Annotated in this window: 44 protein-coding genes and 1 pseudogene; 26 read left to right on the top strand and 19 right to left on the bottom strand. The window is 64.0% G+C overall.

The genetic code is table 11. The features are described 5' to 3' along the window. The coding region (locus ACN0V4_RS19945; protein ID WP_417679393.1) for a BapA prefix-like domain-containing protein at positions 1-735 on the bottom strand (735 nt) is incomplete at its 3' end. A 550-nt stretch (positions 736-1,285) separates the two neighbouring features. Here ACN0V4_RS19945 and ACN0V4_RS19940 point away from each other — a divergent pair. The 3 genes from ACN0V4_RS19940 to ACN0V4_RS19930 all read left to right on the top strand — a co-directional run bounded on the left by ACN0V4_RS19940 (position 1,286) and on the right by ACN0V4_RS19930 (position 5,318). After that, positions 1,286-3,103: a response regulator gene (locus ACN0V4_RS19940; protein WP_417679391.1), complete on the top strand. Its 1,818-nt coding sequence runs from the start codon at positions 1,286-1,288 to the stop codon at positions 3,101-3,103. 218 nt (positions 3,104-3,321) lie between these two features. Next, complete coding sequence (locus tag ACN0V4_RS19935) at positions 3,322-3,960, top strand: response regulator (RefSeq protein WP_417679399.1); 639 nt, start codon at positions 3,322-3,324, stop codon at positions 3,958-3,960. Positions 3,961-4,079: 119 nt separating this feature from the next. Then, positions 4,080-5,318 (top strand): glycosyltransferase, encoded by a 1,239-nt coding sequence (locus ACN0V4_RS19930; RefSeq protein ID WP_417679389.1) that lies wholly within the window; start codon positions 4,080-4,082, stop codon positions 5,316-5,318. Between the two features lie 124 nt (positions 5,319-5,442). On the opposite strand, the gene ACN0V4_RS19925 is transcribed toward ACN0V4_RS19930, so the two are convergent. The 4 genes from ACN0V4_RS19925 to ACN0V4_RS19910 all read right to left on the bottom strand — a co-directional run bounded on the left by ACN0V4_RS19925 (position 5,443) and on the right by ACN0V4_RS19910 (position 8,291). Next, positions 5,443-5,985, bottom strand: a complete 543-nt coding sequence (locus tag ACN0V4_RS19925) for a MucR family transcriptional regulator (RefSeq protein ID WP_417679387.1) — start codon at positions 5,983-5,985, stop codon at positions 5,443-5,445. Between the two features lie 366 nt (positions 5,986-6,351). Beyond that, the gene (locus ACN0V4_RS19920) at positions 6,352-6,852 is read right to left on the bottom strand and encodes a hypothetical protein (protein ID WP_417679385.1); all 501 of its coding nucleotides are present in this window, start codon (positions 6,850-6,852) and stop codon (positions 6,352-6,354) included. Between the two features lie 133 nt (positions 6,853-6,985). Then, complete coding sequence (locus ACN0V4_RS19915) at positions 6,986-7,948, bottom strand: pirin family protein (protein WP_417679384.1); 963 nt, start codon at positions 7,946-7,948, stop codon at positions 6,986-6,988. A 43-nt stretch (positions 7,949-7,991) separates the two neighbouring features. After that, complete coding sequence (locus ACN0V4_RS19910) at positions 7,992-8,291, bottom strand: GNAT family N-acetyltransferase (RefSeq protein WP_417679382.1); 300 nt, start codon at positions 8,289-8,291, stop codon at positions 7,992-7,994. Between the two features lie 604 nt (positions 8,292-8,895). Here ACN0V4_RS19910 and ACN0V4_RS19905 point away from each other — a divergent pair. Next, entirely contained in the window at positions 8,896-10,005 is a 1,110-nt protein-coding gene (locus ACN0V4_RS19905) for a helix-turn-helix transcriptional regulator (protein WP_417679380.1), read from the top strand. Between the two features lie 101 nt (positions 10,006-10,106). Here ACN0V4_RS19905 and ACN0V4_RS19900 read toward each other — a convergent pair whose 3' ends face one another. The 5 genes from ACN0V4_RS19900 to ACN0V4_RS19880 form a co-directional block, all read right to left on the bottom strand. Further along, positions 10,107-11,036, bottom strand: a complete 930-nt coding sequence (locus tag ACN0V4_RS19900; RefSeq protein ID WP_417679378.1) for a CobW family GTP-binding protein — start codon at positions 11,034-11,036, stop codon at positions 10,107-10,109. Next, on the bottom strand, positions 11,033-12,526 hold the full coding sequence (locus ACN0V4_RS19895) for an amidohydrolase family protein (RefSeq protein ID WP_417679376.1): 1,494 nt from the start codon (positions 12,524-12,526) through the stop codon (positions 11,033-11,035). Before ACN0V4_RS19895 ends, ACN0V4_RS19900 begins: the two co-directional genes overlap by 4 nt. 125 nt (positions 12,527-12,651) lie before the next feature. Then, positions 12,652-13,638: a TRAP transporter substrate-binding protein DctP gene (gene dctP / locus ACN0V4_RS19890; protein WP_417679374.1), complete on the bottom strand. Its 987-nt coding sequence runs from the start codon at positions 13,636-13,638 to the stop codon at positions 12,652-12,654. A 38-nt stretch (positions 13,639-13,676) separates the two neighbouring features. Then, positions 13,677-14,222 carry a TRAP transporter small permease gene (locus ACN0V4_RS19885; protein WP_417679372.1) on the bottom strand — a complete coding sequence of 182 codons (546 nt, stop codon included), beginning with the start codon at positions 14,220-14,222 and terminating at the stop codon, positions 13,677-13,679. 11 nt (positions 14,223-14,233) lie between these two features. Next, the gene (locus tag ACN0V4_RS19880) at positions 14,234-15,475 is read right to left on the bottom strand and encodes a TRAP transporter large permease (RefSeq protein WP_417679370.1); all 1,242 of its coding nucleotides are present in this window, start codon (positions 15,473-15,475) and stop codon (positions 14,234-14,236) included. Between the two features lie 249 nt (positions 15,476-15,724). Here ACN0V4_RS19880 and ACN0V4_RS19875 point away from each other — a divergent pair, with 249 nt between their 5' ends. The 5 genes from ACN0V4_RS19875 (at position 15,725) to ACN0V4_RS19855 (ending at position 19,090) form a co-directional block, all read left to right on the top strand. Further along, positions 15,725-16,459, top strand: a complete 735-nt coding sequence (locus tag ACN0V4_RS19875; protein ID WP_417679368.1) for a TetR/AcrR family transcriptional regulator — start codon at positions 15,725-15,727, stop codon at positions 16,457-16,459. Positions 16,460-16,559: 100 nt separating this feature from the next. Then, a complete protein-coding gene (locus ACN0V4_RS19870; protein ID WP_417679366.1) occupies positions 16,560-16,907 on the top strand; it encodes a RidA family protein in 348 nt (115 codons plus the stop codon). Positions 16,908-16,922: 15 nt separating this feature from the next. Continuing rightward, positions 16,923-18,158, top strand: a complete 1,236-nt coding sequence (locus ACN0V4_RS19865; protein WP_417679364.1) for an NAD(P)/FAD-dependent oxidoreductase — start codon at positions 16,923-16,925, stop codon at positions 18,156-18,158. Positions 18,159-18,230: 72 nt separating this feature from the next. Then, positions 18,231-18,614, top strand: a complete 384-nt coding sequence (locus ACN0V4_RS19860) for a DUF4186 domain-containing protein (RefSeq protein WP_417679362.1) — start codon at positions 18,231-18,233, stop codon at positions 18,612-18,614. Next, entirely contained in the window at positions 18,611-19,090 is a 480-nt protein-coding gene (locus ACN0V4_RS19855; RefSeq protein WP_417679360.1) for an aminoacyl-tRNA deacylase, read from the top strand. Before ACN0V4_RS19860 ends, ACN0V4_RS19855 begins: the two co-directional genes overlap by 4 nt. Here the strand turns inward: ACN0V4_RS19855 and ACN0V4_RS19850 are convergent. Continuing rightward, the gene (locus ACN0V4_RS19850) at positions 19,087-20,328 is read right to left on the bottom strand and encodes an Hsp70 family protein (RefSeq protein WP_417679358.1); all 1,242 of its coding nucleotides are present in this window, start codon (positions 20,326-20,328) and stop codon (positions 19,087-19,089) included. The two genes, ACN0V4_RS19855 and ACN0V4_RS19850, sit on opposite strands and share 4 nt — an antisense overlap. Before the next feature lie 135 nt (positions 20,329-20,463). On the opposite strand from ACN0V4_RS19850, the gene ACN0V4_RS19845 reads away from it, so the two are divergent. From ACN0V4_RS19845 to ACN0V4_RS19805, 9 genes are all read left to right on the top strand, one after another. Continuing rightward, on the top strand, positions 20,464-22,275 hold the full coding sequence (locus tag ACN0V4_RS19845; protein WP_417679356.1) for an alpha/beta hydrolase: 1,812 nt from the start codon (positions 20,464-20,466) through the stop codon (positions 22,273-22,275). Positions 22,276-22,728: 453 nt separating this feature from the next. Beyond that, entirely contained in the window at positions 22,729-23,967 is a 1,239-nt protein-coding gene (locus ACN0V4_RS19840; RefSeq protein ID WP_417679354.1) for an META domain-containing protein, read from the top strand. Positions 23,968-24,098: 131 nt separating this feature from the next. Next, positions 24,099-25,286: a pyridoxal phosphate-dependent aminotransferase gene (locus ACN0V4_RS19835; protein ID WP_417679352.1), complete on the top strand. Its 1,188-nt coding sequence runs from the start codon at positions 24,099-24,101 to the stop codon at positions 25,284-25,286. 148 nt (positions 25,287-25,434) lie between these two features. Beyond that, on the top strand, positions 25,435-25,893 hold the full coding sequence (locus ACN0V4_RS19830) for a MarR family winged helix-turn-helix transcriptional regulator (RefSeq protein WP_417679351.1): 459 nt from the start codon (positions 25,435-25,437) through the stop codon (positions 25,891-25,893). Then, entirely contained in the window at positions 25,890-27,779 is a 1,890-nt protein-coding gene (locus tag ACN0V4_RS19825; protein WP_417679349.1) for an FUSC family protein, read from the top strand. The genes ACN0V4_RS19830 and ACN0V4_RS19825 overlap by 4 nt, the downstream gene beginning before the upstream one ends. 497 nt (positions 27,780-28,276) lie before the next feature. Beyond that, positions 28,277-28,975, top strand: coding sequence for a MotA/TolQ/ExbB proton channel family protein (locus ACN0V4_RS19820; RefSeq protein WP_417679347.1), 699 nt, complete (start codon positions 28,277-28,279; stop codon positions 28,973-28,975). 6 nt (positions 28,976-28,981) lie between these two features. Next, the gene (locus ACN0V4_RS19815; protein ID WP_417679345.1) at positions 28,982-29,359 is read left to right on the top strand and encodes an ExbD/TolR family protein; all 378 of its coding nucleotides are present in this window, start codon (positions 28,982-28,984) and stop codon (positions 29,357-29,359) included. Between the two features lie 7 nt (positions 29,360-29,366). Next, complete coding sequence (locus ACN0V4_RS19810; RefSeq protein WP_417679343.1) at positions 29,367-29,786, top strand: ExbD/TolR family protein; 420 nt, start codon at positions 29,367-29,369, stop codon at positions 29,784-29,786. Between the two features lie 7 nt (positions 29,787-29,793). After that, positions 29,794-30,627, top strand: a complete 834-nt coding sequence (locus tag ACN0V4_RS19805) for a TonB family protein (RefSeq protein ID WP_417679342.1) — start codon at positions 29,794-29,796, stop codon at positions 30,625-30,627. Positions 30,628-31,017: 390 nt separating this feature from the next. On the opposite strand, the gene ACN0V4_RS19800 is transcribed toward ACN0V4_RS19805, so the two are convergent. From ACN0V4_RS19800 to ACN0V4_RS19790, 3 genes are all read right to left on the bottom strand, one after another. Further along, on the bottom strand, positions 31,018-31,467 hold the full coding sequence (locus ACN0V4_RS19800) for a hypothetical protein (protein ID WP_417679340.1): 450 nt from the start codon (positions 31,465-31,467) through the stop codon (positions 31,018-31,020). 83 nt (positions 31,468-31,550) lie between these two features. Beyond that, a complete protein-coding gene (locus ACN0V4_RS19795; RefSeq protein ID WP_417679338.1) occupies positions 31,551-31,988 on the bottom strand; it encodes a hypothetical protein in 438 nt (145 codons plus the stop codon). 66 nt (positions 31,989-32,054) lie between these two features. Then, positions 32,055-33,062, bottom strand: coding sequence for an NADP-dependent oxidoreductase (locus ACN0V4_RS19790; protein WP_417679397.1), 1,008 nt, complete (start codon positions 33,060-33,062; stop codon positions 32,055-32,057). 106 nt (positions 33,063-33,168) lie between these two features. Between ACN0V4_RS19790 and ACN0V4_RS19785 the strand changes: the two genes are divergently transcribed. The 7 genes from ACN0V4_RS19785 (at position 33,169) to ACN0V4_RS19755 (ending at position 43,078) form a co-directional block, all read left to right on the top strand. Beyond that, positions 33,169-34,086 carry a LysR substrate-binding domain-containing protein gene (locus ACN0V4_RS19785; RefSeq protein WP_417679336.1) on the top strand — a complete coding sequence of 306 codons (918 nt, stop codon included), beginning with the start codon at positions 33,169-33,171 and terminating at the stop codon, positions 34,084-34,086. Positions 34,087-34,629: 543 nt separating this feature from the next. Then, a complete protein-coding gene (locus ACN0V4_RS19780; RefSeq protein ID WP_417679334.1) occupies positions 34,630-34,944 on the top strand; it encodes a calcium-binding protein in 315 nt (104 codons plus the stop codon). 18 nt (positions 34,945-34,962) lie between these two features. Continuing rightward, entirely contained in the window at positions 34,963-37,368 is a 2,406-nt protein-coding gene (locus ACN0V4_RS19775; RefSeq protein ID WP_417679332.1) for a Hint domain-containing protein, read from the top strand. A 59-nt stretch (positions 37,369-37,427) separates the two neighbouring features. Beyond that, entirely contained in the window at positions 37,428-38,213 is a 786-nt protein-coding gene (locus ACN0V4_RS19770) for a hypothetical protein (RefSeq protein WP_417679330.1), read from the top strand. Positions 38,214-38,255: 42 nt separating this feature from the next. Then, complete coding sequence (locus ACN0V4_RS19765; protein ID WP_417679328.1) at positions 38,256-39,878, top strand: hypothetical protein; 1,623 nt, start codon at positions 38,256-38,258, stop codon at positions 39,876-39,878. Next, a complete protein-coding gene (locus tag ACN0V4_RS19760) occupies positions 39,871-41,523 on the top strand; it encodes a glycosyltransferase family 4 protein (protein WP_417679327.1) in 1,653 nt (550 codons plus the stop codon). The genes ACN0V4_RS19765 and ACN0V4_RS19760 overlap by 8 nt, the downstream gene beginning before the upstream one ends. Before the next feature lie 313 nt (positions 41,524-41,836). Continuing rightward, positions 41,837-43,078 carry a glycosyltransferase gene (locus tag ACN0V4_RS19755; RefSeq protein ID WP_417679325.1) on the top strand — a complete coding sequence of 414 codons (1,242 nt, stop codon included), beginning with the start codon at positions 41,837-41,839 and terminating at the stop codon, positions 43,076-43,078. A 612-nt stretch (positions 43,079-43,690) separates the two neighbouring features. Here ACN0V4_RS19755 and ACN0V4_RS19750 read toward each other — a convergent pair. The 5 genes from ACN0V4_RS19750 to ACN0V4_RS19730 all read right to left on the bottom strand — a co-directional run bounded on the left by ACN0V4_RS19750 (position 43,691) and on the right by ACN0V4_RS19730 (position 50,305). Then, positions 43,691-45,160 carry a TniQ family protein gene (locus ACN0V4_RS19750; RefSeq protein ID WP_417679395.1) on the bottom strand — a complete coding sequence of 490 codons (1,470 nt, stop codon included), beginning with the start codon at positions 45,158-45,160 and terminating at the stop codon, positions 43,691-43,693. Between the two features lie 2 nt (positions 45,161-45,162). Continuing rightward, complete coding sequence (locus ACN0V4_RS19745; protein WP_417679323.1) at positions 45,163-46,140, bottom strand: TniB family NTP-binding protein; 978 nt, start codon at positions 46,138-46,140, stop codon at positions 45,163-45,165. 5 nt (positions 46,141-46,145) lie between these two features. Next, entirely contained in the window at positions 46,146-48,338 is a 2,193-nt protein-coding gene (locus ACN0V4_RS19740; protein WP_417679321.1) for a hypothetical protein, read from the bottom strand. Continuing rightward, positions 48,338-49,132 (bottom strand): hypothetical protein, encoded by a 795-nt coding sequence (locus ACN0V4_RS19735; protein WP_417679319.1) that lies wholly within the window; start codon positions 49,130-49,132, stop codon positions 48,338-48,340. The genes ACN0V4_RS19740 and ACN0V4_RS19735 overlap by 1 nt, the downstream gene beginning before the upstream one ends. Positions 49,133-49,792: 660 nt before the next feature. Further along, positions 49,793-50,305 carry a transposase gene (locus tag ACN0V4_RS19730; protein WP_417679317.1) on the bottom strand — a complete coding sequence of 171 codons (513 nt, stop codon included), beginning with the start codon at positions 50,303-50,305 and terminating at the stop codon, positions 49,793-49,795. A 179-nt stretch (positions 50,306-50,484) separates the two neighbouring features. On the opposite strand from ACN0V4_RS19730, the pseudogene ACN0V4_RS19725 reads away from it, so the two are divergent. Then, positions 50,485-51,367 (top strand): annotated as a pseudogene (locus ACN0V4_RS19725) (transposase); the annotation flags it as partial.

Genomic DNA, 51,367 nt, shown 5'->3' with positions numbered 1-51,367 from the left:
CGGTCCCGCCGCCCCAGTCGGTTCCGTCGGTTCCGTCGGTCCCGTCGGCTCGGTCGGTTCCGTCGGTCCCGTCGGTTCCGTCGGCTCGGTCGGTTCGGTCGGTTCGGTCGGCTCCGTCGGTTCGGTCGGTTCCGTCGGTTCCGTCGGTTCCGTCGGTTCCGTCGGTTCGGTCGGTTCCGTCGGCTCGGTCGGCTCCGTCGGTTCGGTCGGGTCCGTCGGTTCCGTCGGTTCGGTCGGCTCCGTCGGCTCGGTCGGTTCCGTCGGCTCAGTCGGTTCCGTCGGCTCGGTCGGTTCCGTCGGCTCGGTCGGCTCCGTCGGTTCCGTCGGCTCGGTCGGTTCGGTCGGCTCCGTCGGTTCGGTCGGCTCAGCCGCGTCAGACGACCCACCGCTGGCGATCAATGCGCCGCTGGCAACGACGAAACCTGCAGCGGCCAGAGCTTCCTCCTGCGACAGGCCCATGATATCGGCCATTCCAGCGGCCGCGGCGTTGTCGCCGGCCGCAGCGGCGTGGGCGGCATCCGCTGCAGTGAAGGTATAGGGACCATCCACCAGCGTCAGATGGCTCATCTGCCCATCCGGACCCACGACGAAGAATTTCTCCAGCACGACCTGGTCGCCGTTCTTCATCTTTACGACCAGATTGTCCCCCTGACGGGTGAAGCTTTCCACATCATCTCGTCGAGCGTTAATTCTGAAATCCGTGGGCTTCTCCGCCCGCAGCACTTTTTTCGCCATAGCTCTAGGTCCCTAGTCCCAATCACTGTCACTTGTCTTGCCACCCACGAGAGCGCAGCGGCGCCGGTCTCGCTAAGCGGTCGAATGTCAAAGCCATCGCTGTGCGCTCCGAGGTTCCCCCGCGCTCAGAGGTCACTCATGCCCCAAGCACTCACCAACAGCCTTTAGTATGTATAACAGCCAACAAGTATGTATCGCAATCACCGATAGTTTATTTTGGGGCCAAAAGTATTGATCGCCATATACTATTGAAAAATAAGGGATTTCATCGGGATCCATCGCCTTCGGCAGCAGGGAGCCAATGACAGTGCTCGCCCCTGCGACAGATTGACAACAAATTGCGGACAATTTACCCGGCCGGGGCCCAAGGCGAGGCTCCTCTGCACCGCGGCATGAACCGGATAATCGCCGCCGTCGATTCGTCGCGGCGGGTAGACAACGCCACCGGGACAACGCGCGCTGCCGCCGCGAAAGTCCTTGATATCTCGGGCAGAAGATCGTTTAACCTAGGCCATCGGCGCCCCCCTTCCCCATCTCTGAAACAGGCCGCATGACCGCTTCATCGTCTGAGTCCGAAGGCATCGACGCCTGCCGCTCCCTGCCCGAATTGCTGCAGGGCCTCGCGGTCCCTTGCCTGCTTCTCGATGACGCCGGGACGGTGATATTGCGCAACCCGGCGGCCGAGGCGCTGAGCCAGGCGTTATGGCCGGCCAGTGCGCCCGAAAATTGGGCAGAACTGCGCGCCAGCATCCCGGAATTCCCCGAAACAAGGCCGATTCCCACTGCGGGCGACCATCTCGGCCACCGCCTTGTCGCCAGCCGCATCGACAGCAAGACAAAGGGCGCCGCGCATTACCTGCTCCAGTGCCCGATCGACGAGGCCGACCGCGCCATGCAATTGGCGGCCGCGGTCCATGACGTCCGGACCGACCTGCAGACGATCATCGCCGCCAGCGAGCTTTCGGCGCAGGACGCCGCAGACCAGGGACTTCAGAGCAGCATCACCGCCGCGGCCGAACACGCGTTGAAGCTGATCAACGCCGCGCTCGATCTCGCCCGGCTGGAGTTTCTGCAAGACAGCCCCGCCCGGGATCCCCTCCGGGTGGCGACCGTGGTGCGACAGACGGCAGAGCGGCTGATGCCGCTGGCGCAAAAGAACGGCCTGATCTTTCGAATTGAGCTACCGGCAGAGACGCGACGGGTCGAGGCGCTGGCCCAGCCCATCATCACCATCACACAGAACCTGCTCAGCAATGCGTTCAAGTTCACCCGCGCGGGCGAGGTCTGCCTGTCGCTGACAGAGACCCCCGCTGGCGCGGCAGGCTGGTGCGACTATTGCCTGACCGTCGAAGATACCGGCGACGGCTTTCACGGCGCCGAGCGCGAGGCCTTGCTGGCACCGTTTCGGACCGGCGCCAATCGCCCCTCCAATCAGCCCGGCACCGGCATCGGCACCTATCTGATTCAGAAGGCCGTCACAGCCCTGAACGGCCGGCTCGAAACCACCGCCCCGGCCCGGGGCGGCACGCGGATCGCCGCCCTCTTCACGCTGCCCCTTGTCGAAGAACAAGCCTCGGCACCCGAAGCGGAGCCCCCAGCGGAGGCGTCCGACACCTCGCTTGCGGGGATGCGGATCCTGATCCTCGAAGACAATGCCACCAATCTCAAGCTGTTCCTGCGCACCCTGTCGCAGGCTGGCGCGGTCGCAGAGGGGGTGACCGATGGCCGGCAAGCCCTGGCCAAGCTCACCGCCGATGGCGCGACCTATGATCTTGTCCTGCTCGACCTGACGATGGAGGGCATGGATGGCATTGCCCTGGCCACCACGCTGCTGCTGTCGGACAGGCCCGGGGCGGGCCTGCGCCTGGCCGCCCTGACCGGGCACGACGACGACGCCACCCGCGCCGCCTGTCGCGTCCTCGGCATGGGCCATACCCTGGAAAAGCCGATCCGACCGCGAGAGCTGTGCCGGAAGGTCGCCGAGCTGACCGCCCTGCCGCTGCCGCCCTCTCCGCTTCCGGCGGCGGCACTGAATCAGGACCTGGTGTCAGAGCTGATCGAGGACATGGGAGAGCAAATCGCCGTCTCGCTCCTGCAGCGGGCGCTGAAGGAGGCCAGCGATCTGTTCGACGAGCTGGTCCGCAAGGGCGTCACCGCCGAGGGCCGCAACGGGATACACTCGGCTCTCGGCTCCTCGGGCCTCACCGGGCTGGCGCGGGTCGAATTTGCCCTGCGCGTGGTCCAGGCGGTTTCCCGGATCCGCGAAAACGGCAGCCCCGCGATGACGGCGGCGCTGGACCTGTTGCAGCGCGCCCTTCGTGAGACGCAGCGCCGCCTTGCGGACTGGCCCCCGCCCCCCGGCCGATGACCCCTTGCGGGACAACCGCGATGAAAGTCATGTCTCACCCCCCTTGCGGGCCAAAGTCCTGCAAATCTGTCAAAGTTTAGCCAAGGCATCGGGCCAAATACAACCGAAGCAAGAAAGGTTCACCGCCTATCCTCGGAATATATATTGCATACTATTGTATGGTGCGCTCATATGATCTTTATAGCGCCCGCCGAACAGGTCGATCAGAAGGAAACAGAATGGATCAAGCGCAAACTGACAAGCACATCTCATTACTTGTCGCAGACGATCATGCCATGATCCTTGACATGATCGAGCTTTTCCTTTCGTCCCTTCCCGAACTCAAGGTGCAAACAGCCCAATCCCTGGACGAGGCGCTGGAAGCGGTCGAGCGCGAGGGCAGCTTCGATCTCATCCTTCTTGATCTCCACATGCCCGGGATGAACGGCGTCGAAGGCCTGGCCCGCGCCATCAAGGCCAACAAGGGACATCCCGTCGCGATCCTGACCGGCAACCCGACCCCGCGCAACGTCGAGGACATCCTGAAGGCCGGCGCCGCCGGCATCGTCCTGAAGACCACTCATATGCGCACCCTGGCCAATGCGATCCGCTTCATGGCCGCCGGGGAACAATATGTGCCGCACGAGATCACCGTCGACCGGTCTCAGGCCCATCTCTCCGCCGAAACGCCGCTGTCGGAAAAGGAAACCCTCGTCCTGTCCTATCTGGTCGAGGGGATGCCCAACCGGGAAATCGCCGAAGCGCTCGGCCTTGCCGAGCCCACGATCAAGATGCATGTGCGCTCGATCTGCGGCAAGCTCGGCGTCAAGAACCGAACCCAGGCGGTCATCAAGGCAAAGGATCTCGGGATCGTCTAGACGCCGCCGGGCCAGTTCCCGGGGCGCCACGCAGGAAAGCGGCACGCATCCAGCGCGGTGGGCGGCAGCCCTTGAGCCCTGCCTCCTCCGGATCGCGGCCAGCAGAAGGAACAGAGCTCATGCCACGCCCAGTCATCCTCTTCGCCGGAGCCGTCTTTCCGGGACAGTTCGGCCAGCTCTGCGAATACCTGCGCCGCGAAGGGCTGGCAGAGACCTATTTCCTGACCACCCCGGGGAATGCCAAGGCCAATGCCGGCAAGGTCCCGAACCTTCTGAGCTTTCAGCCCGATGGCAAGATCGTCGGACCGCAAAGCTATTACTATTCCAGCAAGGTCGAGCGGTCGGCCCGTATCAGCCGCGGCATCCTCCAAGCCGTTCAGGAGCTGAGCAAGACCAAGCGGATCGACGCGATCGTCAGCCATTCGCTGCTGGGGGCGCCGCATTTCCTCTATGACGAGGTCGACGCGGCGATCATCAGCTATATCGAATTCCCCAGCTACCGCGCGCATGGCTGGGATCCCGACTATCCGCCCGATCTGGCGCAGCGCCTGACCGACCGCAACATGGAGATGCTGCATTTCCATCAGGTGCTGAAAAGCGATCTGACCATCGTCCCCAGCTTCCAGGCCAAGGAGATGTTCCCGCCCGAGCTGCATGGACGGATCGAGGTTCAGCTCGAAGGTTTCGACATCACCCCGCCCGCCCCGAAGCCGGCCACGCCCGGCAAGCGCTTTACCATCGGCTTCGCCGCTCGCGATCTGTCGAACGCCAAGGGGATCGACATCTTCATGCGGCTGGCCGACCGGCTGCTGGCCGAGGGGATGGAGGCGCGTTTCGTGGCGATCGGCGATCCCGATGCCCCGACCTATGGATATGAACAGCAATGGGTCGAACGGCGTCATGCCGGTACGGTCAAGAACTTCCGCGACCATGCGCTCGGCCTTTACCCCAATGCGGCGCAGATCGAATTTCCGGGCAAGCTGCCCTATGCGCAATTCTCCGAACTCCTGGGTGAGATCGACCTCTTCCTCTATCCGCTGCGCTTTGGCGTGGCGAACTGGGGTCTGATGGAAATCCTGATCCGGGGCGGCTGCGTCATCGCTCCGAACCGTGGCTATGCGGCCGAGCTGATCACCGACGATGTGAACGGCGTGCTGCTGCCGGATGACGACGACCAGTGGATCGCCGCGATCCGTGCGCTGCAAGCGGATCCGTCCCGGCGCGCGCGCTATTCCGCCGCGGCGCGAGAGACGGGCAAGACCTTCCACATCAGCAGCGTGGCGCCGCGCTATATGCGCCTGTTCCAGAAAGCGAAGATCAATCAGGAGAGACGGGAAAAGGTCGCGCGACTGCGCTGACGACCGCCTCCCCTGACGGCTCGGGGTGCCCCGGTTCCCTGCGCCGCCCCCTCCCCCAAGAAGGTGCGGCGCCCCGCTTTCGTGAGTGACCTGCCTCTGTCGACCGGAGCGCGCCGCTTCGCCGTCAGCTCAGCAGGCGATCAGCCTTGCCGGCCGAGGTGTCGCGGCGATAGCCGCCCAACCCGATGCTCTTGGCATAGGCCGCTTTGCGGCGGGAATAGCTGGGCGCAACCAGAGGCATGTCGAAGGGCAGCGAATAGAGCGCGCGATACTGTTCCTCTGACAGACCGTGCTGTGACTTCAGGTGGCGCTTGAGCATGCTGAACCCCTGACCGCAGCACAGGCAATAAACCCGGTCGTCGGTCACCGATTGCTCGATCGGAATGACCGGGATCGGCGTGATCGCTTCCCTCCTCGCGGCGGCTCCGGCGGCGGCCGGCCGCGCCTTGTCCGCCTGCGCGCCGCCAGAGAAGAGCAACCCGGAGAAGACCTCACCAAGGGCGTTGGCCAGCTCGACGATTTCTTGCGGACCGACATCGGACCGGGCCGCGAAGGCTGCCGTCACCCTCGAGATCGCTCCGATCATCTCGTCTGCAGACGGGGACCGCTCCCTCATCCGGGAAGGGTGATCGGCGTTCGGGGCTTGCGACACGGGAATAAACGTCATCTTTGGATCCTCTCAACCGTTACGGCGCACAAATATTCTGTCGCACCTGACCTTGCCGCCCTCACCGTCCGATCCTGATCAGCGAGGTGCACTTGTCAGATTCGCGAGTCTCACATCCTTAAGTATGTACAATCACCATACTTGAGTACGAATTCAACTGGAATAGCCTCAAATCTCGCAGCTTCGCAATCAATTGCCTCGAATTTGACAGCTGCAGAATGCTTTCGGGGCCAACATCGGCTGCCTCAAGCGGAGCTTTCCGGCCAAGGACGTTGGCGGTTCCCCGTCAAAGTGAGGTTCGGCGCCTTGATCGCCCCAGCGCCCCATGCAGAGCCGACCGCACGAACGCCCCCGACGGGTCCGCGATCATTTTCCGCCCATGTGCCAAAGGCCCGAGGATCCCATATCGAGGATCTTTTTGTCGCCAACGGATAGAGCAAGACGTTCTGGTCTGCCGATCCCGGCCAACAAGGGCCCGGCGCCCCGCACCAGCGTTTCGAACGGCTGCGCTATGTCCCCTGCATCGACTTCACCAAGATCAACCATGCCTTCGTCACGGCGCGGAACGTGCGCAACCGGCTGTCCCGCACCCCTTGTTGCCTGGACAACCACTTGCGGCCCCAGGCTGTTTTCTACCTGCTCGCCGATGGAAATCTTCAAACAGGAAGATCGCTTTTCCGAAGGCTGGCCAAGACCCTGAGCGACAGCCAGGGGCTGGAATTCACCACCTTCTGGGTGCGGTAGTATCGCCAGGATTTCCTCGCCTTCGGCTATAAGGTCGAGGCGTCGCAGGCCCTGCGGGAGTTTCGGCGCGACAAGGATCTGGCGCTGGCCAATTCCGCGTGACCGGGCGGGGATATCCAGCACCGGACCGAATTTGCCAAAGCCCCCCAGCACCGGACAGGATGATGGTGCTGCCCCCCGACACCCGGGCTGATCGGGGCATCCCCCGAGGGGGCCATAACGCAAACCCGCCCGGCTTTCGCCAGGCGGGCCGGGATCAGAGCTTGATCTTCATGCGGTCCATGTCGGGGGTGATCGGAATGAATTCTTCGGTATCGCCGACCGGCAGGTGGAACGGCCCGCCCGAGAAATCCTCGGCCTTCCAGGCCGCCTTCGCTGCTTCGATCTTCTCGGGCGATGAGGAGACGAAATTCCACCAGACATAGCGCGGACCATTCAGCGTCTCGCCCCCCAGCGCCATCAGCCGCGCCCCCTCGGGTCCGGCCTTGACGGTGATCCGGTCGCCGGGGCGGAACACCATCATGCGGCCGGCCTCGTATCTTTCACCGGCGATCTCGATGGCGCCCGAGGTGATATAGAGCCCGCGATCCTCATGATCGTCGGGCAGCGGAAAGGCGGCGCCGGGGGCAAGCGTCACATCGGCATAGAAGATCTCGCTTTGCATGGTGACCGGCGATTTCGCGCCCCAGCCGGTGCCCAGGATCAGCCGCGCCTCGGCGCCGGCATAGTCGAGATGCGGCAGCGCCTCCTTGCCGTGATGTTCGAAATCGGGGGCCATATCCTCGCGATCCTCGGGCAGCGCCACCCAGGTCTGGATGCCGAACAGGCTGCTCGGACCCTTGCGGGTCTCGGCGCTGGTGCGTTCGGAATGGGTCACCCCCTGGCCCGCCAGCATCCAGTTCACCTCACCGGGATAGATCATCTGATGGGTGCCGATGCTGTCGCGATGCTCGAACTCTCCCTGATAGAGGTAGGTCACCGTGCCAAGCCCGATATGCGGGTGCGGCCGCACGTCGATGCCGGCGTCGGTGATGAATTCAGCCGGGCCCATCTGGTCGAAGAAGATGAACGGCCCGACCATCTGCCGCCGCGCCGAGGGCAGCGCCCGGCGCACCTCGAAGCCGCCCAGATCGCGGGCGCGCGGTATGATCAGCGTCTCGATACTGTCGAGCTTGCCGGCCTCGGGGCAATCGGGATCAAGCGTCGGGTTCCAGCTCATGTCGGTATCCTCCTGGTCGTTTGGGGGTGGTCGGGTCGGTCCGTCACCACTGGATGACGTCGGCCCAGTCGTCGCGATGCTTCATCGCCTGCGCCCGGACATAGGGGCAGAGCGGCACGATACGCTGGCCCGCCGCGCGGGCGTCCGCGATCAGACGATCGGCCAGAAGCCGCGCCACGCCAAGCCCCCGCATGCTGTCGGGAACATAGGTGTGATCGGCGATGATCAGCGTCGGCGTGACCTTGGAAATGGTCAACTCGGCTTCCTCGGCAATACCCTCGACCCGGGCGGCATAGCGCGCCTTGCTCTCGGTATCGCTGCGGGTGATGTCTATGTCGCTCATTCTCGGTCTCCCTGCGGGTTGGCGTTGTTTTCGTGCATATCCACGCACCATCAAGGTGATGTGGCGCAGACCAGTAATGTCCGTGACCATATCCTGCCCCTTCGGTGCGTCGGTTCGTCACCAAGGAAGTTAGGCGCATTGCGCCAACCGCAGAATAGTCGAAATGCATCATTCATTATTGCATTTTTCGCAATAAACTTGGCTCCTCTAGCCTGTCGTTTTGCATGTCTCATCAAAAACGGTGTCCATCACCGCGACAGTCGCACTCTTGCTAGGCCCCTCCGCCGAGGCCCGGAGCACGGCAGCACAGCAGTGACCGGACGGATCGAACGCCTCCATCTCTTCGTTCGGACGACAGAAACCAGCCGCTTCGCCCGGGCGGCGCCCGAGAGTTGGCTTGCCGCCGCTTGCCCGCCCTATGAGACACTGCCGGCGAGAGGTTCAGCTTTCACCAGCTTGGTCGCGAATGGGTCCCGAACGAGCCAACGCTTCCGTGTCACCCCGGGGTCGCCCCGAGGCGACACGGAATGATGCGTTGCTTCCCCGCAGGTTCCCTGTATCCTTCGGTGACCTGCCCAATCCGAACCTGCCCGGAACGAAACGCATGCTGTTTCAGCCGAGAGATATTGCCGAACTGTCGGCGATTACGACTGCGGCCGCAAATGATCCGAAGCAATGGCGCGCGTTTCTTGCGCGTGCGGCAAGCGTTATTGGCCCGGTTCACGGCCATATTCTCGGGTTTTCAGCCGATAACAGCTCCATCGGCACGGTCTATCACGGCTATGATGACACCTTCATTGACCATTACCTGTCCTATTATGCCGAGAAAAACCCATGGGCGCCGGGGTGGATCGCCCACCCCGAAGGGACGGTTTTGGATGCCCGTCAGATGTATCCCGACGATCTGTTGGTCAGGACAGAGTGGTATGCTGACTGGATCAAACCGCAAGACGATCTGATCCTCGGTGGCGGCAGCGTCGTTGCGAAATCGCCCGAGGGCACCTTCCTGATCGGAGCCAATTTCCCGCGCTGCGCCGGGACCGCGGTTCGGGACAACTGGCTGGACCTTTTGCGCATCCTGATGCCGCAGCTGCAAAGCGCCTGGCGACTTACCCGAACCATGGTGCAGATGAAATTGGGCGGGACCAGCCCTGCAATCCTGATCGTTCGCCCCGACAAGCGCCTCGCCTTCGTCAGCGACGAAGCGGCTGGCCTGCTGGAAAACGGTAATCTTCTGGCGCTTACCCCAACCGGCAGGATCGCGATGCGGTCGGCGATGCTTGACCATTGGCTGGACGAGGCGCTGTGGCAGCTCAGCCGCGGCAATGCCGTGAGCACGACCGCCAGCTGGGCCCCGACCCCGGGCGGCCCGCGCTTCAGGCTGAGCGGGAACCCGATGGACCGCGATCTTGTCGACGCCGCCTGGCCCTTCGCGATGCAGGGGGTGGAAGGGCTGTGCCTGCTGCTGGTGATCAAGCAGGATGATCTGGCGACAAATGACTGCCCCAAGCTCTGCACCGCCCTGGGTCTGACGATCGCCGAAGCCGAGGTCGTTATTGCCCTCACCAAAGGGCATTCGCTGCGAGAGATCGCCGAACACCGCCGCGTCAGCCTGCATACCGTGCGCAGCCAGGTCAAATCGGCGATGTTCAAATCCCAGTCACAGCGCCAGACGCAACTGGTGACCAAAGCACTCGCCGCGCTGACTGACTAGGCCGGCCCAATGCAGGCGCCCGAAGCCGGGAGGCGGCAGTATTATGGCACGCGCGGCAATCCCGGCAGGCCGCCCCCGGAGATGACGCGCCAACAGCCGGCTCAGCAGTCCTCCAGCAGGCTGCGCGCCTTCTCCGGGTCGAACTCGGCAGCCCGACCGATCAGCACCAGCCGGCAGCCGGGCGCGGTGGCGGGATCGGCCCGCTCGACGGTGGCGCGGCGCCCCACCAGTTGAAACAGCAGCGGCGTGCCCGGGTGATCGGCACTGTCGATGAACCCCTTGGCGCGCAACAGTCCCGGCGACAGCGCCTGGATCGCCGCCTGAAAGCGCGGCATCGACAGCGCCCCCTCCCGCGTCCATTCCAGCGTGGCGAAACGATCCGCCGTCACCGCCGCGCGGGGCACGCCGGCCAGCCGCTGCGCCGCATCGCTCTGCATCGTCTCGGGCGCGAGCAGAAGAAGCTCCAGTTCCTCGGCATCGCGGTCGGGATCGTAAAGCCGCGATTTGCCCTGCGCCGCCAGCAGCGCGCGCAGCCGCAGACGCTCGGCCTCGCCCAGCCCGGTGGCCTTGGACAGGACCAGCAGATCGGCCCCGGCCACCTGCGCCTGCCACAGGGGATCGCGGGTCACCGCCACATCGTCGGTGATCGCCTGCGCGTCGACAACACAGACCACCGCCTCGACCGTCACATGGCCGAACAGCAGCGGATCATAGAGCGTTTCGATGATCCCCGCCGGGTCCGACACGCCGCTCGCCTCGACCACGATCAGCTCGGGCGGCGGGTCGCGGTCCAGCAGCGTCTTGAGACTGCGCAGCAGATCGCCCTGCAACGAACAGCAAATGCAGCCGTTGCGCAGGCCGAGGATTTCCTCGGTCTGCCCTGCGATCAGCTCGGCGTCGATGTTGATCGACCCGAAGTCGTTGACGATGGCGGCAATCCGGCGCCCGTGGGCGCCGGTCAGAAGCCGGTTGATCAGCGTGGTCTTGCCGGCGCCAAGCGCGCCGGTCAGGACCAGAACCGGCAGGCTCATCGCCGGATGGCGCGACCGGGGCGCGCGTCTTCGACCAGCAGCCCGTTGCGGATCACCGGCGCGCCGTTGACCAGCAGGTGTTCCACCCCTTCCGAGGGTTGCACCATGTTCGAGAAGTCGGACTTGTCGGTCAGCCGGTCGAGGTCGAAGACCAGGATATCGGCGTCCATGCCCTCCTGCAGCCGCGCCTTGCGGGCGATCTGCGGCGTGCCCTTCTCGATCACCGCGGCCGGGATGATGGTGCATTTGGCGATGCCCTCCATCAGCGGCACCAGTTCCCAGTCGTGCACATAGTCGCGGATGAACTTGGTGAAGCATCCGGCCGAGCGCGGGTGCGCCGAGACATCCGAGGGCAGCGGCCATTCCTCTCCGATATAGATCGAGCCATCGGGCTTGATCCAGGGCATCGCGTCCGAGCCGATGGCGCCGCCCGGATAGGTCACCGACATGTCGAGCAGGTCCTGATGCTCCGGCTTTTCGGTGATATTGAGGAAGTGCCACATGATCAGTTCCGAGGGATTCTCGTCCCCCGCCTCGAGGAAATCCTCGCGCGAGGTGAAGCGGCGGCGGTTCCGCACCGTCTCGATATCCGAATATTGCGAGCCGGTGACATTGGTGAAATTCTCCGCCCGCAGGAAGGAGGCCGAGGCGACGGTGGAGCCGGTGCCATAGGGATAGGCCTCGACCGTGACCGGCAGCCCCTGATCCTGCGCCTTCTTCAGCACGGTGACCGCATGTTCGATGTCGAGAAGCGAGGTCGAGTTCAGGTGGCAGATATGCATGTCGCAACCGGTCGCCCCGGCCAGGCCGATGATGCGCACATAGGCCTCGACCGCGGACTGCGGGTCGGTGTTGCGGGCAAAGGCCACGTGGGTGAAGGTCGCGCAATTGGCGGCCTTGGCGGCGTCGCAGACCCAGACCAATTCCTTGATCCCCGTGCCCATCGCATAGCCGTTGGGGATGCCGACGCCGATCGCCCCGTCGGCCAGTTCCGCCGCGACCATGTCGGCGATCGCATGGGCCTGTTCGTTGGTGGCCGCATCGGTCGACCAGCGGGGATCCTTGGCCGCATTGCCCATGGCCAACAGCGGTTCGACACAATCCTCCAGCGGGAAATCGGTCATCACCGCCATGCGGGCAATGATCCAGGCGGCGGCGGCGCCATAGTTCAGCACCCGGCCGCGTTCGGCCTGCAGATCGTACCAGGGGCCGACCGGCATCGCACCGACCTCGAGTTCGAGCGAGGTGGTGACACCGTCGAAGGCCTGCATGCGGTCAGCCGGGATCGATTGGCCATGACCATGCAGGTCGATGAAGCCGGGGCAGACGATCTTGCCGGTGGCGTCGAGTTCCAGCTCGCCAGCACCAAGCCCCTGACCGATGGCGGCGATGGTGTCGCCCTTGATGGCGACGTCAGCCACCTCGTCCCGGCCGGTTTCGGGATCCATGACACGGCCGTTGCGGATGACGATGTCGTATTGTGCGGACATTTTTCAGCTCCTGATGATCCGAAAGGGAAACCCGGGGACGAACATGCCCCCGGGGAAACGGTTATGCGCGCCGAAGGCCGGCGCGGCCGATGATCAGTGCGCGGGGCCCCGCAGGGGGCCACCGATCACTCGGCGTAGGACTTGATGTCGTCTAGAATGGCTTTCTGCCGGTCCGGCGCAACCCCGTCGACCTTTTCCGACAGCGGCGCGGCGGCTGCGGCGAAGGTCGCCAGCTCCTCTGCGGTGGGCTCATAGACGGTGATGCCGGCGGCCACGGCATCGGCCTTCTGACGCTCGTCGACATCCGGCAGCCAGGCCTTGACGGCCGTATCCGCGGCCTTCGCCGCCGCCTTGACCTGATCCTTCTCCTTGTCCGACAGCCCATCCAGCCAGGTGATCGAGGCGATCGACAGGCGCACGCCCGGCGCCGCCTTGAAGTCGGTGAAATAGTCGAAGAGATCGGCCTGCCCGAAGGTCACCGGCACGCCAACCGGGTTGATATAGCCATCGGCGATCCCGGTCTGGATCGCGTTCGGCACCTCGGTCCAGGGCACCACCACGCCCGAGGCGCCGAGGGAGGCGAACAGATCCATCTGCATGGTGTCCATTGCCCGCATCCGCAGATCGGACATGTCGGCTGCGGTCTTTACCGCGTGCTTATTGTTGAAAAGCCCACCAAACGGCCCGAGCGGAATCGCCGACAGCACCTGGAACCCCTCGGGCACCAGCGTCTTGTTCACATCCGCAAGGAAGCCCGAGTTCTCCATGAAGCGGGCATAATGGGCCTCATTCTTGAACTGATAGGGCAGCTGCGGCACCCGCATTTCCGGATTGAACTCGACCGCGACGCGATAGTCCGACATCGACACGTCCAGGATGCCAGACCGGATCTGGTCCAGCCGCTCATCCTCTCCGCCGATGGTGTTATAGGGGAAAACCTCGGTCTCCCAGCCATCGGCCTTCAGGGCCTCGATGAAGGTATGCGACCAGAGCGCGGTGCCCGAGTTCTTCAGATCGGGAACGGTATCCTCGGCCAGGGTCACGCTCTGGGCGAAGACCGGCGCGGTCGCCAGGGCCAGAAGGGTGGCTGCGATAGGCAGGCGAAGGGTCATTTGGCGGATCCTCTGTTGGATTTCGGTTTTCTGGAAAATCATGCCGGTTCGGCGGTGATGATATCGGTCAGGATCGCCGCCTCACGGGCGCGAACCCGGGCGGAAAACAGGACGCCGAGGCCCGAGACGGCGTGCAGGCAGATGAGGATGCAGGCCACCGGCAGCGCCATCGACATGAAGGCGGTGGAAATCCCCAGCCCTTCCGAGGTGCGGCCCATCTGCCGCATCACGAAGGGATAGGAATAGAGCAGCACCGGCAGGAAAAAGCCCCAGGCCGCCACCGCCCGCGCCACCGCACGGATCGCGGTGCGGGCCTGGCTGTCCGGGCGCGGGGTGACCAGCGAGGGGTCGGTATGGGTGTGGAAGGCCACCGTCGCCCCCATCATGCCGCCCCAGACCATCAGCCAGCGCGCCAGCTCCTCGGTCCAGAAGGGCGGCGCGGCGAAGACATAGCGGGCCACCACCTGCAGCAGCACCACGACCAGCATACCGCCGAAACAGGCCACGGCGAAGACGCCGGCACAGGTGTTGACCGCGCGGGTCAGGGCATAGAGCGCCTCAAAAATCCGGGCGAGAAGTTTCATCCTCTGTCTCCTCAGTAACCGAAGGCGCGGGGCAGCGCGGTGGACAGGGCCGGCACGAAGGTCAGCACCATCAACAGCGCGATCTGCACGGCAAGGAAGGGCAGCACGGCGCGGGCGATGGTCCAGTAATTCACCTTGGTCACCGTCGAGACCACCAGCAGCGCGGCGCCGAGCGGCGGGGTGACGATGCCCAGCATCAGGTTCACCAGGATCACGATCCCCATATGGATCGGGTCCACCCCCATCTCGATCGCCGGGGGCACCAGCAGCGGCACGAAAAGCGCCACCGGCACGTCAAGGAAGGTGCCGAAGACCAGGAAGATGATGTTCAGCAGCAGCAGATAGCGCCAGCCATCCAGCCCGAGGTTCTCGATCACCCCGGAAATCGCCCGCGGCAATTGCTCGATCCCGGCGAGATAGCCGAAGATCGCCACCGCGGCGAGCAGGATGAAGATCGACCCCGACATGACGGCGGTGCGATAGAGCGAGTCATAGATCACCCGGAACGACATCTGCCGATAGATCACCCCGGCCAGGATGGCGCAGAGAACGGCGACGGCGGCGGCCTCGGTCGGGGTCATGATGCCGAAGACGATGCCGCCCATGATGATCGCCGGGATCAGCATCGCCGGCGCCGCCACCCAGACCCGGCGCAGAAACACGCGGAAGGGCACGCTTTCGCCACGCGGGTGATCGTAACGGCGCGCCATATAGGCGTTGAGCGCGAAGAGCACCAAGGCCATCAGCAACCCCGGCACGATCCCCGCGATGAACAGCGCGGTGACCGAGGTCTGCATCAGGGCGCCATAGAAGATCAGCGTGATCGACGGCGGGATGATCGGCCCGATCACCGAGGAGGCGGCGGTGATCGCGCAGGCATAGGCTATCGGATAGCCCGACTTCCTCATCGCCGGCACCAGCGTGTTCGACACCGAGGCCGCATCCGCCACCGCCGACCCCGAGATCCCCGCGAAGAAGACCGATGTCAGCACGTTCACATGACCAAGCCCGCCACGCAGCCGCGCCATCATCGCCGAGGCGAGATCAAGCAACGCCTGCCTCACCCCCGCACGGTTCATGATCTCGCCGGCGAGGATAAACAGCGGCATGGACATCAGCGAGAACAGGTCGATGTTGGCAAGGATGCGCTGCGGCGCCGCCGCCAGAAAGCGATCGCGGCCAAGCGCGATGAACGACAGGACCGAGGCGGTCCCGATGATATGGGACAAGACCGCGCCGCCGATCAGCAGCACAATATAAATAGAGAGTCATCACGACTACGGGCAAGAGATCGGCCCTATCCGTGGGCAGGCCGCGGCCCGCGTTGTGTTTCTTGTCTCCGAACCGCTATAACACCTGGGTCATGTCTCTGCGGAGGCCGGGTCTGCGCACAGATTAATTGTACAGTGATCAACGACAGTTCACCTATCAATTGCTCAGTGGAGAATTATTTCAAATCGCGTTCCTCCCACCGAGGGGTGACGCGGCGAAGAGGTGAAAAGATGGGCGGAGCGAAAAAGACCAAACAGCCTTTGGGGCGGGCCGCCGCCATCGGCCTGACCAAGGAAAAGATCGTCGCCGAGGCGATTCAGATGATCGACGAAACCGGGCTGGCGAATTTTTCGATTCGCGATCTTGGCCGGCGGCTCAAGGTCTACCCCGCCGCGATCTACTGGCATATTGGCGGTTCGAAATCGGATCTATTCAGCGAAATCTGCGGCGGCATGATGGCCAACCTGATGGCGCAGGACGAGGTGAGTGAGAATTGGCGCGACACGCTGCGCGATCTTCTGGGTCGCTATCGCACCCGGATGCATGCCCACCCGCATATCGCGCCGATGATCGGGGCGCAGATGCGGTCGAACGGCGCCCCCAACGCGCCCTGGGTCGAGATCATCCTCGATGCGCTCTATCAAAGCGGGCTGGAAGGCCAGGATGCCATCGACGCCTTCAACGCGCTGGTCGGCGGCGCAGTGGGCTTCACCACGATGGAGTTGGGCGCGGCGCCCGATTCCAAGGAGGAGTGGGAACAAAGCCTTGATGATAAAATGAACGCGCTCTCGCCCGAGGAATACCCGCATCTGACCATGCTTTATCCGCAGATGCGCAACCGCGCCTTCGTCACCCGCTGGAAGAACGGATCGGACACCCCGCTCGACAGCGGCTTCGAGATGTTGGTGGACAGCCTGATCGAAGGGGTGGCGGCACGCAGCCGAAGGCGGACGACCGGCGGCTGAGGCAGATATTGAACACCGGATAATTGTTGCGTTATTATCCAGTGATCAATTATGTTGTCGATGCCGGGTCTCCCCTCCCGCGACTGAAAGGAATCCTCCCGTGTCCGTCCCTTCCCTGCCGTTTTCCAAGACTCGCCGCCTTGGCGATACGCTCTATCTCTCCGGCGAGCTTGGCTTTGATGCCGACGGGCGCGTCACCGGCGACGCGGCCAATCAGACCCGCCTGGCGCTGGCGCGCATCGCCGCGACGCTCAAGGCCGAAGGGCTGGGTCTGGACAAGGTGGTGAGCTGTACCTGCTATCTGACCGACATGGCCGATTTCGCCGCCTTCAACGGCGCCTATGGCGAAGTCTTCGGCGATCCGCTGCCGGTGCGCACCACCGTGATCGCCGGGCTGGCCCTGCCCGAGGCCAAGGTGGAAATCACCGTCATCGCCGATCTGTCCTGAGAAAGGCTCCTCCAAATGGCTGAGGTTCTGATCCTTGGCGCCGGCATGGTCGGCACCGCCACGGCATTGGCCCTGCAGGCGCGCGGGCATGATGTGGTTCTCGCCGATCGTCGCGCCCCCGGGCGCGAGACGAGCTATGGCAATGCCGGGGTGATTCAGGGCGAGGCAGCCGAACCCTATGGCCTGCCGACCCGACCGCTTGAGCTTCTGAGCCTGGCGCTCGGGGCGAAGAACGCGGTGCGGGTGACCCCGGCCGGGGTGGCCGATCAGTTCGGAGCGCTGATGCGCTATCTGCGCAATTCGCTGCCGGCCCGTCACCGGGCGATCTCGGCCGTCTATTCGCAGCTGACCGGCCGCGCCATCGCCGCGCATGAACCCCTGGTCGAAGCCGCCGGCGCCGGCGACTTGATGCGCCCGCATGGCTTCCGCCAGGCCTATGCCGATCCCGCGCGCCTTGAGGCCGACAGTCGCAATGCCGAACGGCTGGCGCGCGACTATGGCCGCGGGCTGCGGTTGCTCGACGGGGCCGAGCTGGCCCGGGCGGAACCGGGGCTGCGGGTATCCTATGCCGGGGCGATCCAGTGGGAAGACTGCTGGGCCTGCAGCGATCCCGGCGGGCTGGTCACCGCCTATGCCGGGCTGTTCGCCCAGCGCGGCGGCGAGGTCGTCGAAGCCGACGCCCAGAGCCTGAGCGCCGACGGGTCCGGCTGGCGGGTCGCAGGCCCGGACGGCCCGATCACCGCCGAACGCGTGGTGCTGGCGCTTGGCCCCTGGACGCCAACGCTGCTGGCGCGCTTCGGCTACCTGGTGCCGATGGTCGGCAAGCGCGGCTATCACCTGCATTTCCGTGGCGCCCCCACGCTGAACCTGCCGCTGATGGACATGACCGTTTCTTCGGTGATGTCGCCGATGCGCGCCGGGCTGCGGGTGGCGACCGGGGCCGAGCTGGTGCCGATGACGGCCCCGATCAACCGCCGCCAGATCACCCGGGCCGAGGCACGGGCGCGGCAGATGTTCGATCTGGGCGAGGCGGTGGAGGCCACCCCCTGGGTCGGCACCCGCCCCTGCCTGCCGGGCATGCTGCCGCTGCTGGGCGAACTGCCCCGCACCCCCGGCCTCTGGGTCCACTTCGGCCACGGGCACCAGGGCTTCACCCTCGGCCCGGTCACGGCCGAACTGCTGGCCGCGGCGATGGCCGGCGAAACCTCGCCGCTGATTGCCGCGCTCTCCCCCGCACGCGCGATGCGCTGACCGCCCAGCGGGCGCCCCGGGGGCTTTTCCCCGGGGCGCCCGCCGGTTATGCCGATGGCAGGAGCCCTGCCGATGATCCCCGACGACGATCTCTTCACCCGCCTCGCCCGGTCGCGTTTTCGCAGCCGGTTCCATCTGGGCGCGCGGGATCGCGACTATGCCAATGCCAAGGGACGCGGGGTGATCGCCACCCATGCGCAGGATTTCATCGCCCGGCGTCTGGCCCCCGCCCTGCCCCGCAACGACGGCAAGCAGACCCCGATGCGCGGCCATCCGGTCTTTGTCGCCCAGCATGCCACCGGCTGCTGCTGCCGCGGTTGCCTTCAGAAATGGCACGGGCTGAAACCCGGTCGGGAATTGAGCCCCGACGAACAGGCCTATATCGTCGCGGTCCTGATGCGCTGGATCGACGGCGAGATGGGCTATCGCCCGCCCGAGGAGAGACAAGGACAATGAGCAAGGGAACCCCCGGCACCGCCTTTCTGACCAAGGCCAAGGTGGCGCACCGGCTGGTCGAATACGATTATCATCCCGGCCACGACCGGGTGGCGTTGCAAGCGGCCGAGGCGGTGGGGCTGCCCGCCGGGCAATTGCTGAAGACCCTGATGGTCGAGGTCGACGGCAAGCCCGCCTGCACCGTGGTTCCCGGCGACCGCAGCCTGTCGATGAAGAAGGTCGCCGCCGGTTTCGGCGGCAAGTCGGCCAGCATGATGCCCCCCGACAAGGCCGAGAAGCTGACCGGCTATCACACCGGCGGCATCAGCCCCTTCGGCCAGCGCAAACGGGTGCCGATCCTGTTCGAAGCCGAGGCAATGGAGCTGGCCGAGGTGGCGATCAACGCCGGCCGCCGCGGGCTCTTGGTGCTGCTGTCACCGCGGGAGGCCTGCGCGGCATTGCAGGCCGAAGCCAAACCGCTCTGCGCTGACGCCTAGGCGGTTGCCAGCGCCAACCCGTCGACCACCGCGGTAAAGGCCTCGGACCGCAGGATTTCCGCCTTCGGACAAAGCCGCGTGGCCTCTTCCGAGACCACCCGCATCAGACTGGACCCGCCGACCAGGATGACCCGGCCGATCTGATCCGGCGACACGCCCGCAAGGGTCAGCGTCTCTGCCGCCGCCTCGAACAACTGGGCGCGATAGGGGGCCAGTGCCGCGTTCAGACTGTCGGGGCTGACCGGGCGCGACAGTTTCGGCGCGATGAAGCCCATGGCGATCTGCCCGGCGTTGGCCCCATTGTTGGCCTGAATCTTGCCGGCCTCGACGGCAAAGGCCAGCTCATGCCCCAGTTCCTCTTCCAGCACGGTCTGCAGCCGGCCCATCGACCTTTCATCCACCGCCATGCGCAGCATGTCGGCCACCATCCGGCGGGTCTCCGGCGTGTAGAGAAAGGGGATTTTCGCCCAGGTTGACAGATCCACATAGATCGCCCGCGGCACCGGCAGCAGGTCGTTGCCAAGTTCCCGCCTGAGCTGCCCGCCCAGACCCAGGGCCGGCATCGCATGGGCCATCGACACCGCGTGATCGAAATCGGTGCCCCCCAGGCGGATGCCGTGGCTGGCCAGGATCTCCGGCCGCGCGCCAGCATTGCGGAACACCGAGAAGTCCGAGGTGCCGCCGCCGATATCGACGATCAGCCCCAGATCATTGTCGCGCCCCAGCCCCTGACAGGCGATCGCCGCGGCCTCGGGTTCGGGCAGGAACTCCACCGCCTCGAAACCGGCGGCCAGATAGCAGGCGCGCAGATCGGCCTCGGCCTGGGCATCGCGGTCGGGATCGTTGCTGTGGAAATGCACCGGCCGGCCCGACAGCGCGCGGGTGAACCGCTGGCCGGTCGCCGCCTCGGCCCGCTGGCGCAGCTCGGTCAGAAATTCGGCGATGATCCCGGCGACGGTGCGGCGCTTGCCACCGATCAGCCGGCTTTCATGCAGCAGCGCGGTGCCCAGCACGCTTTTCAGCGCCCGCATATAACGGCCTTCCTCGCCGTCGATCAGCGCCTCGGCGGCGGCGGAGCCGATCCGCATCCGCCCCGAGCCGCCCAGCGGGAAGAATACCGCCGTCGGCAGGGTCTCCTCCCCCGTCTCGATGGGGATGCGCCGTACCTCCCCGTCCTGCAGCACGGCGGCGGCGGAGTTGGAGGTTCCGAAGTCGATGGCAAGAATATCGGTCTGCATGTCGCACCTGTCCGGGAAAGGCGGTCGGGCTACCCGGTTTCGCCGCCTGGTGCAAGACTGCGTGATTGCCTACGGCGGGAGTTCCTTGCCACAATGGCAGCGCAGCCCCCTGCGCGCTTTTTGAAAGGTAACTGGATGACCCCCCCGCGACATGACGGCCCCCCGGCCGATCAACGCTTTCTCACGCCGGAGATGCCTCAGGATCCTGCGACAGAGGACGCCCTGCCGCTGGAACCGATCGACCTTGAGATCGTCGCCAGCACCTATCGCGCGATCGTCGATCAGGAGGCCTTCGAGGAGATGATCGCCAACTGGAACACCAAGCTGAACGCCGTGGGGCACAACAGCATGGCGCGGCGCGGGATTTCCAGACAGCTCTTCGGGCAGCTCGCGCTGGCGCATAAGGCGCTCGATACGCTGGACATCCCGGCCGAGAACGACCCGCTGAAAAAGGCGATCCTCGACGTGCCGGGGCCAGCCATCGTGCTGGCGCCGAACGGGCGGGTGGCCATGGCCAATATCGCTGGCGCCGGCGCCTTCGACGTCCAGGAGGGCGCCTTTCTGGACCCGGATGTGATCGACCCCCGCTCGCGCCAGGACTATGCGATGCTCTGCCGTGCGGCCAATGGTCAGGGCAATACCGCCCAGACCGTGCTGACCATCACCCCCGGGGGCAAACCTGGCGTCACCACCGATTCCTTCCTGGCCGAGGGCTATCTGATCAAGGTGCGCGGCCAAAGCGACTATTACATCGCGCTGCGCTCGCTCGAGATCGACTGGAGCCCGACGGTGGGCCCGCGGCTGCGCCAGGCCTTCGGTCTGAGCCAGGCCGAGGCCGAGGTGGCGCAGATGTTCTTCCGGCTGCGCGATCTCGAGGCGGTGGCCCGGGGCCGCGGAGTGTCGCTGTTGACGGTGCGGACCCAGATGAAATCGCTGATGGGCAAGACCGGCGCCCCGTCGAATGTCGATCTGATGCGGCTGCTGTCGATGATCGCCAGCCGCGAAGTGGTGGGCCGGCGCGGCGAATCCCAAGTCTGGCACGATCCGCTGGGACGCGAGGAACAGATCGTCCTGCCCGGGGGCCGCGTCGTCGCCTGGACCTGGATGGGGGCCGAGGACGGCATGCCAGCGGTGCTGCTCAGGGGGTTTCCGATGGCCTATATCCTGCCCGGCGAGGGCGAGGCACGGCTGCGCGCGGCCGGAGTCAAGCTCTATGCCCTGTCGCGGCCCGGGTTTGGCAATAGCACGCTCGACAGCACGCTGAGCCCGAGCGATGACAATCTGGCGGCGCTGCGCGCCTTTCTCGACCACAAGGTCGACGGCCCCTGCGTCGGGATCGGCATGTCGAACGGCTTTGTCCCGCTGCTGGAAGAGCAGCACGCCAACCCCTCGCGCTTCAGGTCCCTGATCGCGATCGGCTATACCGGCGTGCTCGACCGCAGCGGCATCCACCGGCTGCAACTGATCCAGGGCACCATGATGCGGCTGGTGGTGCGGGCGCCCTGGCTGGTCGAACTGCTGGCCAAGGCCGGGCACCGGATGATGCGGCAATATGGGGTCGACTGGTATCTCGATCGCGCCTATCGCAGCCGACCTCTCGACATGCAGTCCTGCCGTCACCCCAACATGGTCACCCTGATCCGCAACGCCTGCGAACATCTGCTGAAACAGGGGCACGCCGCCTTTGTCCGCGATCTGCAACTGGCCGTCGCCCCGGTCGATCAGATGATCGACGATCTGACGGTGCCGCTGCTGTTCCTGGCCCCCACCGAGGACGGCGTCTTCGACGAGCGCGCCTATCGCAAGCTCGAAACCCGCAACCCGCTGATCCGGGTCGAACCGGTGACCGAGGCGGGAGAGCTGATCTTCTATCAGCGCAACGAACTGATCATCGACCGGATCATCGAGGCGGCGCAAAGCGGCCGCAGTGCCACTGTCGCAGTCTGATGCCGTCAAAGAACGCCAGAAAATTGGCGCAAGTCGCCACCATACACCATCTGAGGTATGACAGCCTGGCCTCTTCCTCCTAAGCTAGTCTGCGAATCTGCCGAATTCGGCGATTTGGCTTGCTCAGGCGCACTCGGCCCCCTCGGACCGTCTGCCTTGGGAAGGTCCCCACCTCTTTGAAACCTCTCTGAGGGATATTTCAGCAGGTCATCGTGGGTGAGTGACGCGGTGATCACTTTTCCAAGTGCCGTTTTTGCGCGCTATTTGAGTAGCAATGTCTTTAGTCCCAATGCCGCGGTGGTCCGCCACCGCGGCATTTTTCCGAACGCGCGACACCGGGCGGATGGGCAAGAGATCGCCACCCCGCCCACAGGGCCGGTTGCGCCCCGCCTTGCCGCAAGCCAGAATGGCATCGTCCGGGCCAAGCCGCCCCGATCAACTCAGAGCACGACATTGAAACTTAGTGATATTTTCAAGCCTTCCCTCGCCGCCCTGCTGACCCTTCCCGCCAGCCTCGCCATCGCCCAGGAGACCCGGGAGATCACCGGCGCGCTGCAATACCGCGAACGTATCGCCTTGCCGGAAGACGCGCAGATGGTGATCGAGCTGCGCGGCTGGCAGGACGCGATGCTCGGCATGACCGAAGGGTTGACCGCCGGCCGCCAGGTTCCCCTGCCCTTCGCCGTCGACCTGCCCGCCGGGCTGCGCGCCCGGCTGCGGGCCGGCATCCTGACCGAGGGCCGGCTGCGCTGGATCAGCGATCCGGTCGAAATCGCTGCCGGGAACGACCCGCTGGATCTGGGGGCGGTTGCACTTGCCGGGGTCGACCCGCTGCTTTTCGCCAGCACCTTCCAATGCGGTGATCAGGATGTCCGCATCGGCATTCAGGACGAACGCGCCGTGATGGAACTGGGCGACCAACGCTATCCGCTGATCGAGGCGATCGCCGCCTCCGGAGCGAAATACGAGGCGGAGGGCGACCCCAGCACCTATTTCTGGAGCAAGGGCGATCAGGCGATGATCAGCATCAAGGGGCAGGACCTACCCGATTGCACGCTGGTTCCCCCGGTGTCGCCCCGCTATACGGCCGCCGGCAACGAACCGGGCTGGAGCCTGAGCATCAGCGACGGGCAGATCACGCTGCTGACCGATTACGGCCAGCAGAGCCGCAGCGCACCGTTGCCGCCGATCCGGGTCCGGGATGGCGCCTATCTGCTGACCCTGGCGGAACCGACGCTGGAAATCGCGGTGCGGGAAAGCCTCTGCCATGACAGCGCCACCGGCATGCCCTATCCCGACAGCCTGACCCTGACCGGCGGGGCGCAAACCCTGACCGGCTGCGGCGGCGATCCCCTCAGCCTGCTGGGCGGCACCGACTGGACGGTCGAGACGATCGCCGGCACCGAAACAGCCGATGCCCCGCGACCGACGCTGGCCTTCGGCGCCAGCGATCGCGTCACCGGCAGTTCCGGCTGCAACCGCTATACCGCAGCCTTCAACCTGACCGGCGAGGGCATCTCGATCGGACAGGCCGCGAACACGATGATGGCCTGCGCGCCCGAGGTGATGAGCCGCGAACGCGCCTTCCTCGACGCGCTCGCCGCCGTGGCACGGTTCGATGTCGATCCCGCCGCCGGCACGCTGCGGCTGATCGGGGCGGATGATCAGGTGCTGATCTCTGCCCAGCGCTGAACCCGCTTAGATCGCCCCCTGTCGCGCCGCGCCCTTCGGGACGCGGCGCTTCGCGTTTGAAAGGGCTGGCCTTTGTCCGGCTCTGACGATCTAGTGCGGCCAACAGACATCGCCCGACTGAAGAGCCCCGCATGAAACGCCTTGCCCTTGATCCGACATCCGCCCTCGCCGCGATCCGCAGCCCTCTGATCGACCTCGAGACCGACAATATCGCCACCCTCGCCGAACGCGCGGCAGGCAAGCCGGATCTGATCGCGCTTTGGTATGGCGAAGGCGATGTGGTCACGCCGGAGTATATCCGCCAGGCGGCCAAGGATGCGCTGGACCAGGGCCAGACCTTCTATGTGCCGCAGATGGCCGGCCACCCGGCCCTGACCGCGGCGCTGGCGGCCTATCAGTCAGATCTGCATGGGGTCGAACTGGGCGAGGATCGCACCACCATCACCCCCAGCGGCATGCAGGCGGTGCATCTGGCCTGCACCCTGCTGCTGCAGGCCGGCGACAACGCGGTCTATGTCGAACCGCAATGGCCCAACATCCGCCGTGCGATCGAGATGGCCGGCGCCGAGGCGCGCCCGGTGCCGCTCCAGATGGTCGGCGACGACTGGAGGCTCGACCTCGACCGGCTGTTCGACAGCTGCGACGCGCGCACCCGGGCGATCATCCTCTCCAGCCCCTCGAACCCGAGCGGCTGGATGGCCGATCTCGATCTCTACCGCGCGCTGATCGAGTTTTCCCGCAAGACCGGCATCTGGATCATCTCGGACGAGGTCTATTCCCGGCTGGTCTTCGAAGGCCGTGCGGCGCCGTCGCTGTTGCAGGTGGCAGAGCCGGAAGATCTCGCCATGTGCATCAACGGCTTTTCCAAGGCCTGGGCGATGACTGGCTGGCGGATCGGCTGGCTCAATCACCCCGTCTCGCTCGCCCCCGTGGTCCGGGCGATGACGCAATACATGAACTCGGGCACCGCGGCGATGATCCAGGCCGGGGCGCTGGCCGCGATCCGGCAGGGCGAGCCGACGGTCGAGATGATCCGCGACCGGGTGAAGGGCGGGATGGAGGCGGCCTATGCCGTGCTCGGCCGGTCGAATTCGGTGGTGCTGCCGAAGAGGCCCGGCGGCGGCATGTACACCTTCTTCCGCATCGAGGGGGAAGAGGACGCCAACCGCGCCTGCCTGCGGATGATCGAGGAGGCCAGCGTCGGCCTCGCCCCCGGCGGCATGTTCGGCGCCGAGTTCAAGGGCTGGATCCGCATGTGCGTCGCCCGAGAGCCCGACCAGATCGCCCAGGCCTGCGAACGGCTGGTCGGTATCCTGTAACCCCACTTCAACCCGAAACTTGTGACGCGCGCCCCCTGCGGCGCGCGTTTTGCATAGAATCCAGGCAAAATCCATGTCCCGGGCCATGGCATTCTCTGGCGCCCTAAAATAATTTGCATTCCAAATTATTTGAAAGCACATGCAGCCAATGACCCAGACATCACCCCGCGACAGATTCGGTTTTCTCTTCGTCACCCTGGCCCGCCGCTGGCGCCGGGTGATTGACCACGAACTGGCCAAGGCCGGGCTGACTGATGCCACCTGGACCCCGTTGATCCACCTGAAGGAAAGCGGCGACGACATCAGCCAGACCGAGCTGGCGATGCGCGTCGGCCTTGACGGCTCGTCACTGGTGCGGCTGCTCGACCTGCTCGAGAACAAGGGGCTGATCGAACGCCGGGTGGACAGCCACGACCGTCGCGCCCGCCGCATCCTGCTGACCCCGGCAGGCGAGGCCGAGGTCGCCCGCATCCGGGCGCAGCTCTATTGCGTCGAACGCGCGCTTCTGTCCGACCTCAGCGACGGGGAGATCGCCACCATGGTCCAAGGGTTCAAGGCGATCGACGCGCGGGCAAACGACATCTTGATACAGGAGAACGCGAAATGATCGCCTGGCTGGCCAAGCTCGGCTTTGACACCCCGCGCATGCTCTATGCCGGACGCACCGCGATCACCGCCTGCCTGGCCTTCATGCTGGCCTGGATGCTGGGGCTGGAGCACCCGCAATGGGCGGGGATGACAGTCTGGGCCGCGACCCAACCGACCCGGGGCCAGTTGCTGGAGAAAAGCCTGTTCCGGATCCTCGGCACCATCAGCGGCACCATCGTCGGCGTGCTCCTGGTGCTGTCGATGCAGATCCACCCGTCGTTCCTGGTGATCGGGCTGACGCTCTGGGTCGGGCTCTGCACCTGGTTCGGCAACCTGCAACGCGGCTTTGTCGCCTATTCCACCGTGCTGGCGGGCTATACCGCCGCCATGGTCTCGCTCTTGGACAGCGCCCATCCCGATCACGTCTTCGCGCTTGGCGCCGACCGCTTCGCCACCGTGCTGACCGGGGTTCTGACCGCTGCGGTGATCGGCTATCTGCTCTCTCCGAAGGTCGATGCCAACGGGCTGCGCCGGCGGCTGCGCGACTTGCTGGCCGACCTGCTCGAACGCGCCGCCGCCCCCGCCGGCACGATCACCGAGGACGGTGACCGCGATCTGTTGTCGCGCCTGGCCGCCATCGAAGAAGGGCTTGATCCCCATGCCGCCGGCTCGATCCGCTCGCGGCGCGAGGTGCGCGCGACACGAGCCCTGCTGATCGCGGCAATCCCGGCGCTGCTGAGACGACGCAACGGCGCCGATATCGCCGCGGATGAGATCACCGCCGAGCGGCTGCGCGGCGCGGCGCAAGCCCTCAGGGCCGACGATCTGGCCGGCACGCAAGCCGCGCTTGCCTTGGCGACCCAGGCCGCCGCCTTCGGCCCCGCCCCCGGGCTGCGCGATACGCTGGCCGCGCTGGGAACGGCGCTGGCGCAATGGGCGCGGCCCACCGATCCGCTGACGCCGGAACCGGCGCTGCCGATCGTGCTGCACCGCGACTGGACCGGCGCCCGCGAGGCGATGATCCGCGCCATGGGCGGGCTGGGGCTGTTCGGCGCCTTCTGGCTGATCACCGGCTGGAGCATGGGCGGCTATATGATGCTGGGCCTGTCGATCATGCTGTCGCTGATGTCGACGATGGAAAACCCCGCCCAGTTCATGCGCTTCGTCGCCCTTGGCCAGGTCTATGGCGTCCTCGGCGCCCTGGCGGCGCGCTGGCTGGTCTGGCCACTGGCCGAGAACGAATTCCAGCTCATCGTGCTGACCCTGCCCTTCATCCTGTTCGGTACCCTGCTGGTCGGCCACCGCCGCACCGTCGCCGCCAGCTTCGATTACAACATGGTCATGTTGCTGCTGTTGCAGCCGCATTTTCCGCTGACCGGAAGCTTGATCACCTCGATCACCATGGGGGCGGCGGTGGTCGCCGCGCCGCTGGTGGCGATGATGGCCTATCGCATCGTCTATCCGGTTGGGCTGCGGCGACGGCTCGACACCCTGCTGAACGCCATGCTGCACGATCTTTCCGATCTGGCCGCCGATCCCGCGGCGCTGAACCATCGCGAGATCTGGCGCGCCCGGCTCTATCACCGGACGCTGCGGCTGGTGCGGCTGTCGGAACGCTTCGCCCGCGCCAATGTCGAGGCGATGGGCGCCAGCCTGGCGCTTCTGAACCTGGGCCATGCGGCGATGCGCTGCCACGAGATCGAAGCCGACCCCGCCAGCAGCGACAGCCAGCGCCGGGCGGCACGGGCGGCGCTGGGGCGGCTGCAGAACTTGCGGCAAAAACCCCAGAGGGCGGAACAGGCGCTGGCGCATCTGGGTCAGCGGCTGAGCGGAGAGGATGCCGATCTGGCGCAGCGCGCGGCCCGGGGCGTTTCGGTACTAACCCCGGCATTCCAAACGGCCTGAAACCAACGGAGGTTGCGAGCCAAAGCGCCAGCATCAGCCACCGCCCCCGGCCCCTGTCGGCACGGTGTCGGAAAGATCGGACAGTACCGCCCCGGTCATCACCTGATCGGGGCAGCCGCCCCGCCTTCAGCGCCAGCGGATGATCGACATAGGCCGCGATCGTGCTGCGCCACGACAAGGGCGCCCCCACCTGCGGGCGGGCAAGTGTGACGCGAACGCCCCTGCGAAAGCCTTGATCGCAGGTCGCGCGATTGCCTCCCGCCGCGGCTCGGCGGTTGGCGCGCCCCCGAGCCGCGCGGCGCCCCGCACCTTCGACATTCCGCCGCGAATGCTGCATAACCGGAGCATCTGCGGCGCCGGAAAGCGTCACGGACGGGGTCGCCCCCGAGGTACGGTTTTAGTTGACGAAAAAAGTCAGTTTTATTAGCAACTGGAGAAAGGCGCGCGGAGCCCCCGGTTTTGCGCCATAAACTTCTGGCCGAGTCACGGTGGTGCCCATGGAATTCATGTCTCTGAACGATACCCTCTCCTCTGTTCTGGATTTCCTGAACATCGGTGGACCGTCGATCTGGGCCATCGCGGCGCTGTCGGTGATCACCCTGGCGCTGATCCTGTGGAAGGCCTGGGATCTGCTGACGCTGGGCGCCTGGAACGGCGCGCATCACGTGCATAAGGCGATGGAAGACTGGGCCCGGGGCGACGCCGCGGCGGCGCTTGCCCAGCTCAAGGGCCGCAGCACCATCCGCGCCCAACTGACCCGCACCGCGATGGAGGCCCATGCCAATCCCGAGTTCGACGACGACGCCGCGCAGCAGGAAACCGTGCGCGTCGCCAAGGCGCTGCTGGCGCGGGGCCGCACCGGGTTACGCGCGCTCGAGCTGATCGCCACCATCGCGCCGCTGCTCGGGCTTCTGGGCACCGTGCTGGGCATGATCTCGGCCTTCCAGGCGCTGCAGGAGGCCGGCGCCCGCGCCGATCCCGCGACGCTCGCCGGCGGGATCTGGGAGGCGCTGCTGACCACCGCCGCCGGCATGGCGGTGGCGATCCCCGCCTCGATGGCGCTGACCTGGTTCGAAAGCGTCAACGACCGGCTGCGCCGTCAGCTCGAGGATATCGCCACCCGCATCTTCCTACGCCGCCGCGCCCTTGCGCCGAAGCTGGAGGACGAGGCCCGCGACGCGCTGGCGGCGGAGTAAGTCGCGATGACCTTTGACGATCCCCGCCCGCCCCGGCGCATGTCGCTGACGCCGATGATCGACGTGGTGTTTCTGCTGCTGGTCTTCTTCATGCTGGCCTCGCGCTTCGGAACCGACATGCAGATCCCGCTGCAGGCCGCCGGCGGTGCCGCGACCGAATACAAGGGGCCGCCGCGGCTGGTGCAGATCGAGCCCGACGGGCTGAAGCTGAACGGCCGCGAGATGGATCCCGAGGCGGTGATCGCCGGGCTTGGCGATCTGACCGAGACGCCCGAGGATGTCATCGTCCTACGCCCCGGTGACGAGGTGCCGCTGCAACGGCTGGTCGAGGTGATGGACGCGCTGCGCGGGGCCGGCTTTACCCGTCTGGTGCTGGTGGAGTGATCCGATGATGAGTTTTGCCGATCCCCCCCGCAAGGCGCCGATGGAAAGCATCGTGCCGATGATCAACGTGGTTTTCCTGCTGTTGATCTTCTTCCTGATGACCGCCGAGATCGCGCCGCCCGAACCGATCCCGGTGGAGCCGCCGCAGGCGAATTCCGAGGATCAGGCCAAGGCGGCTCTGACGCTTTACCTCGGCCCCGAGGGCAGCCTCGCCTTCCGCGACGCGGAGGGGGACGAGGCCGCGCTGCAGGCGCTGGAACTGGCACGGATCGCGCTTTGCGGCGATGGCGGCTGCAGCGGCATGACCCTGCCGCCGCTGGTGCTGCGAGCCGATGCCAAGGCGCCGGCCAAAGCGATCGCCAGCCTGCTGCCCCGGCTGGCGGAGATCGGCTTTGCCGATGTCCAGCTTGTCACCGTTCCGAAGTGAGGCCGCGATGCGACTGCTGATCAACGCCACCGTCTTTCTTGCCGCCGCGCTGACGGCGCATCTGGCCGTCGCCGCCCTGCACCTGCCCCAGGAGGGCGCCGCCTCTGCCGGGGATGGCGGCGAGGCGGTGATGTCGGCCGAGGCCTCCTCGGCCGACATCGCGGCGATGGTCGAGGATTGGGAACGCCCGCCGGAGGTCGCCGCCGATCTGGACCTGACCGCGCCAAAACCGCCGCAGATGACGGCGCCGGAGCCCCCGGCCCTGGCCGCTCTGCCGCGCCCCGAGCGGCCGGCCCGCCCCGAGCTGACCCCGGCGATGCCTGCGGCCCCCACCCCGCCCGACCGGATCGTCGAGGCGCCGCAACCGCCCGAACCGCCGGTGCAGCAACAGGAGCCTGAGCCCGAACCGGAACCCAAGGTGGCCAAGGTCGAACCGAAACCCAAGGCCCCCGCGGCTGCGCAGACCAGCTCCCGTGCCGAACGCGCAGCCGGGACCGGTGGCGGCGTGAACGCGGGCGACGCCCAGTCTTCGGCGCCCTCAACCCTGTCGACCTCCCGCGCGCAATCGCTGCAGACCCGATGGGGCGCCTCGATCCGCGCCCGTATCGAGCGACGCAAGCGCGTGCCCCGTGGCGGAGGCGACGGCACCGTGATCCTCACCGTCTCGGTCGCGCCGAGCGGGGAGCTGCTGGGCGTGTCAATTCACAAGAGTTCGGGGCGCAGCGAACTGGACCAGGCCGCGCTTGCCGCAGTCCAGGCCGCCGGCCGCTTCGCCTCTGCGCCCAAGGGGCTGAGCGACGGGCGCTATACCTTCAGCCTGCCGATCCGCTTTGCTGGCTGAGCAGGGCGTGAGACCTGGCGCGGGAGGGGGCTGTCTGCCCCCTCTTGGCCCTTCGGGCCAATTCACCCCCGAGGATATTTTCAGCCAGAAAAAGGGGGGAGGCCGAGGCGACGCGACCGGGCGCGGCGATAGCCATTCCGTGGCGCAGGCGTCTGTTTGGGCGATTTTGCGTCGTTGGAGCAAAAGAGCGCTGCTTTGACCAAAAAACGAAACGAACCACTCTTAATTCATTGAAACAAAATACGCATTTTGACCGCGTGAAATCTTGAACCTATTCCGCGCCGATTTGAACCAATTCCATGCGGAGCGCCGCGCGCGACCCAAATTCTGTGCGCAGCAAAAAGCCCGCGCTTTCGCGCGGGCTTCGGAGAGATAAGATAGCTGGATGCGCTATCGACACGCGAGCGCCTTTTGCTTTTCCCAAAGCTCGACCATCTTCTCCCCCTTGAAGAGCGGCTCGTAGTCCTCAACCGAGAACGGCGAATAGCCATCAGGCAAACCAGTCTTCGCCATGGGCGCCCGGCAGAAATGCCGCGGTCTGAGCATCTTACCCCCCGCCGTTACTGCTTCGAGACGAGCGTCGACCAGAAGCTCGATCACCAGCCTCCACCGGTTCGCACCGGCGACCGCCCCGGCGCTCTTGCGCGGACAGATGTGCTGGCCCTCGTCGTAATGAATGCCGTGGATCCCCTGTTCCCGCGCCTGAAAGCCGATCATGTCCCAGAGTTCGCGTCGGATCATCCGACCTCCCACCGGCAACCGGAAACCTTCGCGCAGGGTATGCACTCCAAGATCCTTCCAGCCCATCGTGCCCGCCAGCCCTATACTGACGATCTTCATGGGGCGCCCATCCGGCATGAGGGTGCTGCCGTCATTGACCTCACCGAGCAGGCGCTCGATTTCAGCGGACTTGCCGAACCAGGTCAGTCCAAGACATTCAAATCCGTCCGACGCACGATATCGTCATGGACCGCCCCGAACCATGCACCAAGTTTCGCCGGGTCTCCGCACATGCGCAGAGCGCCACTTTTCAGATATTCTTCAAGGGCGAGAGCATAGGCGGGATCCGTGCTGAAGAGCTGATTGAGCCTGCGTGCCGCCTCGGACGTCACCTCGACCGTGATGTCCGCCTTTTCCTCCGGGGCAGCACCGATCCGGAAGGAGGGAACACCACACAGAATATCGAAGCGGAGGCCCTGAACCAGTCCCGGTGCGATCTCTTCCCCATCGCTGTAGCGTTCGACCAGCGAAACGGTCTGCTCAGATGGGAGATCGGCATGCTGCGCGGCCTGTTGCAGGCGCTCTCCGACCATTGTCAGCCATTGGCGGCTGCCGGCGGGCAGTCTGGTGTCATCTGTCATGTTGATGGTCCTGGAGATGGCCTCCGAGCGCCGATTCAGGCATCGGCGTTCGAAGGTGTTTTCACGTCAGGCGATATTCAGAATAATCTTGCCCTGAATGTGCCCTTCGGCGGCGCGGGCGTGGGCCTTCGCGACCTCTGATAGCGAAAATTCGGAATCGATGACCACACGAATCGTCCCGTCGCCCAGCAGGGATGACGCCGCATCAAGCTGCGCGCCATTGGAGCGCACCTGTGTGGCGGAGATGGTAATGCCGCGGCGATCGGCCTCGGCGTAACCATCAAAGCCCAGCGGATTGACAATGAACAGTGCTCCGCCCCGTGCCAGCGTTTCGAGGAACCGCGCAGCGGGTGCACCGCCGACACAATCGATCACGAGATCCAGATCTCGGTAGATTTCTTCGACTTTGACTTGCGTGTAATCAACGACCTCATCCGCACCGAGATCGCGCAGCAGGTCGCCATGCCGTCCCGAGGCGACGGCGATCACATGCGCACCCTGCCATTTGGCCACCTGCAGTGCGAGATGTCCGACACCCCCGGCAGCACCATTCACCAGCACCCGCTTGCCCTTCAAAGGAACGGGGACATGGGGCTTTGCCTGAAAGGGATTGGGCACCTCATGCCCCAATTCAATCAGAAATTGCCAGGCGGTCAGGAGCGACATCGGCGCCCCTGCGGCGGCCGCGTGGTCGATAGATGCAGGTTTTTTCCCCACTTGGTCCGCCGGGGCCGTGACATACTCCGCATGTCCCATGGACTGACCCATCATGCCCTCCGGAAAGCGCACCATCGCGTAGACCTCATCCCCGGGGGAGAACCCCGCCACATCTTCGGCCACCGCGTCGACCACTCCCGAAATGTCTGTCCCGAGGATAAGCGGAAAATCCCCCTCGGGTTGCCAGTCGGGCGGCAAAGCCCGGTAGCCATCGCGCAGATACCAGTCAGGCGGGTTGAGACTTGCGGCCTTCACGCGGATACGGATTTCGCCGGGGGCCGGGTCCGGAACCGGCGCGTCTTCGTATACGACAACCTCGGGTCCGCCGAAGGCGTGCTGGCGGGCGGCTTTCATCATCTGGGTCACGGGCTGTTCCTCTTCATCCATATTCGCTGATGAGGGGTAGATACACACCGTGCCGCAGGTTAATAATGCCTCCTGATATAATTATAGTTGTGCCCTTATGGAACAAATTGGACTCGAACGCCTGACCGGCCTCATCGCCTTCGCTCGGGCCGGTTCTTTGGGCAGTTACTCTGCGGCGGCGCGGTCGCTATCGGTTTCCCCCTCGGCTGTGAGCAAGAGCGTGCGCCGCCTCGAGGACCAGCTTGGCGTTTCCCTCTTCACTCGGACGACCCGATCCCTGACACTGACGACCGAAGGCCAGGACCTGCACCAGCGCGCGCTGCGCCTGATCGAGGCGGCAGAGGACATCGAGCAGGCCGCCACCAGCCTGCGCGCCGAACCATCCGGGAGGCTGCGGATCGCAGCACCGCTGCCCCTGGGCATCCATGTCGTCGCCCCAGCACTGGCGGCGTTCCGAAGGCAGCATCCGAAGGTCACGATTGACCTGCGGCTGAGCGATCAAATCGTCGATCTCGTGGATCAAGGGATAGATGTCGCCATCCGCATCGGTGATCTGGCGGATTCACGACTTATGTCGCGCAAGCTGGCATCGCAGAGGCTGTGCTGCTTCGCATCACCTCAGTATCTGGCCGAGCGAGGCCATCCTCAGACTCCGTCCGACCTCGCCGTCCACGATACGGTCGCGCTGCGCTTTCAGAGTTCGGGCCAATTGCTGCGATGGCCTTTCCGGAGCGGCAGCCGGATCGTCGAGATCATCCCCGATGCGGCGATTGTCGTGGATGCCAGTGATGCCCTGATCTCTGCCCTCCTGACGGGGGCGGGGATCGGAATGACATCGGCTCTGCTTGCGTACCCTCATGCAGACCGTGGTGCGCTCGTGCCTGTACTCGAAGCCCTGGCCGTGGAACGGAGCGATATCACCGCGATCTGGCCGAAAAGCCGAAGCGGCAATCCCGCAGTGCGCTCTTTCCTCGACTTGCTGGAGGATGCGTTTCGGTCGCCGACTGGCGCATAGGCAATGACCAGCCACTGAACATTCATCCAGCCGCGACCGGAGGCTGGTTGGTATTGGAAGGTTTGGGATGATGTCGACTGATGCCGTCATCTCGATCACCGGCATCCTGATCTTCGGTCATCTCCGGCAGCTCGCCGATCTTTGAGAGAACTTCCTCCAGGTGGCTCGGCGCGAAGACCCCTCGCCGGAGGGCGCCCCGTTCCGCTGCCGGAATGAGGCGGGTGAGAAAGCCTGACCGGCACAGCGCGTCGCCCCGGGCGGACTGCGACACCCCCGCATCCCGGCCCTTGGCGCGACATCGCATTCGCTGCCAGGCGTCAACGATGGATGGCAGTAGCGAAGTTCCTAGGCCGGCAAGCATCTGCAACCCATTTAGTTAGTGCGACGGTTTGTCTCGATTGTTGGGGAGCTGGCAATTTCAGCAATACCACTCGCGCCACTGGGGGGAGCAATCCGTGAGGCTGTGGACGAGGCCGCACCTCAACGGGATCTGCATCTTACCCAGTTTGCAATGTGCGTCGAACGCCACAGGGAGCCCGTCAAATGGCCAAAGGCACCGTAGGAAACGATACACTCACCGGCTCGGCCAATAGCGATACGATTCACGGATATCGCGGCGGTGACTGCATTTTCGCTACGAACGGCAACAACCTGATTTTCGGCGGCAGGGACGACGACCTCGCTGGCGCCGAGGGCAATGATCCTTTGTACGTCCGGGGCGGCAGTGATGCGCTCTTCGGCGCAGACGGAGATGACCACCTTTACGGTGGCGTCGGCGAAGACCTCATTTTGAGCCAGAACGGCAATGGCTGCGCCGAGGGCGGCGCAGAGCCGATCTGGATTTGTACTGTTCAGTAAAGGGTTTGGGAGAGTCACATGGCGAACATTTATGGCGGCCCTAACAACGATTCCCTCAACGGCACTACCGGCAACGATTCGATGTACGGCTATGGTGGCGACGACACGATCGCCGGCCGCCTCGGCAACGATGGGATCGTCGGCGGCCTCGGCAACGACCGACTGTTTGGGGAGGGCGGCAACGATTCGATTTGGGGTGAAGCTGGCAACGACACGATCGTCGGCGGCGTCGGCGATGACAGGCTGTATGGGCAGGATGACAACGATTCGGTTTGGGGTGCAGCCGGCAACGATTCCATCCTCGGCGGCTTCGGTGATGACGGGCTGTTCGGGCAGGACGGCAACGATTCGATTTGGGGTGAAGCCGGCAACGATACGATCAACGGCGATGCTGGGAGCGATTCAATCGATGGTGGTGCCGGTAACGATAGCATCTCCGGTGGTGACGGCAGTGACTCGGTCCTTGGCGGAGCCGGGGACGACACGATCTGGGGCGACGCCAACGATGCCCTCACCGTCGGGGATGACACCATCGACGGCGGGCTCGGGAACGATGATCTGCGCGGCGGCGCCGGGAATGACTCCATTTTGGGCGGCGATGGCAACGACTCGATTGCCGGCAATACCGGGGACGACACGATCTACGGCGGTCTCGGTGACGATCTGATCAGCGGCGGTGATGTCTCGGATCCGATCAGCGACGATCAGGTCTATGGCGGCGATGGCGATGACACGATCTGGGGCAATGCCGGCAATGACTTGCTCAGTGGGGAGGCCGGCAATGACACGATTACGGGCGGCAGCGGCAATGACACGATCTACGGCGGGACCGGCGACGATGAGATCGACGGTGGCGATGCAACGAACCCGGCCGGCGATGACCTCGTCCAGGGCGGCGATGGCAATGACACGATCTGGGGCACCGCCGGGAATGACAGTCTCTACGGCGAGGTCGGCAATGATGAGCTCTATGGCGGCGATGATGCGGATTCTCTGAAGGGCGGTGTCGGCGCGGACTCGCTCTTTGGCGGCACCGGCAATGACACGCTCTGGGCCGGAACGGGCGACGGGGTCACCGACACGGCCGGGAACCTCCTCGATGGCGGCGACGGCAATGACTACATGGTTGGCGAGGCCGGCAATGACACGCTGTACGGCGGTGCCGGCGCGGACAGCATCTGGGGCGGTGCCGGCAATGACTCGTTGTTCGGCGGGGCAGACAACGACAGCCTGTCGGGTGGCAATGGCGCCGACAGTCTGTGGGGCGAGGCCGGCAATGATACCCTGCTTGGGAGCGCCGGGAACGATTCACTCTCCGGCGGCGATGGCAACGACAATCTGTCGGGCGGTGACGACAACGACAATCTGGAGGGCGACGCGGGCAACGACACGCTGTTGGGCGAGGCCGGCAACGACGCGCTGTACGGCGGGACCGGCAACGACACAGTAGATGGCGGCGCCGGCGATGACACGCTGACCGGCGGAACCGGTGACGACCATTTCTACTGGGACCAGGCCAGCAACGATATCATCACCGACTTTGCGGTCGACAGCGGCGGCCCCTATACCGACGGCAATCAGAGCAACAACGATTTCATCGACCTGAGCGGTATTTTCAACGACTCGACGCTTGCAGCTTACAACGCCGCCAACGGCACGAGCTTCAAACAGCCGATCCAGGCAATGAACCACGACCTGTTGGATGGCGTCATCAGCTTCAACGGCACCGACATGGGCGGGCCGACGCTGACCATGACCGGCATCACCGGCGGGCTGACCTGGGATCAGACGAATGTGGTCTGTTTCACCTCGGGCACGCGGATCATGACACCGGACGGCGAGGTCGCGATCGAAGATCTTCATGCGGGCGATGTGGTCATGACGGCCGACAACGGCGCCCAGGAAATCCGCTGGATCGGGTCGCGCCACATTGATGCCGGGCGCCTTGCAGCCGAGCCGAAACTTCGACCGATCCGCATCCGCAAGGGCGCGCTCGGCGGCGGGCTGCCTGAGAGTGATCTTCTGGTCTCGCCGCAGCACCGCGTGCTGATCCGCTCGAAAGTGGCCAAGCGCATGTTCGGCGAGCATGAGGTTCTGGCCGCAGCCAAGCAATTGCTCGACATTGAGGGTGTCGAGGTGGCTGAAGATGTGACCGAGGTGACCTATTGGCACTTCCTCTGCAGCCGGCACGAGGTGGTCTTTTCCAACGGCGCCATGACGGAGTCGCTTTACACCGGGGCGCAGGCGCTCAAGTCGTTCCCGCCTGAGGTCATCGAAGAGATCGTCTCGATTTTCCCGGAACTGGAGACCTGGGGCGAGGAAGAGTGCCCGGACGGCGCCCGCATTCTGTTGAAAGGGCGCGAGGCACGCAGCCTTGCAGGGCGCATCGCGAAGAACAGCAAGCCGCTGCTTGAGGCAGCATGACGGAAACGTGGGCCCCAAGGCGCTTGACTGCCTTGGGACGCGACGAAGGTGGGGGAATGATGGAGATCGGTATCACCTTTCAGCGCCCCGACTTCAGCCCGAAGTCGGGGCCGGTGACGGTCGGCTGGTTCATGGATCACGATACCTCCTCAATCGTGATGTTCCCGCCCGAACGCGTGAGTTTCCGCGGCACGAATAAGACGCACGCCAAATCGGCGGCGCGTTGCCCGGCTGTGGTGCAGCTGGAAAGCCGCTATTTCCTGATCCGTTGCCCTTTCGACATCCACATCGGTTTCACGCGCGGCGACAAGGGGCAGCCCCAGCTGGTGAACCGCGCCGGACCGCGCGGGACGCTCCGGGCAGGCAAGCTGGGCAAGGTCGTGCACCTGGTGCAGGAGAGCGAGTGGCGCTACTCGGAAAAGCCGACGATCCAGTTGTCCCTGGGGTATTGCTTCGTCGCGGAGGAAATCTGCTACATCACGCAGCTCGATTCCTTCGCGCATTACCGCTCCGAACCGCTGCCCGGCACAATCTTTGGTGGGCGGTTCCCGATCCACGCCTGGGTGCGGCCGCTCATTTGGGCGTTCGAATGGCACGACACCGGCAAGGATCTGATCCTGAAGCGGGGCGATCCGCTGTTCTATTGCCAGTTCGAGGCCGATGGCCCGGACCGTCCGGTGCAGGTCGTGCCGGTGGAACGCACCCCCGAGATCGAGCGCTGGATGAAGTCGATGGAGGGGGTGGCCTCCTATGTCAATCAGACCTTCAGCCTGTTTCGGGCCGCCGAGGCGGCGCGCCCCAAGACGCTTCTGGTGCCGAAGGACCGGGGACAGGATGGCGCCTGACATGCAACGTTTCACCGCGCCCGGCGGCGCGACCGCTCCGGCATGAGCCGGTTCCCCACCATAGCGATCAGGACAACGCCGGCGGATCTGTCGGCCGCGATGGTATTCGGCGAACGCAATTCCGGCACCAACCACGCGATGGAGCTGGTCCGGCGAAACTTTCCGGCGTTTGCCGACAGCCCGGGGGACCGGGTCGGCCCGTCCGGCTTTCGCTACGGTTGGAAACACGCCTTCCCGCAGATGCTGGCCGCGCCGGTCACCACCCTGGCAATCGGGGTGTTCCGTGAGCCCGAGGCCTGGCTGCGCAGCATGCACCGACGGCCATGGCATGCGGACCCGCGGCTTCGCACCCTGCCCTTTCAGGCCTTCCTGCGCGCGCAATGGGTATCCCGGGCGGATGAGCCGAATTTCGGTCTCGGCGAAGACGACCCGGTCCTGGGGGCCGAGCTGCAATGGGACCGCCATCCGCTGACCGGCGAGAGGTTCTCCAATATCTGCGCGCTGCGCACCGCCAAGAATGCCGGTTTCCTGTCTTTGCCGCATCGGTTCGGCAATTGCATCCTGGTCAGGCATGAAGACGTGGCGGAGGATCCGGAGGGGTTCCTTCAGGCCGTTTCCGAACGGTTCGGGGTGCCGAGAGGCCCGGATTTCGAGCCCGTCGCCGCGCGTCGCGGGCGCCAGAGCGAAGGGCTGTTCGAGCCGGGGGAATATGAGCCGTTAGACGCAGCGGATCGCGATTTCCTGTGGAGCGAGCTTGATCCTCAACAGGAAGCGACGCTGGGCTATCATCGCAAGGACACGGCACAGGGGGCCGGCCCCTTGCAACGTCGCGACGACCAAGGGGCAAGACCCGCGAAGGCATCGGGGCAAGCCTCCGGTCTCACCCTGGCTGTGACATCGCAATTGCGATCACTGGCTGAGCGGGAGCCGTCGATCGAATCTCTGGCCCAGGCCTACAGGCTATTGGCGAAATGGCGCGCGCACTTGATCGAAAACACCCTGGTTCGGCGGCAGGGCACCGTGATCGGGAGCGGTCCCTTCGCCGGAATGGAATACGGTATTCCCGCGACCGAAGGGGCGCGCGTGCCACGCCTGCTGGGCGGCTACGAGGCCTCTTTGGCGCCGATCATCGAGACCATCGTCGCGCGCGCCTATGACCTGGTGATCGATATTGGCTGTGCCGAAGGCTATTATGCCGTCGGTCTGGCCCGGCGGCTGCCGGAGGCGAAGGTGATCGCACGCGATGCCAGCCCGGCCGCGCGCGAGGCTTGCGCGGCGCTGGCTCAGCGCAACGGCGTGCTCGACCGCGTCGAGATCGGTGGCGAATGGGGGCATGAGCATTTCGACATCTGCCTGAAGGCCAGAAGCGTCGTGATTTGCGACATCGAGGGCGCCGAGGACGGCTTGCTGGACCCGTGCCGGGCGGCAGGTTTGCAAGGTGCCGATATCCTTGTCGAGGTCCATGACTGCGACCGTCCCGGCCTGTCCGATGCGATTGCCAAGCGGTTTGCGCCCACCCATCGGGTCACCAAGCTGGCGCGGGACCTTGAAACCGGCGTGCTGCCGGACTGGATGGAAGAGCTCAGCGACCTTGATCGGCTCACCGCACTTTGGGAATGGCGCAAGGGACCCACGCCTTGGTTATGGATGGAACGCATTGAGTAAGGCCAGCCGAAACGCCGCCATCTGGTATGCGCGCGATGGCTATGATCCCGGCACGAACGGGATCAACGGGCGCCGCATGGCGGGCGAGTCATTCCTCAAGGGCTTCTTCAGCCACGCCGATGTGGATGAATTCGTATCCCTGACGCGAGGGCACGACGGCAGCAAGGACTTTGCCGCGGTCAAGGACCGCTACGCTCCCACGAAGCCTCACCGCGCCGTATTCCACGGCCAGACCCCCAGAATTGCACCGGTCGGCACCCTGTATTTTCCCGCTCCGAACTTTGCCGACCATTGCTGGCAGCGCCAAGCCTTCGGGATGTCACGCTATTCGATCTGCGGGATCACGCACACCACCGCGACACAATCGGTCATGCGCGGCTTCTTCGATCTCCGGGCCGGACCTCAGGCCGAGTGGGACGGCGTGATCTGCACCTCCCGCGCGGTCCATGCCGCGACGGTTCGCAACCTGGAAATCGCCGAGGCTTTCTTGCGCAACCGCTTTGGCAGCGTTCCGCCCCACCCGCAGCTGCCAGTCATTCCGCTTGGCATCAACAGCGACGATTTCTCTGCTGACGCCCAGGCCAGGGCGACCCTGCGCGAACAGATGAAATGGGGTGAAGACGATATCGCGGTGGTCACGGTCGCGCGATTGCTGCCCTACGGCAAGTTCGATCCCGGCCCCCTGTTCATCGCGCTGCAAGAGGCGCAGGAGCAGCTGGGGAAGGAAAAACGGCTGCATTTCATAGCCTGTGGCATCTTCGGCGACAACCACAGCGAGACGGTCTTCAACGATTGTGCGCGGAACCTGATGCCCTCGGTCCCCTATCATCATCTTCCCGGCGATGACCCGGTCTTGCGCAAGCAGACGCTGTCGGCCGGCGACATTTTCGCCTTTCCGATCGACAATATTCAGGAGACCTTCGGCCTGTCGCCGATCGAGGCCATGGCCGCGGGATTGCCGGTGGTGGCGTCGGACTGGGACGGGATACGCGACACCGTATCGCCCGATGTTGGCATCCGGGTTCCGACCCGCAGTGTGGGCGCCGACGCCAGCCAGCCAGAGGCGGCAGGCTACCTGTCCGGCGAGCTTTCCTATGCGCAATACGGCAACCGGCTGTCCATGCTGACCCAGATCGACCTGCGCCAGATGACCGCGGCCTTCGTTGCGCTGGCACGCGACGCGCAGATGCGCCGGCGCATGGGCACTGCCGGAAAGCTTCGCGTCAAGAACGAGTATGATTGGAGCGTGATCATCCCGAAGATCCAGGACTTCTGGGCAGAGCTGACTTCCATTCGCCTGACCTCGGGCAATCTAGAGGGCAGAGGCTCACACCATAATCCCATCGGTCCGGCGCCAATGGATATCTTCGGAAGCTATCCGACGGCGCTCGCAAATCGCTCGGATGACAGGGTGGTCGCCGTTGGCGATGCGGCGCGCCTCAAACTGATTTTTGAAGTGCGCGGTTATGACAGGTTGGGCCGCCCCGCTGAGAAAATCTCAACGCTGGAAGGCGTCCTGGCGGCGCTGATCGCACGTGGCGCATCAGGCGGCACGATAGATGAGCTGGCGAGCGATCTCGGCTGGAACAGGCTCACGGTCGAGCGTTGCGTGCTGTTTCTGCAGAAATATGGATTGGCGGACTGATGGTTGCCGGCACGACCGCTTTGTCACGCCAGTCGCTCGAGCGGTGCGGCCCCACTTGCCCAGGACGGAGGGGTACTGCGCCCCGCGTGAGGGGCATCGCGAAAGAGATCGGCAACAGGCAGGTGATGGCCGAAGTCGCGAAAGCCGCGCCAGCGATGCTTTCAGCCAAGGACGCCGCCCCCTGCCGTCGCCTTCCGCGATGGGCAGAGCCCCTTGGCCCGGGCGGTCGCGGGATGAACGTCCTTGCCAAGGAGGGCGCCGGCTTCAAGCCGCGGCAGGCTGCCGATCACATCTCGCGCTGGGGATACGGCCAATGACAAACAAAAAGACGATCCTGTTTATTCACCGAAATTTCCCGGGCCAATTTCGCCATATCCCGGATCACTTGGCAAGATCAGGCCATAAGGTCTTCGCGGCATCGGGGCGTGGTGACGCGAAGATCGGAACATTTGTCAAATTGCCCAGCGGCGTCCAAATCATTGGGTATCGTCCACAGAGACGCCCCAACCCCGATATACATTCCTATCTGCACACCACCGAAGAAGCGATACTGGAAGGTCAGGGCCTTGCCAATGCAGCGATCCACATGCGGAAAATGGGAATTTTCCCTGACATCATCGTAGCACACTCGGGTTGGGGGAGCGGGAGTTTTTCCAAGACCGTCTGGCCGGATGCCAAATTCGTGCAGTACTTGGAGTGGTGGTATGAGCCGCCGGAAACCTCTCCCGCGGATGCTGCAGATTTGAACGCAGTTCGAATTGTGAATGCCCGCGCCCAAACCCTGTGCAGGAATATTCCATTTATGGTCGATGCCGTTCAGGCAGATGCAATACTCTCGCCGAGCGCATTCCAGAGCGAAGATGTTCCTGAGATACTCAGATCAAAGCTCCATGTTATTCCCGATGGTGTCGATTGCCGGCTGTTCCATCCCCGAGAGTCGGATGAAACGATTGATATCGGGGATATTTCACTCCCTCCAGCCACGCCAGTCGTGACCTTCGCAACCCGCGGAATGGAGCCGATGCGCGGTTTTCCGGAGTTCATGGCCGCCTGGGAAAAAGTTCAACATCGCTGCCCTGACGCCCATTGTATCGTGGCCGGCACCGATACCGTGCATTACGGCGCAAGACTTCCGGAGGGCGAGACATATAAATCGCGCGCCCTCGCCGAACATGATTTCGATCCCGACCGACTTCATTTTGTGGGCCGATTGCCGCTGGAGTCATATGCGCGACTGCTTCGCAGAACCAATTGTCACCTCTATCTTACACGACCCTTCATTATTTCATGGTCGCTTCTAGAAGCGATGGCGTCAGCAGCGCCTCTTGTGGTATCTGACAACGCAGCCACTCGGGAGGCCCTTCCGAAGTCATCTCAGGCCCTGCACGTGAATATCTCGGACATTGATCAAATTTCAGAGGCGATCGTGAAAACCATAGAATCGCCCAAAGCCGCGAAAAAAAGAGGAACCCGCAACAGAAAGCGGATCGAGAAAACTTATTCGACGGATGTAACGCTTCCGAAAATCGAAAAGCTGTTGTTCTCCTTGCTGTAAATGACCGGCCACAGAGTTTTCTTCCAATGGGCACTTGAGCCCGGTTGTGGCTCTGTTGGGCTCTGATGCACAGATCCCGACATGGAGTCATCTCGTGAATCCAGCGTGGTAGCTGGGATGCATGAGCAGACCCGCAGCCCCGAGCTGCGGGATCAGGACCTGGCCGGCCGACACAGCGACACCGCCATCCAGACCTGTCTGACGATGAAGGTGCTGTTCGCGGCATGGCGCTCAGGCAGAGTGAGCCAGTGAAGGCGCCACTGGTTCAAGCCCACTGGCGAACCGGGGTCGTCGAGAGCCTGCTGCGGCTGGTTGGCCTCACATATATTAAAGGCGCCCAGTGGGCGCCTCCGATTGCCTTGAAAATATAGCTCGGCCGGATCTTGTGGCCTATTCGGCCGCAACTTTGCCCCGATTTACAAAGGCTGTAAGTCCGGGCAAAGTTGCCTCCGTGCGATCCGAAAAACCACCTGTATTCAATGGGTTAATTTACGACATTTCGGACTGGGGGCCAGGATTTCGCGAAAATTGGGGTAAGATCCCGCGAAGCCTTGAAATCAAAAAGGAAAAGCCCGCCTAGGCGGGCTTGCTCTCCAGATGTGCGATGACTGTTCAGGTCGCGTTTTTCGCGCCGACCAGGGTGCCGACATCGACAACGATGGCTCCGATTCCCGTCCGGTCGGGATTTCGAAAAGCTGGGATTTTCCCCTGAAGAACTTCGGCGAAGAGGTGTTCGAAGCGACCGGCCCCACGCTGACAGGCATAGGAAATCGGGTGGATATCCCGATCGCGGGAGCGCTCGACTTCTGGCAAACAGGCAATCCTGGCCAGAAGCTCATCCAGTTGCTTCCGTCCGAAGACAACATGGCGGACTGAGCCGGGTCCGGATCTGGGCACTAAGGGCAGCACGATCCCTTCGCGATAGAGGATTTCGACCTGGCGCTTCGATGCCCCGAGATACTCAGGGACATCACGTAAGCGGACCGCGGTCTTGAACGCCTCGACCATCGGAACCGCGGTGGCCGCTTCGAAGACCATCCTCCCGCAGTCAACCTCGGTCGCATTGGCGGGGATCTCCCCGAGCTTCTTCAGGAGGCGCGACAGACGCGGACGGTCAATCCCAACAACGGCGGCCAGGCTGTAGAGGGTGTGATAGCGCCGTTCGGTGATCTCCACACCCAGAACCGTGGTGCCGGGCTCCACAGCGGAATGCTTCACGATATGGTTTCGAAGGATGTCGCGGATCGGCCCGGGATCAATGGAATTGCTCCGGCGGTCCAGCCAGTCGAAGAGTGCGCCATAGTAGGCCAGGGGGCCAGCCTGCACGGCATTGGCGGGAGACGTCTTGCGAATGGTGTCCAGAACTTCCTCAACTGCGTCAGGGCCTTCGCTGTAGATCGAAAAGCCGATGTCAGTGGCCTCCTCGGTCTCTGCCAGGGACAGCCTGGTCAGTTTGACCTTGTGGCCGTGCTGCAGGACGCCGCCGATCATTTCGGACGCGGCCAGAACCTGTTCGAGAGTCTGATCAGCCAGCCATGATGTCTCAGGGATACCATCCCCCGCCAGCCGCCCGCGCAGCCAGCCGAGATAAGTGAGAGTTTCTTCGGTGGCGTTCACGGGCAGCGCAATGGGCACCTCATTCAAGGCGACCCTGAGGTTGGTCGCAACTGCGTTGCTCGTCGGCGCCAGCCAGACCCCATGCCTGTCGCATCGCTGCACATGGCGGAAGCCCCAGACCAGGCGAAACTTCCAATCCGTCGGGCTGCCGTCCTCGACAAGGCAGGTGGGGCAGTAGCGCTTGGCCTGCGGCAAGAGAAAGGACTTCGAGGTCGGCTCCCCACGGAACTCACCGCCGCGCTGAAACACCCGAATGGCGTTCCGATGGAGATCGGCGCAGGGATGCCCGGTTGCCTCTGCCAGACCGGCCACGGCTTCAGGGCGGCCGGAAACGAAGTGCTCATGGTGGATGCCGCAGTCCTTGAGGAGCCGCTCCATCCCACGACCGGTGTGGTACATCGACAGGCGATCAGCGTAGGATGTCAGGGTCTCTTGCGGGTCGAAGGGCAGCATCGGCGACAGCATGGTCACTGTCCCCATCCGACTGCCTGCAACTCCCGCTGAACGGTCTCCCAGTCTGTCGCGCGGAAAGGCGTGACACCGACGCACCTGTCGGTCTTGCGAAAGACGGCCTCGGCCCGCTCCAGCGAGATTTCTTCCCGTTTGCGGGTGACGGCGTCAGCCAAAATCCTCTTGCCAAGCTCGACACTGCGCCCGATCTGGCCGTGTCTGGCAAGCAGGATGCGTTCGGCAAGGGCACTACCGTCCGGGATGGTGAGTCCAAGAAACTTGGCGGAATACGCGATGTTCTTCGAGAAATCAGAGGCCGCCTTGCTGCCCGGCTGGATCTCACCCAGGTAGAATTCCTGGAACCGGCGGAAGGTCTCGCCAGATGCCTCCGACAGGATAGCATCGCGGAGGCTCGGAACACCGGCAACGATCAAGGCCACGCCGCCTGCCGATTGCATGATGTGTTTCAGGGACTGGATGGCCCCGGGCACATCACGACCTGGCCCTGGTCGAAAGATGTGGTGGCATTCGTCGATGATAATCGTCCGGATCCCCACAAGGGCCAGGCGGTGCATGACCATCTCCCAGGCGTCGGACGAACGCAGCCGGGATTCGACACGCTGGTAGCCCGTCCTCGCCAGGATCAGTTCGGCCAGCTTCTTGATGGTCGCGTCAGGCGGAACCGTAATGTAGAGAGTGTTGCCCTGCTGCGTGTCGGTCATCTCGGTGAGGACGGGGTTTATGCGAAGCATCCGCTTCAGGAGCGCTGTCTTCCCATCCCCGGAACGCCCCAGCACCATGAGCCCCCCGCTTTCCCCGGTCAGCGGGTCAATCCGGGGCTGGGCCGTCATTGCCCCTTCATCATCGATCTCGAAGAGGTCGAACAACTGGTCCTCGAGTTCGTCCTCCGTGCCGAAGCGCCAGTAGCGCGCTTCCAGCCAAGAAGTCTTTTCGGTGATCGTTGCCGGCATCGCGGTCGCAGTCTTGGCCATCATCTCAGTTACTCCATCGTATGGTCGTTGCTGTCCTGTGTGGCGTGCTCGACCACAGGTTTCTTTTCGTCTTGGGTGGTGGGGGTGAAGGGAGCGATGTCGGACGTCTCACCGAGGTCACCCATCAGGTCGCGATACTCGCCCGCCTTGCGGCGGCGCTCCGCGGTATCTGCGTGGCGCATAAAACGCTGTTCCTCATAAGCGAGGTCGTCGACGGTTTTCGGCAGGGTGATGAGGCCGACCAGCCGCTTCAGGCGATAAGACTCGCGATTGGCGCTGTTGATCCAGTTGCGACGAGTGCGCTTCTCGATGTCGTCCTCATCGGCCTCTTCGGCCTGCTCGGCGATAAAGTCGAGCTCGGTCTTGCCGATCCATTTCTCATCGCATGCCGGCACGGTCAGCCAGGGGCCTTTGTCTGCGCGGACCGAGATGGCGCCGATATCTCCATCCCAGCGCAGGATCTCGACGTCATCCACCTTCTCGCGGAGGAACATCGTCATGAGCGCGTCCGACTGGTAGTCGATGTGGTGAACCCGCACGCCTTTTCGGGACAGCTTACGACGCGACCTGACGCCAAAGACTTCGCGCATTTCGGCACTGGTCAATGACCGGGGCGGGCATTCCTTGCGCGCCTTCTCCCACGCCTTGGCCGGGGTCATGCCGATCCCGTCGTGTTTCCTGGTGTGATAGGCATCCACCACCCAGCGGACGAGCCAACAGAGGAACGTTTCGAGCGTCAAAGTTGCGCGAGCGCCGCCATCGTTTTCTCCACGCTCGACAACATTGCTGAACGCACGTCCAGAGAAGCGGAGAAGCAGGTCGCTGTGAATTGTTCGGAAAACACGTTCGATAAACGGTTTCAACCAAGGCTTGCCTGCCGGACAGCCGAGGTTGGTGATGCCTAGATCTGCGAGAACGTCATATGCGTCGTCCGTGATGTACTTGTCACCGCGATCAAATACGATGGCTTCCGGCGCGCCTGCCATGGGCCAGCCGAACGTCGCACCAGCCGCGTCGGCAACTGGGGACTTGTCCATGTAGACCATCTCCAGCGTCTGGGCGAGCGGGCTCTCGACGCCATTTGGCACGATCTGCAGGGCCAGGAAGCAGCGGGTGTGAACGTCGATGGCGCCGGACAGGGTGACGCGACATGCCCTTCCGTCGAGACCGATCAGATTCTTAGTGGACTGAGGCAGGTGGTCGAAGAGTTCAGTTTCCTTCATGAGAACGAAGAGGTCGACCGTGTACTCGTCGACCTCGACGCGCTCCAGAGCGCGCGAAGTCTCGACCCCCATGCCGAGGGTGTGAAGGTCCTTGTATGCCTGATCACGACTCTTCCTGCGCAGGGCATGATCCATTGGCGCAAGCTCTCGGATCTTGTCTACGATATACTCGTACCCGGGACGCTTCAGCTTGGCTGCCGGGACTGGCAGTCGTTCACGCCGCTCGTTTTCGGCGTCGATTGCGGATTGAACGCTTTCGACAAAAGACTTTACCGTTGGACGCTCCTGGTCCCAAAGCATGTGGAGGTGACGTTCGATGAAGGTGTCGGTGGCATCGTCATAGCGTTTGTACTGGCCGCAGTTGCGATACTTGTCGAATAGACCGTCATCGCCGTCGATCTTCCAAGCCCAGTACCATTTCCACATGGTATGCCCGCATTTGAACCCCTGGTGGAATTCGACTGCGCGCTCGTAGTGCTTTTTGCTTTTTTGGACCCTGGCCCCGCCCCGTTTCGCTTCGCGCATGGACAGGGCGGCCAAGTACTCACGGTAACGCTTGGCACCGTTCGCCACGATGCTCACGATCTTGTTGCAGAAATCATCCCGAACAAGATCGAGTTCACCAGCATCCAACATATCTTGGATCGCCAAGACATGCTGCTTACGGAACTTCTGACGGGCGACCTCTGTCGCGACACGCTCGCTGCGACGGATCCGCTCGCGGGCCGTCGGCTGTGCCAGAGGACGTTTCAAGATCTGCAGCGTGCCGTAGTTGTTGTCCGTGACAACGGCGTCGTAGCCATAAATGCTGACCGCGCTCTCGTGGCACTCGCCACCGTCGGGATCGCACCATTCCTCCCAGAAGACATGATAGCCTTCCGGGCGCAGTTCGAGCACGCGGCCCTTCCGAACGCCGATCTGAAAGTCGCAACCCTTTTCGAGAAGGACCTTGATTTTCTTCTTGAAGGGGAAGGCCATCAGGCAGACTCCCCCCGAACGATCATGGTGCGCCCAGTGATCTTGTGCGGGCAAAACAGCTTCGCGTTGCCGAACCGGATGGCTCGTGCGACGCTGCGAAAGCCCTCTCCAGCGACGCCAATGCCGGTGAGGAAGTCAGCAATGCCGATCGGACCTTCAAGAGAACGCAGACACTTGCGGACGTAGGCATCAAGTGCTGGCTCAGGGTCGCGCGCCGAGTGAAAGAGCTTCGCATTGTGCAGCTCGATGGGATTGATGTTCCGTTCGGTGACAGTCCGGACATCATCGCAGATATTGCCGATGGCCGCCTGGCGGATGCAGGCCATCGTCGTACGATACATGTACGTCTGCGCGATACGTTCCGGCTTCACCGAAATGCAGACGCGGCGTCCACCTTTGAATGTCACCCTGAAATCGAAGAAGTGCTCCGAAGGCTTGCCGTGGGGCAAGACGAACGGCAGCGATGCCAGCTGTTCTTCAATGTCCAGGAAGTCGGGACGGTAGATGAAGCAAAGGGCAGCATTGTGCTCGTACAAGCTGGCGAAGCCGAGACGCTGTCTGCTCTCACCACGATTAAAGACCAACTCGCCGACGAAGTGCTTCTTCGTCGACTTAGGGATCGCACGTTTTGCCCGACTGCGGAAAGGCTTGCGATGCGAGCGAAGCGGTTGCGGATCATGCGGAGCATGGCTCTTGATGGAGCTATTCTCAGCCATCCAAGCGCTCGTGAAGACAGGTCCGTCCACCTGGGTTGTGAAGGAATGGTCAGTAGGGTTGTTATCGTCGTTCTGCATTAGTTCTTCGCTCTAGGCATAGTGACACCGGTCCCGATCCACTCAGAATCCGGTTGGCCTGCATGTCGTGTTGATTGGGTGAAGTTCAGGCGTTCGGCGGGTTCGATGCGCGACACATCACCCGACCTCTAAGGCCGCCGTTGGGTATCAAGAGAGTTTCAGGCTCAGGCATATCTCCATCGGTCCGCTGCGGCGGCGCCGCGCGGATAAGTTTGTCGATAGAGGGCGAGGTCCAAAGTTGCCGTTGTGCCTTGAGGCACTTATGTTCGGCGCATGATCAGGGCGGACCCGCCCCAACTTTCAGCGCGCGCCCAGGTGGCGCGCGCTTTTCATTTCGCGGAAGCTTAGACTGGCGTTTCCTTCTTGTTGGTCGATTGCGATCGGGCACAGTTACGGGGCCGGCGAAATCTCACGATTACGCAGGATGGTCAATCAACTACATGATTTTATTGGATTATGTCGGAGAACAAAGCTTGCTTCAGATTTTCGCAAACTCAGATAGAGGCGGCTTTCGGCGTCCTTCTCGCCAGCTGTCGGGCATCGTTTCCAAGACAGATTAACAATGGAATGCGCGTCATGGAACCGGCCCAACTGACGACGCTGTGGATTGACTATCTCGATAACTCAACGTCGAGATTAGGGCGTCGGGCGCCGATTGCGTCAGGTTGTGATGTGAGCGTCGTACCAGAGCAACTCATCGGAGCTGCCCGCCAGGACGTCGGCCGGCGCATTGACTGCCGGGCCAACGGAAACACAGCTCCCGAGCAGTCCACCGTCGGGGAGAAGCAGCTCCTTTAGAATCTTCTTCTTGATCGCGTGCGCCGCAGCGTACGAAATCTCGAGGTGATCTTTCAGGTCATGCCCGGTTGGGTAATTTAAATCGGGATGGTGGGCATTGTGCCAAATCAGAAGTTCGGTCGTTCTAAACCACTTCTGTAGATCAACGTGGCTGCGATGAAGAAGGGAATGCGATTGCGCAGTAAACTGAAGGCGGCACGACTTGCAGCGGTAGTTTTTCCGTTTCTCCAAGAAACCGATTTGCCCACTTTCGCATTTCGGACATCTTATCCCGCCAGGCCACCGCGCGACGATCAAGCGCTCTCGGCATGCAGTTTCAGTCGGCCATGCCTCGGCAACCCCTGCCACGGGCAGGCGCAGCAGAAGCTTCATCATGTGTAACCGGCGCTCTTCCAGTGGAGAAAGGTCTGAAGGCATGCCGCGTTGAATATTGGAAATTCCTGTCCGCTCCAACAGGATGGTTGTCCAAGAGCATGGCGCCTCGACAGTTTCGGCCGAGGCTGTGTGGAAACGCTGTCCCGTGGTAAGCTTCCGCGAGGCAACGGGAGACCAGGATGGCGGGTTTCATCGACGGCATCGACCGAGACCAGGTCACGCTTTTCCCTGATCGTCTGGAGGACTGAATCGGCGAGGATCACCTGGTCCGTGTCGTCGACCTCTTCGTCGAGGAGCTCGATTTTCCGGCGCTCGGTTTCGAGCGTTGTGTGCCCGCCCGAACCGGTCGCCCGGGCTACCATCCGGCTGTGCTGCTGAAGCTCTTCATCTACGGCTACCTGAACCGCATCCCGTCCAGCCGTCGCCTTGAGCGAGAGGCGGGTCGCAATGTCGAGCTGATGTGGCTGACCGGCCGCCTGGCGCCGGACCACAAGACCATCGCCGATTTCCGGCGTGATAACGGGGCAGAGATCCGCAGGACCTGCGCACAGTTCGTGGCGCTATGCCGGCGGATCGGGGTGCTGAGGGGCGATTGCGTTGCCATCGACGGTGAGCCAAGTTCAAGGCGGTGAACAGCCGCGACCGCAACTTCACGAAGAACAAGATCGACAGCCGCCTGGCCCATCTGGAGGCTGATGTCTCGCGGTATGTCGATGACATGGCCCGTATCGACCGCCAGGAGGAAGGCGAGGCCCGGGCGGACAAGGTCGCCCATCTCGCGCGTCGCTATGGCCGCATCCGGCAGGAAATCAAGCGGCTGAAGGCAATGGAGCAGGCCTTGGCCGATGCGCCCGACGGGCAGATCTCCCTGACCGATCCCGATGCCCGCGCCATTGCGATCAGCGCCCGGCACAGCGGCATGGTCGGCTACAATGTCCAGAGCCCTGTCGACACAGAAACGCATCTGATCGTGGCACATGACGTGACCAATCAGGGCTTCGACCGCGACCAGCTGAGCCCGATGGCGGCGGCAGCCAAGGAGGCTCTTCAGCGCGATGACCT

Origin of the sequence: Pseudodonghicola sp. (genome assembly GCF_048268305.1) — a bacterium.
Taxonomy (GTDB): Bacteria; Pseudomonadota; Alphaproteobacteria; order Rhodobacterales; family Rhodobacteraceae; genus Pseudodonghicola.
The sequence above is the reverse complement of the archived record's forward strand: the minus strand, read 5'-3'. Positions and strand labels throughout refer to the sequence as shown.

Coding starts and splice junctions, on each gene's coding strand:
- ACN0V4_RS19940 (WP_417679391.1), top strand. CDS start 1,286: ATGACCGCTTCATCGTCTGAGTCCGAAGGCATCGACGCCTGCCGCTCC.
- ACN0V4_RS19845 (WP_417679356.1), top strand. CDS start 20,464: ATGACCCCCCCGCGACATGACGGCCCCCCGGCCGATCAACGCTTTCTC.
- ACN0V4_RS19910 (WP_417679382.1), bottom strand. CDS start 8,291: ATGAGCGACATAGACATCACCCGCAGCGATACCGAGAGCAAGGCGCGC.
- ACN0V4_RS19770 (WP_417679330.1), top strand. CDS start 37,428: ATGGAGATCGGTATCACCTTTCAGCGCCCCGACTTCAGCCCGAAGTCG.
- ACN0V4_RS19805 (WP_417679342.1), top strand. CDS start 29,794: ATGCGACTGCTGATCAACGCCACCGTCTTTCTTGCCGCCGCGCTGACG.
- ACN0V4_RS19885 (WP_417679372.1), bottom strand. CDS start 14,222: ATGAAACTTCTCGCCCGGATTTTTGAGGCGCTCTATGCCCTGACCCGC.
- ACN0V4_RS19785 (WP_417679336.1), top strand. CDS start 33,169: ATGGAACAAATTGGACTCGAACGCCTGACCGGCCTCATCGCCTTCGCT.
- ACN0V4_RS19765 (WP_417679328.1), top strand. CDS start 38,256: ATGAGCCGGTTCCCCACCATAGCGATCAGGACAACGCCGGCGGATCTG.
- ACN0V4_RS19815 (WP_417679345.1), top strand. CDS start 28,982: ATGACCTTTGACGATCCCCGCCCGCCCCGGCGCATGTCGCTGACGCCG.
- ACN0V4_RS19825 (WP_417679349.1), top strand. CDS start 25,890: ATGATCGCCTGGCTGGCCAAGCTCGGCTTTGACACCCCGCGCATGCTC.
- ACN0V4_RS19810 (WP_417679343.1), top strand. CDS start 29,367: ATGAGTTTTGCCGATCCCCCCCGCAAGGCGCCGATGGAAAGCATCGTG.
- ACN0V4_RS19895 (WP_417679376.1), bottom strand. CDS start 12,526: ATGTCCGCACAATACGACATCGTCATCCGCAACGGCCGTGTCATGGAT.
- ACN0V4_RS19900 (WP_417679378.1), bottom strand. CDS start 11,036: ATGAGCCTGCCGGTTCTGGTCCTGACCGGCGCGCTTGGCGCCGGCAAG.
- ACN0V4_RS19800 (WP_417679340.1), bottom strand. CDS start 31,467: ATGAAGATCGTCAGTATAGGGCTGGCGGGCACGATGGGCTGGAAGGAT.
- ACN0V4_RS19795 (WP_417679338.1), bottom strand. CDS start 31,988: ATGACAGATGACACCAGACTGCCCGCCGGCAGCCGCCAATGGCTGACA.
- ACN0V4_RS19865 (WP_417679364.1), top strand. CDS start 16,923: ATGGCTGAGGTTCTGATCCTTGGCGCCGGCATGGTCGGCACCGCCACG.
- ACN0V4_RS19820 (WP_417679347.1), top strand. CDS start 28,277: ATGGAATTCATGTCTCTGAACGATACCCTCTCCTCTGTTCTGGATTTC.
- ACN0V4_RS19915 (WP_417679384.1), bottom strand. CDS start 7,948: ATGAGCTGGAACCCGACGCTTGATCCCGATTGCCCCGAGGCCGGCAAG.
- ACN0V4_RS19835 (WP_417679352.1), top strand. CDS start 24,099: ATGAAACGCCTTGCCCTTGATCCGACATCCGCCCTCGCCGCGATCCGC.
- ACN0V4_RS19775 (WP_417679332.1), top strand. CDS start 34,963: ATGGCGAACATTTATGGCGGCCCTAACAACGATTCCCTCAACGGCACT.
- ACN0V4_RS19860 (WP_417679362.1), top strand. CDS start 18,231: ATGATCCCCGACGACGATCTCTTCACCCGCCTCGCCCGGTCGCGTTTT.
- dctP (WP_417679374.1), bottom strand. CDS start 13,638: ATGACCCTTCGCCTGCCTATCGCAGCCACCCTTCTGGCCCTGGCGACC.
- ACN0V4_RS19935 (WP_417679399.1), top strand. CDS start 3,322: ATGGATCAAGCGCAAACTGACAAGCACATCTCATTACTTGTCGCAGAC.
- ACN0V4_RS19740 (WP_417679321.1), bottom strand. CDS start 48,338: ATGGCCTTCCCCTTCAAGAAGAAAATCAAGGTCCTTCTCGAAAAGGGT.
- ACN0V4_RS19855 (WP_417679360.1), top strand. CDS start 18,611: ATGAGCAAGGGAACCCCCGGCACCGCCTTTCTGACCAAGGCCAAGGTG.
- ACN0V4_RS19905 (WP_417679380.1), top strand. CDS start 8,896: ATGCTGTTTCAGCCGAGAGATATTGCCGAACTGTCGGCGATTACGACT.
- ACN0V4_RS19925 (WP_417679387.1), bottom strand. CDS start 5,985: ATGACGTTTATTCCCGTGTCGCAAGCCCCGAACGCCGATCACCCTTCC.
- ACN0V4_RS19790 (WP_417679397.1), bottom strand. CDS start 33,062: ATGATGAAAGCCGCCCGCCAGCACGCCTTCGGCGGACCCGAGGTTGTC.
- ACN0V4_RS19830 (WP_417679351.1), top strand. CDS start 25,435: ATGACCCAGACATCACCCCGCGACAGATTCGGTTTTCTCTTCGTCACC.
- ACN0V4_RS19745 (WP_417679323.1), bottom strand. CDS start 46,140: ATGATGGCCAAGACTGCGACCGCGATGCCGGCAACGATCACCGAAAAG.
- ACN0V4_RS19730 (WP_417679317.1), bottom strand. CDS start 50,305: ATGATGAAGCTTCTGCTGCGCCTGCCCGTGGCAGGGGTTGCCGAGGCA.
- ACN0V4_RS19930 (WP_417679389.1), top strand. CDS start 4,080: ATGCCACGCCCAGTCATCCTCTTCGCCGGAGCCGTCTTTCCGGGACAG.
- ACN0V4_RS19850 (WP_417679358.1), bottom strand. CDS start 20,328: ATGCAGACCGATATTCTTGCCATCGACTTCGGAACCTCCAACTCCGCC.
- ACN0V4_RS19735 (WP_417679319.1), bottom strand. CDS start 49,132: ATGCAGAACGACGATAACAACCCTACTGACCATTCCTTCACAACCCAG.
- ACN0V4_RS19755 (WP_417679325.1), top strand. CDS start 41,837: ATGACAAACAAAAAGACGATCCTGTTTATTCACCGAAATTTCCCGGGC.
- ACN0V4_RS19750 (WP_417679395.1), bottom strand. CDS start 45,160: ATGCTGTCGCCGATGCTGCCCTTCGACCCGCAAGAGACCCTGACATCC.
- ACN0V4_RS19875 (WP_417679368.1), top strand. CDS start 15,725: ATGGGCGGAGCGAAAAAGACCAAACAGCCTTTGGGGCGGGCCGCCGCC.
- ACN0V4_RS19780 (WP_417679334.1), top strand. CDS start 34,630: ATGGCCAAAGGCACCGTAGGAAACGATACACTCACCGGCTCGGCCAAT.